Below are 57671 nucleotides of genomic sequence, written 5' to 3'. Positions count from 1 at the left end.
TACCAATTCCCCAATTTTCAAAAGTCTTTGCGGCATTGGATTGAGTGGAATTTCTCTCAGCTCTAGCGCCTTCAATACGTCCCCAATGGGTTCCACCGAGGCCGCTTATATCAACTGCATGTATTCCTGTATTTTTTAAGTTTTTCAAGGTTTTAACAGAAAAACCACAACCAGTTTCTTTAATAATGACTGGTACTTTAATTTTTAAAGTTAATTTTTTGATGGCTTTCAAACCCCCTTTGAATTCAGGAGTTCCTTCCGGCTGCATACACTCTTGAAGTGCATTCAAATGAATAAATAATGCCTGAGCATTGATAGATTCTACAAGTTTTTGAATATCTTCTGGTTTTGCTTTAATTGCCTGCGCTATCCCGATGTTTCCAATAATTAAAGCATTTGGAGCTCTTTTTCTTAAGGCATTCCATTCCGTAGTTTTTGTAGAGTCTTCGAGCTGTCTTCTTTGAGAACCTACGCCCATCATCCAACCACGAGCTTCGCAAACTTCCGCCATCATCGCGTTTAAAGCGATAGCATCCTTGTGACCAGCCGTCATGGAATTGATATAAAGCGGAGTTTTAAGTTTTTTGCCTAAAATACTTGTTTCTAATGTAATTTCTGAAAAATCGAGATCAGGAAGAGCTTCATGTTCAAGTTCCACACGATCAAATCCTGAAAACCCAATAGCTTGATTTTCCGATTTCATCGAAAGCTCGATATGATCTCTTTTGCGTTTCTCAAAACCTACAACATCCATAAAATCCCAGATTTGTGTCATTTGACGCAAAGTTTTGGAAAAGGTGCGGCTCACCTTTGCTTTGCGTCATGGCGAGGGTATAAAAAAGGGCCAATTGGATGTGGCCCTTCTTTAACATTGGTTCAAAGATTATGCTTTTTGAACCATATCAACAACTGCTTTGAATCCTGCTGGATCTAAAATAGCTAGCTCTGAAAGAGCTTTTCTATCCAGTCCCAAGTTCAGCTTCTGAACGCCGTTGATGAACTTTGAATAATTTAAACCGAAAGGTCTTACAGCTGCATTGATCCTTTGGATCCATAGAGCTCTGAACTCACGTTTTTTAGTTTTTCTATCTCTGAAAGCATAAGCTAATGCTCTGTCATTTCTTTCACGTGCGATTGTAAACGCGCGCGATCCGGCAGCATAATAACCTTTTGCTCTTTTTAACGTTTTATTTCTTCTTCTTCTGGCTTTAACGCCTCTTTTTACTCTCATGACTGAAATCTCCTGTGGGCTTACAGTGCTTCTCGTAGAAGCACTAATAAATTAATTAAAATACTAGCAATCTTTTTACTTGAAGCATGTTTGCATCACTTACGTAAACGGGTGCTGCTAATTGCCTTTTTGCTTTTGGTGATTTGCTGTTCATAAGATGGCGACGCTTAGTGCTTTTTCTTTTCACTTTGCCCGACGGTGTCTTCTTGAAGCGTTTTTTCGCTCCAGAATTGGTCTTGTTCTTCATTTGATCTCCTAACCTTACAGGCGAGAATTCGAATTGAATCCTACTTTTGAGCCGTATAAAAGTTCGTAGTACAAGTATTTTGGACTTGAGGTAAAGGTTATAACCTTAGAGTTGATGACTAAACAAGTTATTTTTAATCCCTAAAAGAGGTTTTTAGGCATTAGTGCTTCCCTTAGGAAGCACTGGATGAGGCTATGATTCTTTATCGTCCGTCTTTTTAGTCGCTGCTGCTGCCTGGGCCGCGGCTTGCTTCTTTTTCTTTTGGACTTCTTTTAAATGAACTGGATCTGGCTGCATTAGGCAGAAGAACTGCTTTCCTTCCATTTTTGGAGCCGTTTCCACAATTCCAACGCCCTTAAGCTGCTCAACTACTTTATCCATAAGGGCTTTTCCAAGCTCTTGGTGGACCATTTCTCTACCTTTATAACGAAGATTGAACTTCACTTTATCGCCGTCTTCTAGGAATCTCTTAGCGTGTCTAAGCTTTGTTTCTAGATCGTTCGTTTCAGTTCTTGGTCTCAACTGGATTTCTTTTACATCGATAGTCACTTGGTTCTTTTTAGAAACCTGAGCCTTCTTCTTTTGCTCATACTTGTACTTTCCGTAATCCATAATTTTGCAAGTTGGAGGAGTTGCGTTGGGTGCAACTTCAATGAGATCTAAACCTCTTGCTTGAGCCATTGCTACGGCTTCCTTAGGAGTCATCACTCCAAGCATTCCACCTTCATCATCAATCACTCTCACTTGAGCAGCGTTGATTTCAAAGTTCATTTTGAACCCGTCTTTTTTTGCGTCTCTCTTGGGACCGAAATTTCCTTCTTTTCTTGGTGGACGAGCAATTGGTGGTCTGTAGCTATTGTTATTGTTGTTCATGCATCTCCTGGTAGGGTTGGTTTAAGATAAGAAGTAAGACTTCTATTTTTAATTTCAGTCTTTAGGCCTTCCACAAAATTCTCTATTGTTAAATCATTAAAATTTTCGCCCGTTCTATAACGAACAGCTAATTTTTTTGTTTCTACTTCTTTATCTCCGACAACGATCATGTACGGAACCTTCATCAATTGCGCTTCTCTGATCTTGAAACCTAATTTTTCGTTTCTTGCATCGAAGTTTACGCGGATATTTTCTTTTTGAAGTCTTTCTTTCAATTCTTCACAGAATGGAATGTGCACTTCGTTTAAATTTAATATACTCACTTGGTTTGGATTCATCCAAAGTGGGAAATGGCCTGCGCAATGTTCTGTATAAACACCTATGAATCTTTCTAACGATCCTAAAATCGCTCTATGTAACATCACAGGTGTATGACTTGTGTTGTCTGAACCAACGTAAGTTAATTTAAATCTTTCTGGCATGTTTGGATCGTACTGAAGAGTTCCCAATTGCCATGGACGCTTTAGTGCATCCACAAAAGAAATATCTAGTTTCGGTCCATAGAAGGCACCGTCACCAGGATTTAAAATATAATCTAGTTTTAAATTTTTAAGAGCCTGTTCTAAAGCATTTTCAGCTTTATCCCAAAGTTCTTCACTACCCGTACGTTTTTCTGGACGAGTTGAGAAGTAAACCTTGTATTCGGACATACCTAGAGTTTGATAAATCTCATTTAACATTGTCATGAATTTTTCAATTTCAGATTGAACTTGATCTACAGTACAGAAAACGTGAGCATCATCTTGTGAGAATGATCTTACTCTAGTTACACCGTGAAGAGCTCCGCTTTTTTCATATCTATGAAGTCTTCCGAAGTCTGCGATACGTAAAGGTAGATCTCTATAGGAATGATGATCGTGCGAGAACAATACGCAATGCCCTGGACAGTTCATTGGTTTCACCGAACAGCTTCTCTCGTCGATATCTGTAAAGTACATATTCTCACGGTAGTTATCGTAGTGACCTGATGTATGATACAAATCCACGTCATAGATTTGCGGAGTGATCACTTCTTGGTAACCATATTTTTTATATTTTTCACGAACAAATTGAATCAATTCATTATAAATGATCGTGCCCTTCGGTGTGAAGAAAGGACTTCCCACCGCAACTTGATCAAATACAAATAAGCCCATTTCTTTTCCGAGCTTTCTGTGATCGCGTTTTTTTGCTTCTTCGATTCTTGCAAGATGCTCTTGAAGATCTTTTTCAGAGAAAAATGCAGTCGCATAAACTCTTTGAAGCATTTTATTTTTTTCATCACCACGCCAGTAAGCACCAGCAAGATGAGTGACTTTTACGGCTTTGATAGAACCGATGCTTTGTACGTGAGGACCTTTACAAAGATCGAACCATTTTCCACCTTGCGTGTAGATTCCCACTTTTTCGTCTTTTAAACCTTGAATGAGCTCTACTTTGAAGTTCTCACCCATCTTTGTGAAAGTTTCGATGGCTTTTTGTTTTGGCCAATAATCGCGAGTGATTGGAAGATCTTGTTTTATGATTTCTTTTGTTTTCTTTTCGATCTTTTCTAAATCTTCTGGAGAGAAAGTAAATGGAGAATCAAAGTCATAATAGAAACCATCGTCAATCACGGGGCCAATTGTTACCTTCACATCAGGCCACAATTCTTGAACTGCTTGAGCCATTACGTGAGCAGCAGTATGTCTGATCACCTCTAAACCTTGTGGATCTTTTGAAGTGATGATTTTAAGTTTATCGTTATTTTTTAAAACGTAGCGAAGATCCTCAATGTCTTTTCCATTGTTTACAATTCCGCCCAGAGTTTCTTTAGCTAAACGTGGACCAATAGCATTTGCCACTTCAAGAACCGTAGGTTCATGATCGAAGTTTTTAACGGAGTTGTCTGGTAGTATAATGGATATTTGTGACATAGGTGTGCCTGGGATTAAAATGTCATTGTGGTAATTGAATAAGATAGGCACTCTTGCATGAAAGATAAAGTCTCAAAAAATCCCTCATCTTGTCAATGGTTATCCTGAATTTAGAAGGATTTAAACAATTGGCGATAGGTTTAATTGCAATTGAGAGATTTACTGGCAAATGGAACGAACCTTTTCAAAGCCTTTTTCTATAATTGGTGTCATTAATTCTTCATAAGAGCCGGGGTCAAAGCCTTTGCAAGTTAGCCAACTCGGAAAATACTGAGGGCTTTTACTGTCGGTTTTTTCTGCTACCAAAATTTCTTGTGACTGTTTTCCGGCAATTTCATAATATCTTTCTACTTTTATAAAATTACTTACAGTTAAATCCGCTAGAAGTTCCAATGGAGAAACAAATCCTTTTTGATTTTCTGCCAGGGGCAACACTTTATACGGCTCTGAATAAACAATACGAATGTAGGTGTTGATGCTCGTCAGCCGATCTTTGAATTCTTGAGCGATTTGATCGTAAAACAAAATATCTCTTTCTCCATTGTCCCCCACCAAGATCAGTTTATCTATATCGAGATTTGATAATAAGTAATTCTTGATCGTGGAGTATTTGTGAGTATCGGCACTTCCTTTCCTAAAAAATATTTTTCCTTTAGGGAATTCATTATTCTTAATGAATTTGGAATGGGAATCGTTCATTATGGTATCTAGAGCGTTGGTCACATATATGATTTCAGCTCCTTCATTTGCGAGAACTTCTTCATAAGTCTCTTTCATTCCTCTAAAAGCCAAAGTGGTTACAAAAGCATTTGCCGCGGAATCAGATTTCTTACGCACATGAGAAGCTTTGATCGTGTCATCGATATCAGATACAATTAACGTTCTAGAATAACTAACACTGGAAAAGAACAGAATAGCTAAAAATAAATTTTTAATAAAATTCCTCTTTTAATTATTTGAAAATTATTGGAGCTGACAATTCAAATCTGAAGATGTCGTTATAACTTTGCCACTACTATAGACATCGTTTTGAGTGATTTTGCCTTTAGGTGCTTTATCCAACATATTGCAGGCAGCAACTTGAATATGAAAATGAGAAATTGCATCGGCTCCACTTCCTTTTTTTTGGGACCACTTTATATCTAAAGTACATCCGGAACCTCCCTCAGAGATATGCTTCATAGGAACGTCTAATACCAATCTCTTTTGAGTGTCCTTGCCCATTATTGTGGACCAGAGAATCAAATATCCTGTTGGATTCTTAGGAGCGCCAAGAAATCCTGATTGATCGTGGAAAACTTCAACATAGATATTAGAACTTGGATTCTGGCAGGCCATCACTCTCGGATATTGGGTATTGAGAGAGTTTTGAGCAAATGAATTGATTGAGAAAATAATAAGAAACAAAAATAAAGACTTCATTCATCCCCCCGGATGCTTAAGTTTTAGTAAAGGGGTTAGGCGAAGTCGAGATATTAACGCTTATTTGATATGAAGAAACACTGCAACACTAGGCAGAATAGATCTTTCCCATTTATTGAAACTTCATTCCGGGGTGAGTTAAGCCAAAAGATAGGCCTGTCTTACTGAGATCGATATTGAACTTCGTTCTGACCTGAGGATTAAAATCCAACTGTTGAGGTGTTAATCCCGCATACTCGATAAGCTTCAGAAGTTCTTTTCTTTCCTCAGTGATATCAGATTTTGATTTTTGACCAATAGAAGTTTGAAGCTGATTGCAGAAATCTAAAACATTTTTGTCTAAAGCAAGCTCTGGCTTTTTCTCTACGATTTGAGAAATCACATAAAGATCATAGGCTCTATCGCCGATCTCTTCGTACTCCGCCTTTTGACTGTAGGCCTCTTGCGCTTTTTTAACTGCGATAGCGTAAAAGCCAATTTTCTTTAAGTATGAAGTGCGCTCTTCACCTTGAAGATTGTCTTTATCCACTTCATCAATTTCTGCGAACAATTCCTTCATCGGTTTACTTTGGAAGATGTGCTTAATTGGAACTCGGAACGATTCGAGCTTGGAATCATTTCTATCTTTACTAGCGATAGCATCAAATATCACATTAGGAGTAATGTCTTTTGTAGAAGGTTTTCCTAAGTTTTCACAAACACGAATATCACTGTACTCTTCGTTTATTAGGCCAAAAACTTGCTCGCTGGTGTTTGATTTTGTGGCAGCAACATGTGTCGGCTGCTGAACTGATTCATTTTCAGGTTCAAGAGTCTGGGAAAGACTTTCTACTTCCGCAGAGATTTCTTTTTGTAATTCTGTCGGAGATTTTACTTCTTTTTCGGTTTTTATTTTTTCTTTAAGAGCAATTGGATCCGGAAGCTGTGACACTGAATAAAGAAAAAAGCCCACCGCTATTAACAAAAATAAAGCTACAGATATCAATGAATATTTGAAAATTTTCATAGCTCTTTAAAGATCATGGGCATTCTACCAGTTTGTCTTTAAAGGCATGGCTGAAGATTTTTTTGGTTGTCGTGTCGTAGGTTACCCACAATTCTTTTTCATAACATTCTTTAGATGATTTTTTAAAAATACTACCCGCATCCACTTCATGCAATTTGAAGAGCCACCACTCTGTAGAACGCTTATACTGTTGCAATCCTTCTTCCGCACAGATGGCATCGGTCATGACTTTTGGATGATCACTTATGCTGGTGCCATTATCATCTGTTCTTTCAATATAAAGATCGTTATTGATTTTAATTGTGTAAGAGGCTTGCTGTTCGTACCAACATCCTGCATGTATACATTCATAACCGTCAGTTACTCTTTTCCAATATGTATCCATATCATAATTGAACTTACAATTAAGCTCTCCAGGTGTCGCCTGAACTGACTTAAGCTCACCTTTTTTAAAGGTAATAACTTCTAGAGTTCCCGCATAAGAATAACCAGATGATAGCAACAAGATAAAAAATAAATATTTCATAACTTCCCCTTGATTGAATCATCAATATATAAATGCGAACCTCTGTCAAGAATCAAAATTAATAAAATTTTTATTCACACACTAAAACGTTATACGCACCCGAATTGAATTTTTTAGTTTCACAAGTTGTATGCCACATAGAAAAAACGCCAACTATTAAGTCAGCGTACATTTGAAAATATCTTGAATATAAAGCTAGGGATTTAGGTCAGCTTTTTGGGATTATATTTTAAAAGATCAGCATGGACTATGAAATATAAAAGAGGTCCTATTGATCCGGCTAAAAGAGTAACTACCACAAACGGAGCAACCTTACGGAAAGGTCTTCCATTTCTTTGATTATCCAGAATCATAATGGCCAGCAGAATGCCGCCCATGACAAAGAGATCCACTAACACTTGTGTTGAAGGCTGCTCTCTAAGGGAGACTTCAAATACGCTTGTATAACCGAATTCCCAAACTATCCATCCTGTGTAAATTGAAAATATAGCTAGAACTGTAATAAGCATAAATCTCATAAAAACTCCGATGCATTTGAATATCAATTTACGACAAAAAGATTTCCCTGTCATAAAAGAATATTTTTGATATCAAACTGCATACATTTACATTGAATATCTGACCAGCAAAACGCAGTCATCCCATCCCCCCAAATCTCCGACACAAAAAACTGAGGCGAAGAGATTGCGAGCTGCATCAAGGCGCGAGGATTTTCGAAACCGCAAGCAACGCCGAGACAGCTCGAAAGATCGAGCCGTCTTAAAGGACGTGGTGATGGTTTGATTCGTGGATATACGGATCTTTAATCGCCACCAGACTATTCTTCGACAAAAATTTCGTCACAGTGAAGATAAACAATCCTAAGAAGCCCAAGAACAACCCTACTTCTTGGTACGAGAACACTACGTGTCCTTCGTTAAAGTTTGGATATACCAACCAATAGATGTCTACCCATTGCATGATTAGGATCAAGCAACCAACGCGCACAAGGTGACCTTTGTCACGCTTAGCGCCTCTTGGTAACAACATCAAGAATGGAACTACGAACTTAAAGATCAGAAGTGAAAATGACACTGCCATCCAACCACCGTGTGCTCTGTGTGCGTAGAAAATAGTTTCTTCAGGTAAGTTTGCGTACCAGATCAACATGAACTGAGAAAACGCGATGTAAGCGTAGAACACTGTGAACGCGAACATGAATTTCCCTAGATCGTGAAGATGTTCTTCCGTCACAAAACCTTTCACAAGGCCTTTATCCATCAATTTAATCACAATGATAGTGATCAGTGATAGAGACGCTTGGAATAATCCTGCAAAAGTATAAACACCAAACATTGTAGAGAACCAATGTGGATGTAAGCTCATTACGAAATCAATACTGAACAGTGAATAAGTCAGAGCAAAAAGAATCAAAAACCCAACAGAAAGTGAAACGTTTTTGTGAGTTAAGCTTTCGTCGCCAGTCTTATCTTGCTTCAAAGAATTTCCAACGATTAATTTCTGGAAAAGCATCCAGATTGCAAAGAACACAACTGTTCTGATCGCAAAGAACGGCATATTCAAGTAGCCTTGTTTACCTTTGAGGATTGGATCTGCATTGACAACATCTGTGTGTAACCATTCAAAAAGTGAATGAGAACCGAACGCGATGATTACGATTGCTGCAACCAAAGCTACTGGTAAGAATGCTGTTAAGCTTTCAAATACTCTTCTTACACCTGCACTCCAACCTGCTTTAGTTACATACTGAATTGCTGTAAAGAAAAGTCCACCTAAAGCTAAAGATGTAAAATAGAAAAAATTTGTCAGGAATGACTGCCAAATTCTTTCTTTATCCACCACGTATCCAACTACTAAAGTTAGAAGACCGATCAGGATAAAGCTAAACATGATTCCTTTTAGCTTTTGGCTTACAACGTAAGTGCCGACTTCGAGTTTATGGCTATGGTTATGATCAACGTTTCCCATTTTATTTTCCTTCATTCGCATGTTGTGAGTGATCATGATTAGGCCCAGCTGCTGGCAAAGATTTCTGCATGTGTCTGATGTAAGTAACCAACGCCCAACGATCTTCCTGACTTGGAATTTGGCTTTCGTATCCGCCCATGAGTCCGCGACCTTTAGTGATCAAGTGATTGATCTGACCATCTGTCCATCCTCTAACTTTTTCAGCTTGAAGTGATGGTGGTTTTACTAAACTCTTTTCCGCTATTGTTCCATCTCCGTAACCTTTAGTTCCGTGGCAAACGGCGCAATAAATTTGGAAGAGTCTCTCACCTTTTCCTAAAATTTCTTTATTAGAAACAAGTGGGTTTTTAAAATTTTTCGCTTCTTCATCGTTTTGATAATTTGGATATGGTGTCCAGTTCATTGGATTTGTTCCTGGCGGGGGAAGCATGTTTGCTCTCTTACCTGGTTTGTCCTTATCAAAGTCTTGAGCTTTAAAAGATGGATCGCTCATCATGTCTTGCGTGAGCTCAACATTGGGTTCTTTAGAACGTTTTTCTGGCAAACAACCAGTCATTACAACGGAAACTAAAGCTAGAGTTAGTATACCTTTAGAAAATGTTAAAGTTTTCATTCTATAACTCCGCCATTAGAATTTCAGAAGCGCCTAAGCCCTTCATAAGTTCTTTTGCTTTTGCTTCGTCGTACCCATGATCGTTCACAGGAATGAACAAGCAGAATTTATGAGACGTGATATCAGGGTGAATAATTGGTGGATCTACTTTTGGCAGATTACACAACCAGAGCATTCCTGCTACTGATGAAAGTGCTGCAAACAATACCGTCAATTCGAAAATGACAGGGATGAATGCTGGTAATGAGAACATTGGTTTACCACCAACATTGATCGGCCAGCTCACTGCTGACATCCACCATTGAACGAAAAGACCGAACGCTAATCCGATAGCTCCGAAGATGAATGTGAACCATGGCACTGGAGATCTTTTTAATCCCATTGCATCGTCCATTCCGTGAATAGGAAATGGTGATAATGTTTCAAATTTTCTATAACCAGAATCATAAGCTTTTTGAGCAGCTCTCAGTAAAGCATGTTCATCATCAAAAATTGCAGCAACGCCTTTATCTGTCCTAGATCTTAAGAGGCCATTGATTTCATTAATGAGCTCGTTCATGTTTATCTCCTCTGCCCACATCTAACACTGGTTTTACTTCTGACATCGCTACCATTGGTAAAACACGGATGAATAATAAGAATAACGTGAAGAACATACCAAACGACCCAATGATCACGCCAAAGTCATAGAACGTGAAATTGAACATCCCCCAGTTTGCTGGCAGGTAATCTCTATGAAGAGATGTTACTGTGATTACGAATCTCTCGAACCACATACCGATGTTTACGAAAATAGAAACTACAAACATCACCGGGATGTTTCTTCTCATTTTCTTAGACCAGAAAATTTGCGGAATAATTACGTTACAAGTTACCATGATCCAGTAAGCCCACCAGTATGGACCAAACATTCTGTTGATGAATGCGTACTGTTCATATTCAACGCCTGAGTACCAAGCGATAAAGAACTCTGAAGCGTATGCGTAACCAACAAGCATACCCGTCGTCATGATGATCTTATTCATCACTTCCATATGATTGAGTGTTACGTAGTCTTTCATTACAGGGAATGCGTTTCGGATCAAGACCATCAACGTCACAACCATCGCAAATCCAGAGAAGATCGCGCCCGCAACAAAGTACGGAGGGAAGATCGTTGTATGCCAACCAGGAAGTGCAGACACCGCGAAGTCAAAAGATACGATCGAGTGAACCGAAAGTACTAGAGGTGTCGATAAACCAGCTAAGATAATATAAACTGATTCATAATGTTGCCAGTTTCTGTTTGTCCCTCTCCAACCAAGCGAGAGAACTCCGTAAGCTAATTTTCTGATTTTATTTTTTGCTCTGTCTCTTACTGTTGCGATATCCGGAACCATACCGATGTACCAGAACACTAGAGAAACCGTAAGGTAAGTTGAAACCGCGAACACGTCCCAAAGAAGTGGCGATCTAAAGTTTACCCAAAGAGGTCCTCTTTGGTTTGGATATGGAATCAACCAATATGCTAACCATGGACGACCTGTATGAATCAGAGGGAAAATACCAGCAGTCATTACGGCAAAGATTGTCATCGCTTCCGCAGTTCTGTTGATCCCTGTTCTCCATTTTTGTCTGAATAAGAAAAGTACTGCAGAAATTAAAGTTCCCGCGTGACCAATACCAACCCAGAATACGAATGTTACGATGTCAGTTCCCCAACCTACCGGATGGTTAACCCCCATGAGTCCCATTCCGTAACCGATGATCATAGCGATCACGCCCACGTAGAATAGAAGACCCATTTTTGCTGGAAGGAAGTACATGAACCAACCTTTTGTTGGAACCGTCTCTACGATCGAACAAATATCGTCTGAAATGTCTTTATAAGTTTTATTTCCTCCGACGAGGACATCACGTTTAATCATTAGTGGGCTCCTCCACCTTTAGAGTCATGTCCAGCGGAATCACTGCTGTGATGCTTTGCTGTTGCAACTGTGTCACTGTTTCTCACCTTAGTTTGGTATCTTACTGATGGAACAGCATTCACTTCTTCAAGAACAGAGTATGATCTTGGATCTTTGAAAAGTTTAGCCACTTGAGATTCAGGATCATTCACGTTACCGAAAATGATAGCTCCTGTTGCGCAAGCTTCTTGGCAAGCTGTTACTACGTCACCGTCTTTTACTTTTCTATTTTGATCTTTAGCTGTGTTCTTTGCTTCATGGATTCTTTGTGTACAGAAAGTACATTTCTCCATGACCCCTCTTGATCTCACAGTAACATCTGGGTTTAACGCCATTGTTTGTGGTTTCTTAAGTGGAGTTGCGTAGTTGAACCAGTTGAATCTTCTAACTTTATAAGGACAGTTGTTTGAACAGTACCTCGTCCCAACACATCTATTATAGGTCATTTGGTTTAAGCCCTCATCACTATGAGTAGTAGCTAGAACCGGACAAACTGTTTCACAAGGAGCATTGTCACAATGTTGGCAGAGCATAGGTTGGAAAACTGTTTCTGGATTTGCTTCGTCGCCCGCATAGTAACGATCGATTCTCAACCAGTGCATTTCTCTACCTTGAAGAATATATTTTTTCCCAACTGTTGGAATGTTGTTCTCACTTTGACAAGCGATCACGCAAGCACTGCAACCGTTACAAACGTTTTGGTCGATAACCATCGCCCACTTGTAACCTTTGTATTCGTGCGTTCCCCAAAGAGATAACATTTTATGTCTATGGATGTTTGCCCCTGGATTGTTCAAGTAATCCTTTAATGTTGCTTGAACTACGATTTGACGACCTTCCATTGAATGATGGCCTTGAGTACAAGCAAGTTCGATCTTCTCACCTGTCACAGAAACTTTAGCTTCTTGACCTGAAAATACTGGAACATCGCCTTTTAGATTTACGTATTCAAATGCATTTTTACCGATGTTAGATCCAACAGATCCTGCATCTGTTCTTCCAAAACCAACCGCAACTGCAATTGTTTTTGCGTTCAAGCCTGGTTGAATGTGAGCTGGGAGTTTCATTTTCACTCCGTTTGCTTCCACTTCAATTACAGTGCCTTCTTTGATTTTTAAATCATGAGCCATTTTTGGAGAAACGTTAAAGTAGTTATCCCATACGATCTTTGTAACTGGATCTGGGAATTCTTGAAGCCATGCGATGTTTGCAAAGCTTCCATCGGCGTGGCCAATTTTAGAGTAAAGAACTAATTCTACATCCTTAGTCACTGGCTTCTGGATTTTAGTTAATGAACCAACCAAGAATTGTCTCGCAGTACTTGGAGCAGTTCTTCTTCCGCCACGTGATGAAGTATCGATCACACCTTCTTTTAAGAAAGTTAACCAGAAGTCTTCAAACCCGCCGCCAACGCCTGCAGTTTTTTGAAGATTATTTTGCCAGTTCTTTTTCAAATAATCTAACCAGCTGTCTGGATCTCTTAATCTTGAAGGACCAGCATCCAATTGATATGCCCAAGAGATCAAAGTTAATTCTAATGACCTTGTATCATATAGAGGACGAATTGTTGGTTGTTGGATTGAGTAAACACCTTTTTGAACTTCTGAGTCTCCCCAGTTTTCGAGATGGTGATGATCTGGAGCTACGTAGTTAGCAAGCTTTCCAGTTTCATCTAAGTGCGAACCTGCATAAATCACTGTCTTCACTTTTTTCAAAGCTTCAACAAAGCCTGAGCTTTTTGGAAGTGCATATGCTGGGTTCGCTCTATGAATGATTAAAGTAGAAACTTTTCCTTCATTCATTTCTTGGATTAAGTTTTTCATATCTTGGTAAGAACCACCGGCAGCAGTTGTTACTGCAGTTCCGTCAACAGCTCTTCCATCGTTTTCTAAAATTGTATTTAAGAAGTTCACCGCTGCATGAAGATCAGCACTTTGCGCTGTTCTTGTTGTGATACCACCAGTAAGTACTACTGAAGCGCCACGGTTTGCCCAAAGATCTTTTGCAATTTGCGAAAGAAGTTCTTTTTCCATTCCGATTTCTTCAGCAGCGTTTGCGAATTGGCTAGCCGCTTTTGAAACCGCGCCATCACCAGCGTATCTTGAAACTTTTTGGTTGTTCACAAGTTCATTGATAAGACCCATTGCTACAGTCAACTGTTGTGAAGGAGCAATTGGGATTCTTGTATCTGAGTTTGCACCAGTCAAAGACATCATGGATTCAAATGACACAAGTTTATTCATGTCTTTTCCAGGCTTTCTTCCTTGAGCGAATTGCCTAGACAGTTCCGTTGAACTTGACCATGTTCCCAAGAAGTCAGCATCAATTGATACAATCATCTTTGCTTGATCAAGTCTGTATCTCGGAGCGACTGTGTTTCCGTAAGATGCTTTTTGACCAGCAACCACGTCATCATTTCCTAATGAATCCCAAACAACATGCTTCCCTTTGAAGCCTTGGAAGAAATCAGAAATTAAAGTTTCTGTTGATGGAGAGTTTAGAGATGAAGAAAGAAGAACAACTGGTCCACCCTTCAACACTGCAGTTACTTCTTCATCTAATTTGTCCCATGTGATTTTTGAATAAGATCCGTCTTCGTTTCTTTTTACTGGAGCTTGTAATCTGTCTGGATCATAAAGTGATAAAATTTGTGCTTGAGCGATTGCTGAAATACCATTTTGGTTGATTGGATGTTTTTTATTTCCAGAAAGATAAATTGGACGACCTTCTCTTGTCTTAACCACAAGTCCGTGAGTTTCACCTTGGAATGTCCATGATGAAGCGTAATAGTTTGCAACACCTGGAGTGATCTCTGGTGGATGCTCAGCGTATGGAACGATGTAATCAACAGGTCTTTTGATACATGCAGTACTTGCTAGAGCAATACTTGCACCCATCAATTTTAAGAAATCACGTCTTGCTACACCGTCTGTTCCATCTTCAGTCGCGAAGGGAGAAGTTACGAATTCTTTTTGAGCAATAGCTTTGAACTCTTCTGTTTGATATTTTTCATCTAAGCTTTTCCAGAAAATTTTTTCTGTCGTTGTTTCAATATTGTTTTCGTTTTTCATGTTATGTCGTCTCCAAGCCTAGTAGTGACAAGTGTCGCAACTGATGTTTGCGTTGTGTTCAGGTTTTCTATGGCACTCAATACACCAGCCCATTGAGAGAGGCTTTTCTTGATAGTAAGTTTGCATTGTCTCAACTGGTCCGTGACATGTTTGACATTGAACGCCTTTAGCTATGTGTCTCTTGTGATTGAATTTTACAAAGTCAGGAAGCATGTTTACTTTTACCCAAGGAATGCTTTCGCCAGCTTCGTAAGCAGCTTTTAATCTTTGAATTAAAGGCTTATCAGCCGCCACGTTTTTATGACAGTTCATACATACGTTTAGTGAAGGCACTGTCGCGTGACGAGATTTCTCTACGTTCGAGTGACAGTACTGACAGCTAATCTGGTACTTTCCTGCGTGGATGGTATGATCAAATGGAATCGGTTGATCAGGTTGATATCCGTTGTTGTATCCTGTTGGTGGAACCAAAAAATATGCATGCGCACCAACTACAACTAACACTAGCGCTGTGAGCCCGAGTTTAAACAGAGGGCTCTTCAAGATGGACTTGTTCACAGTTGCTCCCTTTCAATCGCATAAAAACAAACCTAAGGCTTAGAACACACTGAGTCCTTTTCCGAAATTTATCTTTGTGCTTTACAACATATATAAATGACAACGAATTGATAATCTTGTCACTGAGTTTTTTCAAAGCTTTTGAATTTTTTTTTGAGATAACCAGATCTTACGAATGCTCAAAAAATACGCATGAGACATTTTTTTGATCAACTTCTCAATATTATTAACACGGCGCCGGTACAGAAAAGTACGGACTACCTTTTGGTGTCGGTTATGCGTTAGGTTCTTGCGATGGCGATTTTGATTAATGCTCACAAGCTAAAAAAAGTTTTTGCATCTAGAACTCTTTTCGACGGACTTACATTTTCTATCGGAAGTGGCGAGCGCATTGGTTTAATTGGACCTAATGGAGCTGGCAAATCAACATTGCTTAAAATATTAGCAGAAACTTCTGATTTGGATGGCGGCACTCTTTCTCCTCAACGGGGTTTGAAAATTGGATATCTGGAACAGGTTCCTCAATTTACGGACAACGCTACTGTACAAGATTCCGTAATGGAAGGGTCTCACGATCCCTATGATTGGCAGGAAATTTCGCGCGCCCACCAAATCATGTCGAAGTTATCTTTGACGGAGGGCGAAGTGCAGGCAGAGACCTTGATCTCCAATCTTTCCGGAGGTTGGAAAAAACGCGTAGCCCTCGCACGTGAACTTTTAAAAGAACCTAACTTATTACTTTTGGATGAACCCACCAACCATCTCGACATCGAAAGCATCATGTGGCTTGAGAATCTTCTAGCAAAATCCAACTTTGCTACGGTCACCATCACCCATGACAGATTGTTCCTGCAAAAAGTTTCCAATAAAATTTTTGAGCTCGATCGCAGGCACCCCGATGGACTTTTAAAGATTGATGGCGATTATGCAAAATATTTAGAAGTGAGGGAGCAACTCCTCACCGCTCAAGAAAGTCTAGAGACTAAACTTAAAAATACTCTCAGACGCGAAACCGAGTGGTTAAGACGTGGCCCACAGGCACGACTAAAAAAACAGCAAGCAAGAATAGACCAAGCAGGAGTTTTAAAAGATCAGGTTGGGGATCTAACTTCTCGAAACCAAGTGCAGCGTGTAGAAATGCAACTGCAAGGCATGGATAAAAATCCTAAGAAGTTGATTGAAGCTAAAAATATTTCTAAAAAATATGGTAAAAGTACCGTTATCCCTCCTCTAGATTTATTGCTCACGCCAAAGAGCCGTATTGGTTTGATTGGAAAAAATGGTTGCGGAAAATCCACCCTTATTAGACTTCTCACAGGAAAAGAAAAGCCCGATACGGGATCAGTCTTCCATGCTGATCAATTGCAGGTGGTTTACTTTGAACAAAACCGTGAAAGTCTCGATCAAGAATTGAGCGTGATCAAAACCGTTTGTCCTGCCGGAGATTTTGTACCTTATGGCGACAATGGTACCATGCATGTAAAGAGCTACTTACAAAGATTTTTATTTTCTTACGAACAAATGGATATGCCGGTCAGAAAACTTTCTGGCGGAGAACAAAGCAGACTTCTACTTGCAAAACTTTTACTGAAAAAAGCCAATGTTTTAATTCTCGATGAACCAACCAATGATCTTGATATTTCTACCCTGGATGTGCTCCAAGATATTCTGAGTGAATTCAATGGCGCCATTATTCTGGTCACCCATGATAGATATTTCTTGGATCAAGCCAGCAATTTGCTCTTGGCATTTGGCGTGGATGAAAAAGGCGAAAAGACCATCACTCCGATGGTAGGCCTTGATCAATGGGAAGAATGGTACGAAGACCAAGTACGCTTAGAGCAAAAAATTAAGGCCACGAACAAAGCCGGTGGTTCAAGCTCACAAGATTCCGGTAAAAAGAAAAAATTAAGCTTTAAAGATCAATTCGCTTTAGACAACATGGATGGAAATATCAAAAAAGCTGAAGAACTCCTTGCAAAACTTACGGCGGAGTATGGAAAACCAGAGAATTTAGCGGATTCTAAAAAACTAATGGAACTGTCTAAGGAAATTGCAAAGGCGCAAACCGAAGTCGATCGACTTTACGCTTTATGGGAAAGTCTTTCGTAAGTTAAGTAAAGTTCTCTTAATTACTAAAATAAAGCTCTTTAAGAGCCTTAATATGCTGGCTTTTCACGTTAATACTTGGTGGTCCGGACATCAAATTCGATTTGTTATATTCATCTTTGTAGCTACAAGAGTCTTCATTCCATATCGTATAGTATTCGTCTCTTAAGCCCAATACATGCCCAAATTCATGAATAAGATTCTGAATAGAAGTATTTGGATTAAGGTACATAAGATGTCGCTCATGATAGACAACTCCCCGACGTTCTTGAGAGTTTAAAACAATTTTATAAAAAGAATAGCTGGGATCTCTTGAAGTCAAAATTCTTATGTTGATTCCTTCCACCGACCAAACTGCCTGAAGATAATCCGCAAGCTTTCGTTGATCAGGGGCAAAAGCATTTAGATCCATATGAACCGTTAGAGTTGAAGATTCTTTATCTACTTTGTGATTATTATGACGTAGCTTAAACTTATCATAATCAAAATTAAGATCTGCATTGAACGTTCTAAGGCGTTTTTTAAATTCATCTTGGCTTGATGCGCTTCTAATTTTTTTTAAATTAAGAGGGTAATAGCTCTTACTTTGTACCCACGCCTCTAGAGAGGCTGACAACTCTAACTTTGAACACTGATTGTTTTCGATGCAAGATTCGGTGATTTCCATGATGAGTTTTAGATTTTCTTTATCACGTCTCCCTAAAGACATATTTTGCAATTCTAGAATTCTACTTTGATCATCAGGAAGAATGTTTCGCACATCTATATCTAGATCGTACCAATCTTCAAGACTGGCTTTGGGATTAGCTAATATTTTTTCATAATATTTTATAATATTATACCAAGATAGACCGTCACTCTCTTGCCACACATCCTTATGTTGCACAGGAAACCTCTCTCTAGAAAATTTCGCCGGGCCAAAATTTAAAATTTCGAATTTTCCATTTTTATCGCCAGATTCTTTAGCATAATATGAATTTTTAAGTTGCACTAAATCAGCATGTTTAGATTGCAGATCTGTAAGTAATTTTGTTTTTTTATCTTTTAAATCAATATCGCAACGCTGACTTAGGTAATCCCCGCCTTCAGTAAAAAATCGATTGTGTAGCTCGACGACATTGCCTTCGTAGCTTTCGGCTCCGCCCTTACCTGAGGATCCTGAACATGCCGATACTGAACTGGCTATAATAATTAAGATTACCCACAACTTCATCTTTTTGTTCTCACATTTTTCCTAATTTTATTTCTACTTCTTTACTTTTTCCGCGAATGACCAGAGTTGAATCTTTGTATTTTTCAGACATCAGAGATTCGTTTTTGATTTGAGCTTGGGTAATTGTAAATACCTTCTCCACGCTCTTACTAATACAAGATTGATTGACCACACTAGAAATTGCTAAATCCGATACACAAGAATAAGTTTTTTCACCTATTGAAACGCATTTCTTAACATTCAACGTCGCTTTTTCTGGCCCACAACCACCTTGATATTTTGTGTTTACCGCAATCGTTTTCAATCCATTCATATCAACATAAGCAGCGCCGATAATCTCGGCAGGAATCTTTTTAATTAATACTGCTTGAGACTGAATTGAACCTACCAAAATAAATGCGAATAACACTTTAAACATACGTTACCTCTTTGTTAAATTTACACATCACCTGACAATTTAAAGAACTTTAAAGCCCCTAAAATCCAGGAAACCGAAATCACAATGATACTTATGCTTAATCTATGCCAGCCACAACGGATCTAATTTTTTAGAAGTGTCAGTTCTATTTTTGTCTTTGCAGCCTTACGAACCATACGGTGGCCGCAAATAAAATGTGGATGCCGATCACTGCGGAAACAAATGGTAAACCACCGCCCCCAAACCCATAAGAGTGAAGACCTGCACCCAAGACATAATTCACCCCGTACCAAGCCATCACAACGAGAGCAAAAGCTATTACCGACCATAGAACAAATCCGAACGGTTTAATCCAACCTGAAATTCTACCATGAAGAATGGCGATGTAGCCCAAAAATGCAATCAATGCCCAAGTTTCCTTTGGATCCCATCCCCAGAATCTCCCCCAAGAATAATCGGCCCAAACACCACCTAAGATCGTGCCCGCACCCAACAACACTACACCCACTTGAATAGAGCGATAAATTGCATCTCTAAGTGATGTGATATGTGTACCGTATTTTTTTTCGTCTAGAAGATAAAAGCTCAAAGCAATATCTCCCAAAATAAATGCTAAGAAGAATGCCGCATAACTGATCGTGATAGTTAATACGTGCACCGTCAGCCACAAATTGCTTCTCAATACAGGCTGAAGAGGCTGCATGCTTGGATCTAAAATGATCGGCGCTAGATCTGCCAACACAAGGCATACAAATGCAATGATACTTGATGCAAAGATAAAGAATTTATTCTTACTTACCTTCAGCAAAATCATAGAGAAAAGAACCGCACCCCACGGAACCCAAATCACCGTCTCGTACATGTTTGTTACCGGTGGTCTTTCCATGATGAAAATTCTAAGGGCAAAGCCATACGTATGAATAATAAATCCAACGAATGTAGCAAAAAGTGAAAGTTTATAGAAAGCTTGCTTCTTTGAAATGAAATAGAACATAAAAAACAATGCCGAAAATACATATGCTATCCACGCCCACTGGAATGGATGGAATTGATTGTACTGAACTTCCAAGTTGATTTTTTGCTGCGCAGGATATTTATCTAAATTTTCGCCCTTGGCCTTTTCGTTGAAAATTTGTACAGCAGCTCTTAGATCTTCAACTTTGCTCTTATCCCCAAGAGAAGCAGCAAAAGCCTTTGTAATTCTCAAAAAAAGCTCACTGTAATCTGAAGAAAAATCTTTTAGGGCGATCCATGTGTCAGAAGATTCTTGCGGAATCCATCCCGGCACAAACCCCTGCCCAATGGCCTTGTAGATTGTGAGCTGACTCTGCAAACGCTCTACAGATTGAAAAAATGGTTTTAACTTTTCTTGAGCTTCTTTTTTAGTCTGTAATTCTGTAAAGAGAATTTGAAGTTGTTCTTTAGAAAGAAGTTCTTTGGGTGAGAATCTTTTTTTGTTTACGTCTAATTTTAGTTGTTCTTTGATTTCTTTTTGATCAATTTTAACAAACTCAATGTCATCCCAATGATGAGGCATAATCATCCAAGTGAACACCACTTCCGTCGCGGGCTTTCCGTTGTAATCTCTCTTCCCGTAAACGAGCTGTAGAGATTCTCTCGCAAAAGTATCAAAAGGTTTGATTCTGCCTGAATCTTGGACCGGTATGGGTGCAAATATCGATTCAATGGAGGCTTGGGTCATTGCGGGTGCAAATAACATTAAACTCAAAGCTAGAATCAGTTTTTTCATTTTTCTACCTCACCTTCGATGAACGACTGTTGGTCCATTTTCATAAATTTTTCTTGCGACGATTGTTTTGTTCCAAATTTCTTAAAGTAAAAAAGCATGATAGACCCTAAAACGATGCAGAGCGAGCCAAAATATTTAATCCAGCGACCTGGATCGTAATTCACAGAAAGAATCGAAGCCGTCGGCTCTCCCATTTTATTTTCCTGAAAACTCGATTGATAAAAAGTGTAACCGTTATGTTTCAACGGTTCATTCATCGAAATTTCTTTTTGGCCAACATTGGGAATATTCACCACGCTCTTATAGGTCTTTGCCATCTGCGTGCCTTCGTACTTTTCCATTTCAAAGCGATCGAGAGTCATGTTGAATCCAATGTCCAATCTTTTATTTCCGTAGGTCACAAAATAAACCGTGTCTTTTGAAAACAACTGAAGTGCCGTGTTCATTCCTAGCCAATACGCTTGACCGTTGAATTTGATTTGCGCCGCTGCGGTACTCGTGGCATTCGGATAATCTAATTTTGTATATTTGTATTCTACTTTGCCTTTTGGATAAAACTGAATGGCTCTCACCGTGAGCCCCATCCACCCCGGTTCGATCACTCCACCCACGGGAACCATTCCGCTCTTGATGGGTTTTCCGTCTTTACTGTCCTTATCAAAAATCTGATATCTCAATGTATTTTTGTTTTGAGTTGGATAAAGAACGATTTCGTTTTTTCCACCTAGACTTTCATAATTTTCTCGAGCCAACACAACTTGCGCGGGACCCAAATCCAATTTCGCAGGTTGCGATCCACTCTGCACAATCCATTCAATCATATTGACGAAAGGATTTTGAAGCTGAAATCTGAGTGCCGGACCATCTGTCATCAAGTTAGATTCTTGGATGGTAAAGTCTCTTTTGGCGTAAGGCATATAATCGATCACTTCAATTTGATCAGATTCCCCTGCACCAAAAAGAATTTTTACTGGTTTTTTCTTTGGGTTATTAACAAGAAAATCTACATCTTGAGAAAAAATCTTTTCGGAACTTTCTAAGTCTTTCAGTTTGTAAACGATCAGATCTGTTTCATTGGTCTGCACGTTTCTAGAAGTTTCTCCTATATCAAAAGAAAGAGTTCCATCGACACCAACTTTTCGTGTCACATAAGATCCTACAATTAAAATCACAATCCCTGCGTGAACAATGACAAAACCTGTGTGTCTTTTTTTCCATGGCAAACGATCAACAGCCACCGCAATAAGATTTACACACAAAAGAATCATGACAAAATACATATAGGGCGAATGATAGACGAGCTTTTGTGCCGTTATCATATCGTACTTGGATTCCATAACAGTGCCTATCGCTGCGATGGTGCCTAAAGAAACGATCACAATCACCGCTAGCTTGAGAGAGCACAAGAATCTAAAAATTTTTTCAGCTACTTTTTCCAACATTTTCATTAGGTGATCAATAAGTAGTTTAAATATGCTCAAGCCTCAACCTTCAAGCGAGTTAATGCATCGTTGCAAATTGATTGTCCTACTCAAAAACAACATTATTGATTAATATTTAGCGCTTAGGAATGAGTTTCAGCCCAAAGGTTGAACTAATAATTTGAATGGCAAAGATTTATACCAAAAAAGGCGATCAAGGCGAAACCTGCCTTGTGAGCGGCGAAAAGGTTTTGAAGAGTCACGTTAGACTTGAGTCTTACGGTACACTCGATGAACTGAATTCGACAATCGGTGTTGCCCTTAGCCATATGAGCTTGAGTCCGAAAAAAATAGAACTCGCAAAAGCTTTGAGTAATATTTTATTTCAAATTCAAAATGATCTTTTTAACATCGGAAGCCAACTGGCCTGCGCAGACAGCGAAATGCAAAAAAAACTTCCCACAATTTTACAGCAAGACATTAAAAAACAAGAATTAAAAATTGATGAACTTACAGAATTACTACCACCACTGAAGAATTTTATTCTGCCGGGCGGCTCGATTTCTTCGTCGAGTTTTCACATTTCACGCACGGTTTGCAGGCGCGCAGAAAGACTCTGCTTAAAACTTCGCGATGAAAATAATTCTGTTGATCCATTGCTTATTCAGTATCTCAATCGCCTCAGCGATCTTCTTTTTGTGATCGCCAGATATTGCAATAAAGTTGAAGGGTTTCCTGAGATCGAATGGTCAAAAAAAATGAGTGAAGCCAAATGAGCAATCCAGCGCACCCGACAGACCAAAAGGGCGAATTGAGAGTTGAAGTAGCTCAAGAATCTGACAGTGATAAACTTAAAAACTTTGTCATCAAACAGCCTTTCCTAACCAATTCCCCCATGGAACTTGTCGTGGATCGCAAAGGTTCGTTCTTTGATAAGTATCGTTTGCAAACCGATGACTTTGTCACTTTCAAAATGGTCGATGAAAAAGATGAGATCGAAGGCATCGCTAGCATTTTGTACCGAAAAACTCTTTTGAACGGCGAAGAAACTCAAGTTGGCTTTGCGACAGATTTAAGAATAGCAAATTCAAGACAAGCTATTGTTCAGTGGCCAGAAAAATTACTTCCAGCAATGACTGAATCTGCGGTCACTCGAAATTGTGATTACGTATTTTCAATTATGAATTCAAATCAAACTCAAGCCTACAATGCTTTGATTCGTCCGAGAAGTTCGAGAAGACATATCCCTAGATATTATTTCTATAGAAAATATGATCTGATTACAATTCATGGAAAAGTTCCTTTTACGGATCTTCCCTTTCTAAAATCGATCAAAATTGCGCCAATGAGCCCCAATGATCTTGAACCACTTGCTTCCTATTTGAAAAGTAGAGCTCTTCACAAACCTTTAAGCTTTCCTTATTCTGTGGATCTTCTTTTAGAGAGATTCAAAAAATGGAAAGGTTTCGATATGCATAATTTCTTGATCGCCAAAGACTCAAGAAACAACATCATCGGCTGTGTGGCCCCGTGGAAAGCCTCTCATATTTTAGGCATCTCAGTTTTAAATTATACAGGCTTTGGTGAAACAATTTATGAATTTTCTAAATGGATGTCTTATTTTGGTTTCGTAAAACGTCTTCCAGCCATCGGTGGAGAAGTGAAAATGAAGTTCCTCACTCACCTCTATGCTGACAATCCTGATATCTTTGGCGCATTACTCGCCGAAGTTTTTAGAACCACCCAAAAAGATGAGCTACTAAGCTATCCGCACTTCAATAAGACTCCATTGACGATGCCACCAAAGAATTTTTTAAGTTCAAAACTTCCTTTTTCTATTTACACGATTCTTCCGCCAGAAAAACCTCTGCCTGATTTCTTGCAACTTCACAAAGTCACTCCGCCTCCTGAAATCGAACCTATTTTAGTATGATTTTTCGCAGAAGACTTTTGATGGTCATTTTGATTTCTATAATCATAAGCGCAGGCTTTACGATCTTTATTAAACTAATTATGGATCCTGAATCTATGAAACACACAGAACCAGAAAAAATCGAAGACTCTATGGCAAGGGTTTACGAGAACTTTCTTCATAAAACAAAATATTCTTATGAAACCATTTTGGAATCCGGAACGAACTACACCCATCAAGAGCGCGTCTTCATAGAGCTGACTAAAAAAATGAAACAATTGGAAAGCCCTAAAGGTGCCGATTACCAAATAATACAAAAGAAATTAGAAGAAGAAATTAGAAAAAACCAAACCGCTTTTGAAAGTTTTTATATAAAAGCTACAAAAAGTGCACCGGATGAACTGAATAAACTCATCGAAGAACGAAACAAGCAATTCGATATCGTTTTAGAGAGTGATTAGGTGAGCATGATTAACATGCTAGTCTGGAATAAAACCAAGACAACATTGGATCGATCTCAATCGTGTTAAACACATTGATATCTTCCAGGTGAAACGGATTGTAAACTGGATCCAACAATAAATCTGATGGACCAAGGTTTACAATTTGTTTCACATCATATTTTTTAATAAGTCTTACGATCAATTTGTCAGCACTATCGGCTTCATCAATTTTCTTTGACTCAGACATCTCTGTCGACAATTGGCTAAACTCATAAATATAGAATTGTGTCGGTTTACGATTCATCATTTGAATCACTTGGATATCTTGATATTTACTTTCAGACATTACAGGTATCCCTGCTTCCGAACCCTCTAGATCTTGGAACCATACTGATCTTACAAATTCATCAATATAACTGAATCCCAGACAATGTTCGATAGCCGAAAGGTTTGAAATTGAACCTACAAAGTATTTTGGTTTTTCATTATTTTTTACGTGCCTATCATAAAGACCAAGCTGCACAAGATTTACGAGAACTCTTCTTACTTTGCAGTTCGCTGTGAAAGTTTGATCGTCATCGAGCATGCAATTAACCAATTCAACGGAACTATTTGTTAACTGGTCGACTGTTTTTTGTGCTGTCTTGATACGATTTAGAACTTCAGGAATACGAATTAGTGACTCTCTTACAGAACTCTGGTCCATCATGGATAAACCGCTAAACAAGATCGCTTTCATTAAAACCCCTCACACACCCACGCATCATCTGGCTAACTTTTCAGTCCTAAAACTTTCTAGTACGCTTTGACCGATGCTTAATTCTTGCTTTTATTCCCCACGAACTTTTGCAAGAGACTTTAGATCTTCCCCGAACTTTTTTATGTTTCGTAGTTACTCATCATCGAAACACTGATCACAAAGCTTGTTAGGGTTATGCCTAATTTTGACGAAAATTAAAAATCTATTCCCTCATCTTGAAAAGATTTCGTATGAAATTGTAATTGCGCCTCAGGTCAAAACTCATTAACTGCTTAAAATATCTCAAGTAATAAGAAATTCTTGGGTCAGCCATAACGAGACCTAAGACTAGACTCTTCATATATATAGGATTTGAAAGCCAAAATTTAAGAATTTCGTATCCGAAAAAGCACTCCATTGCTAACATTTCTTTAGGGTACCTTTAGAGAGATACGGCGACATCGGGGAAATCACATCAATGGCTATCAAAAATATTTTAAAAAAAATATTCCCATCTTTTTTTAAAGAAAGCTCTTTGGAAAATGACTCTTTAGGAAATGACCAATTCGAAAACACTTCCACTGGAATTTTTAATCCAAATGCAGATGTTTCGTCACAAACTTACTACGGCGCTCGTCCCATCCGACCACAGACAATTCGTGAAGGCTCTTTTGATAAACATCTTCCCTTAGTGTTGATTCTTTTGATCGCACTTTTTTCTGCGGATCTTACGATTTTATTTATGAGAGATTCGCTCCTGCCAACTTCTGCACCACCTATCTTTCCTCAGAAAGGTTCTTTTGGACCGCAGATGAAATCTAGAACTGAGTACGGGCCAATCACTGACAGAAATATTTTTAACTCTGATGGGATCATTCCAAATCCTCTTTCAACCAATGAGGGCGAAAAATTTGCAGATGATGGACCAGCGGTGAAATCAACGTTGCCCCTCAATCTTATCGGTACCATTGTGCATGTGAATCCCGCAAAGAGTGTGGCCACAATTCAGTTGAGAACTACGAACGAAGTGATTCCATATCTTCCCAACGATCAAATTGAAAATATTGCTACGCTTGTGAAAGTGCAAAGAAGAAAAGCTATCATTCGAAACTCTCAGAGCTCACGCTTAGAGTATATCGAAATCCCTGAAGACGCGAAGGTGAGCTTTGCAAAGACATCTCCTGCTGCTTCTACTGCTGTTTTTTCTCAGCAAGGTGACACAATTTCGATCAAGCGCTCGGATTTAAATAATTACTTAAAAAATCTTCCAGATCTTCTTCAGCAAGCCACGGCTGTTCCGAACATTGTTCCTGGTAGCGGCGGAGAAGTTGATGGATTTAAAATGTTAGGAATTGAACCGAACAGTGTCTTTAGCCAGATTGGTCTTAAAGTTGGTGACGTGCTCAAAGGCGTTAACGGCGAAAAGGTCAATAGCCCCGCTAAAGCTATGGAGCTTTATAATAATCTCCGTAATGAAGGACGAATTGAATTGGAAATTGAACGCGACGGCAGACCGGCGTCGCTGAATTTTAATATTAACGAATAAGATTTTAATGGGCGCAAATGATGCCCACCGAACCAAGGATGGTTTATGATAAGTAAGAGCCGCTCAAATGCAAAATTAAAATTATTGTGGATCACAGTTGCAATTACGCTGATCACACCCGTGACATTCACTGGAAATGTGCATGCTCAAGAAGATATATTGCAAGAAAATGATTTTTTGGAATCTCCTGATATGGATATGGGTGACTCTCCGGGTGGCGATGATGTCTTTGGTGGACAACAAAATACTCCTCCACCGCCACCAACACCGAACAATAGTTTTGCGCCAACATCTTCAGGTCCAGCAAATCCTGCCTTTAGTGGAACAAAGAAAAGAAAAACTCCTCCTCTTTCGCAGGCCACGGATGCGGACATCACAAATGAAAACTATCCCGATCTTATCGATAGTTTTGATTTCCCAAATGCGGATATCGCCGATGTGATCAAAGCCATTTCGGAATTGACAGGCAAAAATTTTATCGTGGATCCCAACGTGAGTGGAAAAATCACCATCATGGCGCCAACCCAAATCACTGTGGCAGAAGCTTACAAAGTGTTCTTGAGTGCTCTTGCGATCAGAGGATTCTCGATTGTGCCTTCTGGAAAATTCTTAAAAATTCTTCCGGTGAGAGATGCACAAAGAGACAACTTAGAAATTTTTTCTGGCGCTTACACTCCAGACACAGATCAGATGATCACCAGAATCATTCACTTAAAATATGTTCCCGCTGCAGAAATGAATAAGTTTGCGACAAAACTCGTTTCTAAAAATGGTAACATCGATATTTATGAACCTACCAACTCTCTTATCGTTTCGGATCAAGCTTCTAGTGTTCAAAGATTAATCAAAATCGTGGGACAATTGGATATCGCTGGATTTGACGAACAATTGGCCGTGATCAATATCAAAAATGCAAAAGCAAAAGACATTGCAGACCTCATCGACCAAATCATTAACAAAGGCCAAAAGAAATCTTCTGCCGGAGCATTCTCCTCTGGAATTCCAAGATTCAGACCTGGTGGCCAATCGCAATCCACTGGCGGAAGTGCTTTCTCCACAGTGATTCCAGATGACAGAACAAACTCTGTAATCGTAGTGGGCAATAAATCTGGTATCGATAAAATTAGAAAATTAGTGGCGACTTTGGACTTTAGACTTTCTGAAAGTTCTGGTGGCGCTTATGTGTATTATGTAAAACATGGTGAAGCTGAAAAAATATCGGACATCATCAATGGCATTGCAAAACAATTGAAGGACGAACAAAAGGGACAAGCAGGAGCGCAAAACTTCCCGCCTCCTCCGGTATTCAATGATGGTTTTGGAAATCCTATGGGCGGCGTTCAAAGCGGATCTTCTTCTTCATCGGGATTATTCGGGGCAGACGTTAAGATCTCTGCGGATAAAGACACGAACTCTTTGATTATCGTAGGTAGCAAGCAGGATTACCAAGCGGTTCTAGCGTTGCTGAATAAAATCGATATTCCAAGAGATCAAGTATATGTGGAAGCGATCATCATGGAGATGGTAAGTAACGATAGTACTAAGTTTGGTATTTCTTATTACAAATTTGAAAAAGGAACTGAGGGCTTAGGAAGAGCAGGATTCGGTGGTCACTCGAGTATTGCCAGCCTTGCCGCCATTGGTGGTGAAGGCGCGATCTTAGGATTTGGTAGCGGAGAAACTGTTCCAATTAAAATTGGTGGTCAAACTGTAAACGTAAAAAGCTTGATGGGCTTCTTAAGTTTACTAAAGCAAAATACAAAGTCTGATGTCCTTGCAACTCCGCAAATTATTGCTATGGATAACGAAGAAGCAACGGTGGAAGTGGGTCAAGAGGTTCCAATTGCAGTGACTGCTGTTCCTACAGGAACGGGTGGAGCAACATCACCTAACGTAGAAAGAGTTAAAGCGACGATAAAACTTGTGATTAAACCTCATATTTCTCCGAGCAGTGAAACTGTCAGACTAAATATCAAGCAAACCATCAAGCAAGTTGATGCCAACCCTACTGATGGATCTGAATTGGGAAAAATTTCAAGAACCACTTCCGACAGAGCTATTGAAACTAATATCGTAATGAGAGATGGTGACACGGCAGTCCTCGGGGGATTGATGAGAGATGCGCAAACTGAAACTGTAATTAAGGTTCCCCTATTGGGAGATATTCCAGTTCTAGGATGGCTATTCAAGTCGACTGAAAATAAAGTTGAAAAACAAAATCTCATCGTATTCATCACGCCAAAAGTAATCAGAAACCCAGAAGACTCTGGTCGCCTACTCTCTCGAAAATTGGATGATAGAGTACGCAACATTAAAGAAAACTTCGGTGGAAAAGATCGTCACGGAGCATTTACAGAAAATATGCGTCCAAAGTTGAAACCTTCGACAAAAACGAATAGACTCAAAGAACAGGAAGACGAATTCATCGAAGAATAAAAAGGTGAGCCGCACCTTTTGCTCAGATCCGCGTCAAATGACGCAAACCTTTGGAAAAGGTGCGGCTCACCTTTGGAGATAGAATGGCTGTTGATACGGTTGGAAATATTTTACTTAAGAGTACAAGCATGTCTGAAAAGGAGCTTTCGGCTCTTTTTGATACGGAGACGGCTGATGGAACAACGCTTGGGGAACTATTAAGAAAGAAAAATATTTCTACTCCAGATGAAGCTCTTTTTGAACTTTGTAAACAGCTGGAGTTAGATTTTTTAAAAGATATTCCCGTCAACGACATCCCTGCTGATATTATTCGCAATATCCCTATCAACTATGCAAAAACTCATTCGATCCTCCCCTTCAAAGACAACCAAGGTGTGATCACGGTTCTGACTTCTAATCCTTTGAACTACAAAGTGATGGATGATCTTCGAGCGCTATTTGATAAAAATATTCATATGTTGGTTTCAACCTCAAGTAAAATTCAAGATGCGATCAATAAGGTTTATGAAAAATCCGGGGCTCACCTTCATGGTCTTGATGATCTCGAAGGCGAAGAATATGATCTGGATGAACCGATCATTGATTTGCTTGAGGCTGGGGATGATGAAGCTCCGGTGATTAAACTTGTGAACACACTTCTCTTTCGTGCTGTTAAAGAAAAAGCATCGGATATCCATATCGAACCTTACGAAAAAGACATGGTAGTAAGATTCCGTATCGATGGTGTGCTCTATGATATTTTTAAGCCACCAAAGAAACTTCAGAACTCGATCACTTCTCGTATCAAAGTTATGGGTAACTTGAACATCGCGGAAAAACGTTTGCCTCAGGATGGTAGAATTCCATTGAAGCTTGCAGGTAAAGACATTGATATTCGTTTGAACTCTGTACCGACTGCTCACGGTGAACGTCTCGTGATGCGTCTTCAAGATAGATCCAACGTAATTCTAGAATTAGAACAACTTGGGTTCTCTCCAGAAGCTCTTTCAAAGATTCATGATGTGCTTGGAAAAACTCACGGAATCTTACTTGTAACAGGTCCTACAGGTTCCGGTAAATCCACAACGCTTTATGGCTGTTTAACTAAAATCAATAACACCGACACCAATATCATTACCGTTGAAGATCCTGTGGAGCAAAGAATTCACGGAGTGGGTCAGATCCAAGTGAATTCAAAAATTGGATTAACTTTTGCGAGTGGATTAAGATCGATTCTTCGTCAAGATCCCGACGTGATTATGATTGGGGAGATTCGTGACTACGAAACCGCGGAGATCGCGATCAACTCGTCATTAACTGGTCACTTAGTGTTATCTACTCTTCATACCAACGATTCTGCCGGCGCGATTCCAAGATTATTGGACATGGGTTGCGAACCTTTCTTGATTGCTTCTTCTCTGTTGGGAGTCATTGCGCAAAGACTCGTGAGAGTTCTCTGCCCTCATTGCAAAGTGCCTTATGAACCGACAGATTCTGAGCTGGTGACTTTGGGTATTACTAGAGAAGAAGCGCAAAGAGGAACAATTCATAAAGCCGTAGGTTGCGGTCAGTGCAATCAAAAAGGTTATATTTCTAGAACTACAGTTTGCGAACTTTTACAGATGACCGAGGAAATAAGACAACTCATCCTACAAAAAATGGATGGGGGCGCTATCAAAAAAATGGCCACTCAACAAGGCATGAGAACTCTAAGAGAAGACGGCGTAAGAAAAGTTTTAATGGGAATCACTACTCTCGAAGAACTTTTAGCAAATACGCAGCTTGATGACTAAATTTCTGTAGTTTTGCATTTTACATCACAAATTGACTATAATTGTTAGCGTTTAAGCTCAATTCTTAAGCTAATGCTTTAAATTATTTGATTCAGATAATTTTTCATGTTTCGATCACTAACTGATTATTATAAAATAAGCATGTTTGATAAACAATCATGCTACAACAGGAGAAAACATGAGAAATATTCTATTAGCAGCAGTTGCGTTCTGCGTTTTAACAGCGGGAACTATCAATGCTCAAGCACAAAACAAATCAGTTAGAGCTTTACTTGGATTCACACAAGGTGCAATTCACTTGGGTGCTGATTTCGAAATGAAGAAAACAAACCTTTATGGTCTTGGTGGATATTTCTTCATGCAAACAGATGATAAAGATGCTGCAGTATCTGAGGTTATGGCTTTGGGTGCAAACATGCCAATCCATATGCTAACTGATTCAAACATTGATGTTTACGTTGCTCCAGGCTTCGGTATTGCAATGGTTGATACCGGGCTTGAAGACGAAACAACATTTGGTCCAAGCTTAAAGATTGGTGCTGATTATAAAGTTTCTGCAACTGCAAAAGTGGGCGTTCAATATAGCAAATATTTCAACTGGATGACAGACGATATTACACAAAGTAGTTTTGAATACGCAAGTGCTGCAGCAACTTTCGCGTTCTAATTTAGTTTAAGACTAGATTGCACATAGAAAAAGGAGGCTTAGCCTCCTTTTTCTTTTCTTGCTACGCTTGTGTCCCCTTGATAAGCTTTCTTCATGCCTGTATTTGAGTATAGAGGAATAGATAAAACTGGGAAAACCGTTCGAGGAATTGTTGATTCTGAAAATCAGCGTACTGCTCGTCTTAAATTAAAGCGTGATGGCGTCTTTATCACCGAACTCGCAAATAAACAAAGAGCCCTAGCTAAAAAACAAAGTCAGAAACCTGGCAGCGGAACAAAAGTTAACGTTCAAGATCTATCCATGATGACAAGACAGCTTGCGACCTTGATTAAGGCCAATGTTCCTCTTGTGGAATCTCTTTCTGCCGTCTCTGAGCAAGTGGAAAATCCTACTTTAAAAGAAGCTTGCTCTGAACTTAGAAACCAAGTGAATGAAGGTTCGCAACTTCACAAGTCCATGAGAAAATATCCAAAAATTTTTAATAATATTTATGTTTCCATGGTTGAGGCCGGAGAAATGTCTGGAACCTTGGATATTATTCTTTTGAGACTAGCGGAATTTACAGAAGCTCAGAACGAACTCAATTCAAAAGTAAAATCAGCCATGATGTATCCCGTGATCATGATGCTTTTTACTCTTGGAATGCTCTTTGTACTCTTTATCTTTGTAATTCCCAAAATCACGCAGATCTTTGAAGATTCCGATAAAAAGCTTCCGTGGTTTTCTGAAATCGTTATCAACTTGAGCGGCGTCATTGTTAATTATTGGCACATTATCATTGTGGTTGGCATTGCGGTGATTGTGATGTTCAGAAGCTGGAAGGCCACTCCGGCAGGCTCAGACAAATGGGACGAAATCGTTCTCCAAATGCCTGTGGTTGGAAAAATGGCAAGATTGATTGCCGTGAGTAGATTCACTCGAACTCTTTCTACTCTGTTGGCTGGTGGCGTACCGATGCTTCAATCTATGGACATCGTGAGACACGTGGTGAACAACGCGGTCTTAGCCAAAGCTGTCGACCAAGCTAGAGAAAATATTTCTGAAGGGGAATCTATCGCAGGTCCTCTTAAAAAATCTGAAGAATTCCCTCCGCTTGTTATTACTATGATCAGCATCGGGGAAAAAACGGGAGATCTAGAAAATATGCTCACTCAAGTCAGTGATGCCTACGATTTCCAAGTGAAAAACAGCATTCAAGGACTCACGAGTTTACTTGAGCCTATCATGATCGTGAGCATGGGTCTCGTGATCGGTATTATCGTTTTTGCCATCATGATGCCAATTATCGAAATGTCTCAGGGCGTATAGACCAAAAGGCGCTTATCGTTTTTTGTGTCGCTTTTGGCGCCGCACCTGGTCGCCAAAAGCGACTAAGCGCCTTTTGGCGTTGGTGATGAAGTAAAAATTTGTTAATATTCTGCTTTAATAAGTCGGTTGAAAAATTTGAAATGTTTGTGGAGGCACTGAATGAATTTAACTATTAGAAATTTAAAATCAAAAATTAGATCAAGAACACCAAGAACAAAGTTAGGCCAAGCTGGTATGACTTTGATTGAGATTTTGATTGTATTGGGTATTGTTGGAGGATTGTTGACACTCCTTGCTCAAGGCGTATTCAAAAACTTCTTCAAATCACAAGTTCAAGAAACAAAAATCATCATGGGTAAAGTTTCTCAATCCTTGCAATTGTACTATGTAGATTGTGGTAGCTATCCAGCAGCTCTTGATGGATTGCTCGAGAACACGGGTGGAGAATGTAAGAGCTGGGGACCTGATGCCTATCTAGATAAATATCCACAAGATGCTTGGAACACCGATTTAATATATGAAGCGAGTGGATCAAGCTATACGATCAAATCTTTAGGTAAAGACAAAAAAGAAGGCGGGTCAGGTAATGATGCCGACATTTCTTCTGAGGACCTCTAGAGGTTTCACCTTACTCGAAGTCTTACTCGTGTTAGGTCTCGTTGCAGGCCTAGCTCTCTATGCCGTTCCAAAGTTATCGAGTGGCGATCAAGTGAGATCCGCCGTTCGTAGACTCACCGTCATTACAAAACAAGCCCAAACTGCCGCACGTCTCACCGGAATGGTTCATCGTATGGTTTTTACCATGCCGGAAGATCCTAACGAACCTCACACTTACTGGGTTGAACGCGCCACTCAAAAAGACTTAACTCTCACTCTCAGCAATGAAAATGACGAGGATAAAAAAGAAGAGGAAGCAACTTCTGAAACTGGCTTTGAGATGGACGAAAAAACCACGAAAAAAGCCGAAGAATTGCCTGGCAAATTTTATTTTGAAGACATTGAATATTCAGAAAAAAATAAAGTCACAACTGGCAAAGCATATGTTTATTTTTTCCCTCAAGGACTGGTTACCAAAGCTGCCATTCACTTAACAAATAAAAAAGCCATCAAGTGGACCATCATTCTAAATCCCCTTACTGGCGTCGGAACAGTTTTGACCGAATATAAAAGTTTAAAGGACATTCAATGAACTTTTATCTCGCAAAGAGCAGCAAGGGCTTCTCGTTAATAGAAGTGCTTCTCGCCACCATCATTTTGGCTGGCGCTCTCGTAGCCCTGTCCTCCTCTTGGAGCGGAACTGTTTTTTCATTTAGAAAATCAGAAAAAGTTCAGATCATCACTTCGCTTTTAAAAAGTAAAACAACTGAACTTGAAATTAAATACAATCAAGTTGGTTTTACCGCAATTCCTGAAGAAGAAGATGGAGACTTTGGTGATGAGTTTCCAGATCTATCCTGGAAGGCGGAAGTTCGAGTTTTAGAATTTCCAGACCTCACACCACTGATGATGGCAGAAGATGGACGCATCGATGAGATGACAAGAACCATCGTAAAACAAATGACTGGTCACTTTTCTAAAAACATCAAAGAGATGAGAATCACGATTGTCTGGAAAGCAAAATCCAAATCCGTGCAATACTCTACGACCTCTTACATTGTGAATTATGCTGGCGGCGTTCCTGCTCCGGGAGCGGGTATATGATAATTAGCTCTAAAAAATGTTTACCACCAAAGAAATTAGCGCCCCAAACAAAACAAACTGGATTCACACTCATTGAAGTTGTTATCGCGATGTCGATCATGGCCTTCCTCACTGTGATGGTGTCCCAATCCATGAGAAGAAGTGCCGAGTTCAAAACCAAAGTTCAAAAAAACATTGATCAAAGATCTGCAATCAATTCCGCGATGAGAATCATCGAACGTGATATCAATCTCGCTTTCCATTATCAGGACGTGAATAGCGAAGTTTTAAAGGAAATTGAAAAGAAAAAGAAAGCCAATACCGGTGGTGGTACGGCACAACCCGGACCTGACGGTCAGCTAGGAACCGCCGACGATATACCTCCGAAAGGTACCGGAAATCCAAATTCGCCCATTTATCAAAATTTTAAAATTCGTCAAATTTTAAATCACACAGCTTTCCAAGGGACCAAAGATTCCATTCACTTTACCAATCTCAACAACATCACCATTCAACCGGGAGAAAAAGTTTCCGACCAACAGGAAGTTGGATACTACGTGAAGTCCTGCAAAAGTTTATCCAACCCAGATGTTCCAACCAAGTGTTTATGGAGAAGAACTTCTCCCTACATCGATGACAAAGTCGATGAAGGCGGAACAGACACGGTCCTTATCGAAGGTGTTAAGAAATTTGAATTGCGATACTTCGGTAAAGAAAAAGAAGACTGGGTCGACAATTGGGAATCTACGACCGAAAATGATGACGCTTTAAAAAACAAATTCCCTTCCGCCGTGGAAGTGACCCTCACCGTGGAACAGAATAAAAAAGAAGTTTCTGCTATCCGCGTAGTGGCATTGAGATTTCCCAATAATATGGATGCCGCCACTTCGCAAACAAAACAAATCGATAATGATGCTCCGGGGGAAGTCGATTACTCCAAAGGAGGAGGAAATTGATGAATTTTAAATTTCCCTCTAGAAAGCCTCAAAAGTTAAATCAAAAAGGCGTGGCCCTTCTAATGGCCATGTTCTGCGTGATGATTATGGCTTTCCTCGCGGTAGAATTGAATTTCGATACAAGCGTGGAATACATCCTTTCAAACAAAGAATATCATCGCATTAAAGCCTACGATGCGGCCAAGGCTGGAATGGAACTATCGCTTTTAAGGATTCAGCTCTTTAAAAGTATCAATAAGCAATACGGAAGCCAACTCAAAGGACAAGAGAGCTTACTACAAATGATTTGGTCCATGCCTTTCACTTGGCCCCCTTCTATTCCTGAAGAAACTTCCATTGCCGACAAAGACCAAATAAAGACTGCGACGAGTGATTCTTTTATGGATGCAAGATATGTGGCACAAATTTCGGCGGAAGGCTCAAAGATTGATATCAATGATTTGGATTCCTTGAGTGAAAGTTTAAAGAAAGCGACAAAAGAACAACTCACTAAGATCTTCGTGCAAAAGCTTGAAGCCGAAGACGATGTGTGGGCCGAGAAAAATAAAAACTTTGATTACGAAGAATTGATCAATAATCTTCAAGACTGGGTGGATGAAGACAGCGTGAGTGCAAATGGCGGCGATGAAAAATCTCGATATCCAGACGCCGACGATGATGCGGTCATTCCTCCCAACCGACCTTTCCAAACTATGGATGAACTCAAAATGGTCGATGGGATGAGAGAAGATGTTTTTCAAATTCTATTGCCTCACGTGACGGTGTATGGCTCTAAAGGGATTAACGTCAATCAAGCCAATGCAGAAATTTTAAAATCCATTGATCCTATTATTACCGACGAAATGGCGAGCGAAATCATCAGCCGAAGAAATGATTTGGAAAAAGGCGGACCATTCAAAGATGAAAATGAATTTATTGCTTTTATAAGTGCCAATCAACAAACGTTCAACGCTTCAAAGATTCCTCTTCTTTTCGGCAATGAATACAATTTTAGAATCAAAGTCACGGGTGAATTCCAAAACGTCACTCGAGAGATTATTGCGATTGTTTATGATGTGGAGGCGGTTCGTGATCAGATGATTGCGATTCTGGACAAAGATAATCAAAGTCAAAGTGGTCCTGGCGGCTCCGGTGGCCCTCTCGATACCGACAAGGATAAAATACCTGACGATCAAGATCCCGATGATGACAATGATGGAATACCCGATGCCGACGATCCTAATCCTAAATCTGGCGCCGGCAACAACCCGCAAACACCTGCAGCGGGCGCAACATCCACAGATCAAAAACCACGCGTCGTCTACTGGTGGGAAAACTAATTCGACCAACACCTTTGTCTGGGTTTTGGCTTGAGAAATTGATATCTTCGGCGCTCTGTTAGACAATAAAAATAGAAGTCATCTTAAGTACTTAAATAATTTTAAGACCACCAAGAGCACACACATGAGAAGCATCGGGATCGACATTGGAACTCTCAGCATAAAAGTCGCAGACGTTGAGTTGACTGGCAGATCACTTATCTTGCGCGATTTTTTAGAAATTCCTTATAGCTTAGATATTTCTCAAGACAAACGCATCGAAATTTTATCTGCCCTCGCAAGAATTGCTCAAAGCTATGATCCTCACCTATGCAAATTTGTAGTCGGTGTTTCTCAAGATAGAGTGAGCATTCGTAATAAATCATTTCCCTTCCGCGAAAAAGTTAAAATTTTAAAAAGCTTACCCTTTGAATTAGAAGATGAAATTCCTTTTGATCAAGACAAAGCCATCTTTGATGCAAAGATCGTAAAGTTCACTGGCGGATCTTCGGAAGTTCTCGCTTGCGCGACTCCTAATAAATATATCGATGACATCATAAAGCTTTCAAATGAAGCGGGACTTGATCCTGACGTGATCAGTACCGATGGTTTTGCATTATCTAATCTCTTTACAAACTGGTGGTTGGCTCCGCCGGAAGCAGAAACTTTAGGCGAAACTACGGGCGCCGACATTTACCTTCATATGGGACATTCAAAAACCATCTTGATGGTGATGCAAAATCAAACGCTTATTGAGACCAGATCCATTCAAATCGGTGGGTTGGAGATTGTTAAAGCCATTCAAAAAACTTATGAAATTTCTTATGCTGAAGGTTTAAAAGGCTTACAAGAAAAAGGATTCGTTCTAACCAAGAACGATGGCGCAACAAAAGATCAAATCACTTTTTCCAATGCCATTGTCAAAGCCTTAAATCCTCTCGTCAATGAACTTAAAAAAACTATCGTAGAAATTGAAAGTGAAAAATCAATTTCAATTCAGAATATTCAATTGCTTGGCGGCGTGAGCCACCTGGTGAACATTGCTCCTTACCTCTCAAACAAATTAGGAATCATTTGCACTCCGATCAGTCATTTATCTAGCGGAATTAAAGTTTACGCTGCACAAACAAATGAACTCCAAAAGGATTCTGCAATTGCTATCGGTCTTGCCATTGAAGGCCTCAGAAAGCCAAAGAATCCTCCCGTAAACTTTAGAAAAGGCGTTTTCACAAAAGCTGGAGCCAATGCCACTGTCTTCTGGAAGAAATGGAAAAAAAGTGTTCAGTACGTATCCGCGGCTCTTGTTCTCTTTGCTATTTATTCTTATTCCAGAGAAATGCTTGCGGTAAATCTCGCAAGTAAAGCCACAGAAGCTTTGTCCAATGTGGCAAGATCGCCGGCTGTAGGATTAAAAGGTGCTCAAGCCAGACCTGGAGCGATCAGCACATTCATTCGTGAAAAGAAAAAAGAAATCAGCGACCATCAAAAACTTGCAGATCTTAAGGTGATCAACTCACCTCTTGAAATCATCAATAAAATTTCAAGTTCATTGCCACAAAGAAAAACTCTTCCCGTAGACATTCGTCAATTTGCCGTTCGCAGTGAATTCGTTGTTCTTCAAGGAGAAGTCAGCTCCCAAGACCAACTCAATACAATAAAAAGTCTTTTAAGAAATTTAGCTTCAGATAAAAAGTTGCAAGAACTTCCGCCATCGATCGCTTCAAAAGATGGGCGCATGGTATTTCATATGAGTTTTAAAATGGATAGAAAGATTAAATAGTAGTGCTTCGAAGAAGCACTGGGTAAGGACAGATGGATAAGTTAAAGGAAATATTTGATCAGCTAAAAGACCCCGTTCTTGCTCGTTGGGATCAATTTCAAGAATCCGATACCTATATTTCACTTCGCGAAAAATATGATAATCTTCCAGTTCGAGGCCAAAAACTTGTGGTGTTTTTGGCTTTCTTTATGGCCTTCTTAGTGGTGTTCAGCATTCCCTATGTTTGGCATTCTTCTTCTCAAGACTCTGTCGCTGAGTTTGAAGATACCAAATTCACCATCGCAGAACTTTTAGAAGTTTCTCAAGAAATTAAAAACATTCCTCCTCAAAGTCTCGGGCTGACCTCGGCGGATTTAAAAATGAGAGTGGACCGAGTTTTAACTGAAAAAGGTTTAACCAAAGAACAAATCACTTCATTGAGTGAAACTCAATTTACAAACCCTCAAGGTTCTACTTTGATTCCTCCACAAATCAACGCCACAGGGATCGAGACCCATTTAAAACAACTCACTCTCAAGCAAATTGTAGATATCGGTTATGAATTAGATAGAATTTCTCCATTGGTGAAAGTTTTAAATTTAGAAATGAAAGCCACCGAAGCGGACGTGCATTTTTATGATGTGCAGTTCAGAGTTTCTAGCTTCAACGTAAAAGAAGCTGCCCCCGCAGCCGCAGCTCCTAAAAATCAAAGGAATAAAAGAGAATAATGAAATACTTGCGCATGTTTCTTACTTTTTTAAAGAACAATAAAAAGAAAGTTTTCTTAGGATTTCTTGCGTATGTGGTTTTTTTATTTCTACTCTTTCCGTTCAGTGACCTTGGCTCATATGTGACCACTCAAATTGCAAAGCTCACCCAGAATCAAGTCTTTTTAAAGTTCAAGGAACTGCACTTTTCACTGTTACCAAGTCCAGGATTGGAATTGACCGATGTGAAGGCGCAAGGAATTCAATTCCCTCCTCTCTCCGCGGATAGCGTGATGGTTTCTCCTTCGATTGCAGGGCTATTGTCATTTAAGCCTGGAGTTTCTTTGAGTGCTAAAGGAATTTTTGATGGAGATTTAGATCTCACTACTCGCGGCGGCTCTAAAGCCACTTCGGGAGCGTTAAAGCAAAATATTACTATTGATGCCGAAGGAATTGAGTTGTCCAAACTCTCTCAACTTCTTGCTCTTCCGATGACTCTGGAAGGAAAAATGAATTTAGATTCCGATGCCGTGATCGACCCTTCTTTTTCTGAGCAGCCAGATGCACAGGTGGATTTAAAAGCCACAAGAATAAATATTACGGCAGCAAGTGTGCCCACTCCGATTGGTCCCTTGGCCCTCCCCGATACAAAGCTTCAAGAATTGATTTTAAAAGGTCAGATGAATAAAGGTGAATTGAATATCGAAAAGGCCCAAATCGGAAGTCCTTCCGATGAACTCTATGCCCAGGTTCGCGGAACCATGAGTTTGAACTTTCAAAGTTCAGGTGGCCAAGTCAACGTAAATCCCGGGGCCTTTGATTTGACAATACAGATCAAAACAAAACCCAGCTACCAAGCAAAAGCCGGACTTTTCCTAGGGTTTTTAGACTCTTATAAAAAATCTGAAACCCCACAAGGCCGTGAATACATCTTTAAAGTCTCCGGAGCCAATTTTTACGGCCCTCCCCGCATGACCCCAGCCAACTCTTTCTAAAAGGTGAGCCGCACCTTTTCTAAAGATTTGCGTCACATGACGCAAGACTTTGGAAAAGGTGCGGCTCACCTTTTATTTTTTTGACTCGAGTCTTTCTCCTGATTTAGTTTTACTGAAACTAAGCGCTCTATCTTAACGAGAAACAATTAAGTTTAAGTCAAAATGATAGGGGAAGGAATATTATGGCAGGAGTTAATAAAGTCATCATCGTTGGTCGTCTTGGGTCAGATCCAGAATTAAAGTACACGGCGACAAGCCAAGCTATCGCGAGATTTTCTGTTGCGACTAGCGAATCATGGAAAAACAAACAGACTGGTGACATGCAGGAAAAAACTGAATGGCATAGAATTGTAGTTTGGGGAAAGATGGCTGAAATCTGTGGTCAACATTTAGCTAAAGGACGCCAAGTGTACGTTGAAGGAAAACTTCAAACTCGTTCTTGGGAAGATCAAGCTTCTGGTCAAAAAAAATATTCTACAGAAGTTGTAGCAAACACAGTTCAATTCTTAGGCGCTGCGGGTGAAAGATCTGCAAATGCTGGAGCTGGCGCATCTTCTCAATCTGCAGGTGGTGGCGATAACTTTGCTCAAGATTTTGGTGCAGAGCCATCATTTAATTCGGACGAAGAAATTCCATTTTAGTATTTAAGATAAAATCTAAAGTACAAAATAAAAAACCCAAGCCTTCGCTTGGGTTTTTTATTTTTAGAATACTGTGATTCTAGTTTCCGCCAATGCCGTTAGGTTTACATGGTTCACAAGACAACCAACCGCCATCACAGATAACTCCTGATGGACGTGATCTTTGGAAGCCGGCTCTATCACCTATTTGCGCACAAGATGTCTTTCTTAAATCGGGTCCACCATGTGCACTCAAGTATCCTCCGTATCCGCAACCTGCTGCAGGCCCTGGATAGCATTCAGAATCAGTTCCTACGCATGTCCAACACCCTGCTTGATTACAAGGAGCCGTAGAACATGCTTGCACATTCGCAGGCTTAGTTCCGCAAGCTGAATCATCAGCTACAACACCATCACTTCTCATACAAATTACAGATCGAGTTTGCGTTCCTGTTTGTCCACATGCTGTCACACTGCAGGCACTCCATTCACCGATTTGCCAATTGTGATTACAGATTGCTTCTACGCAAGTTGCGCGATTGTAAGCAGGATCACCTGTGAACGATCCATTATTACAAGTTCTAGAAATCGAAGAACACGATCCACTACAAGTTACCGCGGACTCAATAAAGAAATCTCTCGACTGACCGTGAGCCACCGTTATTCCATCTAGAGTACAAGATGTACATGCTGCTACTGAACAAGTTGTAGCTGTATTTGCCGTATTTCCACTGACTACACCGTTGTTGCAAGTTCTAGATTCTGGAGTACAAGATCCTCCGCAAGAAACTGCTGAAGATGGATAGAAGCTTCTTGTTTCTCCATGAACCATCGGAGTTCCATTGACGTTACAACCTGATGGAATAACACACTGACCGTCAACAATAACTCTTCCTGCCGGACACGTTGTACATGCTGGAAAATTGATTGCGCCATTTTGACAAGTTGTTGGACAGCTTATCGACTGACATGCAATCGCAGCGAAGTTTTGTGATCCGCTCATCACACCATTATCACAAGTTCTAGCTTGGCTTGCGCAACTTGGAGACTGACCCGCTCCACAACCTACATTCGAATTGTCGTAGAATGTTCTAGTTGCTCCATGCAGAACTTGAGTTGTACCCACCATACAATTTACTGGAGTCGTACATCGACCTCCAATAATAAATTGTCCAGGTAAACATGTTATACACGCAGGAGGATCGATTGCTCCATTTGGACAATCGTTTATGCATTGATTATTTACTAAAATTTGACCCGCATCACATCTTGTACATGAAGGCGGATTTGTTGCGCCGTTTGGACAATTGGGTACGCACTGACCACCAATAGGAGTTTGACCCACTGGGCATGTTGTACATGTCGGAGGATTATTTGCTCCATTCGGACAATTGGGTACGCACTGACCGCCCACTGGAGTTTGACCTGCTGGACAGTTTGTACAGAGCGGAGGATTGATGGCACCATTCGTACAACTCGGTACGCACTGACCTCCTACAGGAGTTTGTCCTACTGGACATTGATTACAATCAGGTGGATTTGTTGCTCCATTTGGACAATTCGGATAATTAACTACAATTGTAGAAGTTAAAACTGTTTGCGAGTTATCTTCGCCATCAATCACCGTGACAGTCACGGTGTAAGTTCCTGGTGCTGTGTAAGTATGAGTTACTGAATCCGTCACAGAAACTGTATGCTCTGGGATTCCATCATTATCCATATCCCAAACTGCAGTTCCAACAAAACAATCTTCGTAGTCGACAGAGAATGGTGATGTCAATTCACCTACAAAACCAACCGTTGGACCACTGATACCCGAAGGATCAACGCAAAGATCACCCGTGATAATTTGGAACGATTGTGCAAGTTCACAACCATTACCATCGCTCTTCATAAAAATTGCCGTAGCTAAATAATCTCCAACACCCTCACTGGCATGATTGAATGTGTGAACTGCTGGATTTGTTGTTGTCGAATAAACTACTGTAGAGCTTGAACCTTTAGTAAAGCTCCAAGAAAGATCTGATATTGTAATCCCATTCGGAGGTGTCACTGTAAAGGCCACACTTGTATTTTCTGACAATCCGTTAGGTGGAGCCATTGAAATAGATCCGCAAGACTGTGGTGTGAGCGTTTGATCTCTTGAAGCGCTAAATTTTACTTTTCCGCAGTTTTGATAGGACACTAAAACTACTGTGGAAAAAATAGTCACAGAATAGAAAGCCCATTTTCTTACGATATGTGCAGTGAAACTCTTCATAATTAATAACCCCTCAATAGATACATTATCGCAGAACTTAACGTAAAATATGTAATGAAACTTACGCCTCTCTGGACCTATATCCAGCTGATGGCTATCAGAATTCATCAATTCCAAGAATGGTGTCTCTTAAAGACACACAAACTTCTATATCCAACCTATCGGCTATAAAATGTCTTAACTTGAGAATAAAAATTTTTATTTAATAGCACTTATATTGAGGAGCATATTGACTAAATTAGCGCCCTATTCAAAGCTAAAGCATATGAAGCTAGAGTATATTGTTTTTATAATTATCATTGGTAGCTACCTATTTTCTTCAATCATTGACCTCCTGAATATCAAGAACATCCAAACGGAAGTTCCGACTGAATTTCAAGGTTTTTATGATCAAGAAAAATACAAAAAATCTCAAGCATACTTAAAGACCAACACTAAGTTCGCGTTACTCGAAGGAGCAATCTCCACTTTGCTTTTAGTTACCTTTATCGCATTGGGTGGATTTAATTTTATTGATTTACAAATTCGAGATGTCACTTCAAATCCTATTTTCCAAGGACTACTTTACATCGCAACACTTTCGCTTCTGGGTGGACTTATTGGTTTACCGTTTCATATTTATGATACCTTTGTTATAGAGGAAAAATTTGGTTTTAATAAAACCACACCGAAAACCTTTATTGGAGACTTATTCAAAAGCGTTCTTATGGGAGTTCTGATAGGAGGAATTGTTCTCGCTGTTATTTTCTGGTTTTTTGAAACTGTAAATAACGCTTGGCTTTGGGTTTTTGCTTTTATTATTTTGTTCCAACTTTTTGTGATGTTTATAGCACCGGTGACCATTATGCCACTCTTTAATAAATTTGAACCCCTTGAAGAGGGACCTCTAAAAACAGAAATCGAAAATTTTGCCAAAAAGGAAAATTTTAAACTTTCAGGGCTATTTAAAATGGACGGCAGTAAACGCTCCACTAAGGCCAACGCCTACTTTACCGGTTTTGGAAAATTCCGCAGAATCGTTCTCTTTGATACTTTGATCCAAAAGCACACGCAGCAAGAGTTAGTATCCATTCTCGCTCACGAAATTGGTCACTACAAAGAAAAACATATTTTTAGACAGCTCTTTGTTTCTATATTTACAACTGGGCTAACTTTTTATGTTTTTTCTTTGTTCATGAAAAACCCTGAAATATTCAAAGCTTTCCAGATGGAAAATATTTCGATTTATGCAAGTTTTGTATTCTTTGGAATATTTTATTCTCCGATTTCAACAATGATTTCCCTCTATAGTCTCTATCTTTCTAGAAAATATGAGTTCGAGGCCGACAGTTATGCCGCGAGAACCTACGGCCACTCCCAAGAATTAGTGAATGCTTTAAAAAAAATGTCAGTGGATTCATTATCGAATTTAAATCCTCACCCTCTCAAAGTTTTTTTTGAATACACCCACCCACCTGTAATCCAAAGAGTAAAAGCGATGAAAAGGTGAGCCGCACCTTTTCCACAGATCTGCGTCAAATAACGCGAAACTTTGGAAAAGGTGCGGCTCACCTTTTCATCGCCATTTCTAAAGTTATTTTTGAGAGCGTGTTTTGGGTGGCGATGGCGTTTGTGTTGTAATCAGGAATTGTGAGTCTCACTGCACAACCGACACCTTTTAATTCATTATCATCTAGAGCGAGATATTTAATGGTGTACAATCCATCTGCATCTAAAGTGATGTAACCACCATGATTGTTACCTACAAATCCCGGCCTAGTTCCCGCTGCAGGCGCTGTCCAAATGGCCTGCGTATCTTCAAAAGCAAGGGCACCATTTTGTTTCAATAAGAGTGCGTGTTCACCATTTCCTTGAGAAATCTTGCAATTGATATGGTTAAGTAAATGCCCTGCTGCTCTAAAATCACAGGAGTGCGCATCTTCGCCCTCGACTTTATTTTTATAAACATTCAAAGAGTCATCGAGGATATCCATAAATTCCATAGCTAAATTTGTATCAATGTAAGGATAACAACCTTTGTCTGCAGCTTGATCTAAACTGCTGGAAAAATCTTTTCTGCCTTCGGATTTATAAACAGAACAATTCTGAAAAGGAATCAGTAGTGACGTGCAAAAAAGCAAAACTATTATTCTCGCCATAGAATGTAGAATGTTAGTTTTCACGATTATTTCCTCTTGTATCTCAATCGGAGACATAGGTGAAAAACTTTAGATAAAAAAAGTTTTGCTATTTAATATTGATACGTAATTTCAACATCTTGAGTCTTGCCACTATCAGTTAAAATATTAGAGGCACCCCGATACTTTAAAAGTTGTTTTTTAATTGTATCGTATTCGATATCTACTGTTTGCACAAACATTTTTAAAACCCAGCTATTTACCGTCATTTTTAAATTTACAATAGGTCCTTCTGTCTGTTTTTTGTCTTGAGCTCTTATATTGAATGTAAAATAATCCAATAACCCTGGTAAAATAAGCTGAATGTCCTTGTCTTCATTTCTTTTAAATTTATCAAGATTCTCTCGAATAAAATAATGAAATCCTTGGCAAGATACCATCTTCTCAGATGCTTTTATAATTTTTGTTTTTATATTAGATTTTTCATTTTCTTTAGACTTTAACAACAGCTTGTCGCCATCTTTAACAACAATATGTTCGATTCCACTTCTTAGATCTTTAAAGATATATTCTGGTAAAAACATACTGGTTTTATAATCTGATTTAAGCTCCGCAATAAGTTTATCTTCATGGCTATAGTAAAGCGTTTCACTTGAAATAACTTTATTATTATCAAGGATAACTTTATGTTTTTCTGTATAGACCACTTCCCCTTTTGTATTTTTAGCTGTACCTGTGAATTTAAAAATTTCCGCATTTGCTATACTTGTAAAAAAAATTAATATCACCATGCTAGCCGCTTGCTTCTTAGAGATTCTTTGAACAAGTATTTTAAGTGGATAGTAAGTTGCCAATCCAATAATAGGAGCGCTTATCAACCAAGCAACACAAGCCCGTAAGGCAAGGCCTGTGTAAGTCTGAAAAAAACCTACAGTATCGATTTGAAAGTGAGTAAGCATATCTTGAATGTTAAAAATCATTTTTTCGTAACCAAAAATATAATTACCCATTAGAAAGAAAGGAATTAATAGAGCGAATTGGAGAGGATAACAAACATAGTTGGCGATCTGAATTGCAATATGATTCACCTTAAAAAAATGAGCAAATAGCGCACACAAAATTGTTGTGGATCCCAAAACCGGAAAACATGAGATTGCAATCCCTGCACAAAGGGAAAGTGCTAATTTCTCAGGAGTTAGCCCTTGCTTTAATAAATCTACGATGGGGTTTAAAATATTTTTTTGAAAAATGTTTTTCAAACAATAAATTCTTTCATTTTAGGACGGGTTCTATTCCAAGCATCTCGAGATTGTTCGATCACTGATTCTTCTTTTACAGATGTCAGTTTAGATTTATCCACTAGCATTTTTCCCTCTACAAAAACGTAAGCCACATCGTTAGGATGAGCACCGTAAACTATTTGTGAGGCGGGATCGCCATCAGGATTCATCGAGAGAGATTTACGAGACAAAATAACGATATCGGCCTTCTTTCCCACTTCCAACGTGCCTATTTCTTTATCCAGCCTTAGAGCTTTGGCTGCATCTACGGTAGCCATCTTTAGAACTTGCCACGCTGGCATACTCAATGGACCGTATTTGACCTTGTGAATCGTGGCTGCCAATCCCATTTCATTAAAAATACTTAAGCGATTGTTGCACGGGGCACCGTCTGCACCTAACAGCACGGGAATTTTTCTTTTTAACATTTCAGGAATATCCGCAATACCAGATGCCAATTTTAAATTGGAACCAGGACAATGACATACTCTTGTTTTTGTCTCTGCCAAAATCGCCATCTCTTTCTCAGTGAGATGCACACAGTGAGCGAGAATTGTATCTTCCCCAGAAAATTCTAAGTCATTTAAATAGGAAATATTTTTTCTGCCTGTTAATTTTTCGACAAGCTCAATCTCCCCTTTGTTTTCTGAAGAGTGCGTTTGTAAATACCAACCATTTTGGCGAGCCATTTTTACCGATTCTCTCAAAAGATTTTCTGTACAGCTCACGGCAAACCTTGGGGTAACCGCGTACTGAATTCTGTTCCCATGAGCCTTATGCCACTTTTTACCAAGGTCATAGACTTCTCTCAAAGAAGTATCTGTTTTTTCTAAAAGAGGGGCTGGAACGCCTTCACCTTGATCCATCTGAGTTTTTCCACCGATGTATCGTAATCCCATTTTTTCTACGACTTTAAAGACTCTTTCATGAGAGTGTGTGGTTCCGTAATCACAAATTGTTGTTGTTCCACCCAACAAAAGCTCTGAAGTTCCGAGCAGACTTGATGCTTCGATGGCATCACCATCCATTGCGGCTTCAAAGGGCCAGGTGCGCTCCTTTAGCCAATCCAAAAGCTCTAAATCATCGGCTTGATGCCTTAAGAGAGTTTGTACAAGATGAATATGTCCTTGGATAAAACCGGGTAAAGTAAAGCAATCCTTGGCATCAATCACATGAGTGTTTGAATCCGGTTGAATCTTTCCGATTTGCTTGATGATTCCATTTTCAATCAAGAGATCGTTAGATAATACTTCACGATCTTTGATCATTGGGATGAGAGTTGAATTCTGAATTAAATATTTCATGAGTTTAATAACGTAGCATAACCCCAGCACGAACGCCATAGTAGGTTGACTTTGCAAAGTCAGAACTTGGAGTCATACCGTACTCAATTTGAAGCGGGATGTACATGTTATCTGTTAATTCAACATCTGCTCCACCCCCAAACATGTATACGGCTTCACTTTTGATTGATGCTTCATCAAGAGCATTTGTCTTTTTGCTGAGAGGATGCTGTAACCCAAGACCTAATCCCGCCCAAACTGAGCTGAATAAACTCACTTTACCCCAAGCCGCTCCTTTGAAGTAGGTGATTTCTGTTTCACAAGTTACACAATAACCACCTGAACCACCATCCACAGAGTCACCTTTTACATTGAACTGCTCCATCCCCGCTAGAGCTCTCACTGAGAACCAGTCATTGAGCTTCATATCAGCAACTGCCATTAAACTGAATCCCATACCTGTGGTTTCTACTGTTTCAGTGGGAGTTGGGTACGGAAGTTTTAGCTCCATGGTATCAAAACCAACTCCTAACATACCGCCGATAGCAAATGTGGAGTTGTGATTGGCAACAGTACTTTTCTTTACAGATTTTTTAGTCGTTGGCATTTCTTTCGGTGATTCAACAGATTTTCCAGCTGCTCTTGTGTACACTGTTTGATTGATTTTCGCCTTACCACGCACAAGTTCTGCAATCGCTTTATCGTCTTTTACTGTCGTGACTCTCAGAATAGCGGTTTTCTTTTTCGACGTGGGATCAATGGTTTCTACCATATCTCCTTTACTCACAGACATTCCATCTAAGAAGACCAGTATCTTTTTGCCCTTCACTTTTTCTACGTACGCCGCTTGAGAAAATTGTGAAAATAATATCGTACTTAATATTGTATTTAAAATTAACAAATGATGCAGTCTCATGTTGATCCCCTATATACCTTATTTTATTAGTATCTTGGCTAGTTTATCAAAAAATTCGATCATATCAGGACTTAAGTCATATTTATTGTTATTAAGATCATCTTAATTTATATTAAGAAACCGAGTGCGTTAAACTAATATTGTTTGATGGTTTATCACGGAGGGAATTGTGAACAATAGCATACTACTAGTTGAAGATGAGTCAGAGCTCAGAGATTTTCTGACAAGTATATTTGAAGAAAACGGCTACAAAACCATTTCTGTGAACGACGGCAAAAGAGCGTTTGAAGTATTAGAAAGCTTTAGGCCTAATCTTATGATCCTTGACCACAATCTACCCGATATACAGGGCTCTCAAGTTCTATCTCGCCTCCGAGGTGATGCAAAATATGCCGATCTACCGGTGGTATTCTTAACTGCGATTTCGAGCGAAGACAATATCGTTAATGCTTTTGACATGGGTGCCGACGACTATATCGAAAAACCTTTTTCTGTGAATGTTCTTTTGAGAAGAGTAAAAGCAGTTTTAAATCGTTACCAAGAAAAGACCTCAGCTTCCTCAATTTCTAGTCGCAACATTCTTGTGAAAGGAGATCTTGAAGTCGATTTTGATTCTTACAAAGTAAAAATCCTTGGCAATAATCTAGAAATCACTTTAATGGAATTCAACATTCTAAAAGAGCTTTTAAAGGCTGACGGAAAACCTCTTTCTAGAGAATCACTTATCCAACGCATCAATGGCACTAATTCAGTAACAGAAAGAACGATTGATGTTCACATCTGTGCAATTCGTAAAAAACTCAATACCTACGGAAAAACAATCGAAACAATCCGTGGTGTTGGCTACAGATTGCACGTTTAAAGTTTCAACTTAACAATTAACCCCATATGATCTGAGAATCCCGCAGCATTTGGATTTGTGGCATTATGAAAATATCTTTTTGGAGCCGAGAACGTGCAAGCTTTCGCGCGACTCTCTTCTGTTTCGTCTTTTTTCGATTTTGGAGTCACACTTTTTAATACAAAGTCTGGAGCAAGGATTCTGAACGTTTCAGTCATCACTTCCATACCTTTATTGTCTACTAAGTTTGAACTCACAAAAATGCGGTCCAAGTGATTCCAAGTTCCATCACCACTGTAGTAATAAGAGCTTGGAGCCATTTTCTTTAACATGTTGTTAGGATCTTTCTTGTAAGAAGATTTTCTATATTTTTGTTCTACATCAAGGAGACTATATTCCCATTCCTTATCTTGAATAATATCAAAGGGTTTTGGACTGTCCTTTTCGATCGTATTGAAGTCCCCTACCGCTACCACATGGTAGTTGTCTTTGTATTTCTTTGAGAATTGATCAATTGTTTTTCTAATGTGCTTAGCGGCTGTTACACGCGTCACTGATGGGGAAGCTTGAGATGGCCAATGATTCACATAAAGACCGATCATTTGATCTTTGTTTTTTAGACTTATAAAGTTTGCCACCAAAATATTGCGCGTATTCTTTTGTCCCACTTCTGACGGAAATACGATCTTCACTTCTTTCATTTCTTTTAATTTAACTTTGTCTTCTTTGTAGAGAACAGCAAGTTCAATTCTCTTATCTTCACCTGATGTAACGAGAAATTTTGGGTAACCTAAGTAATCTGCCAACTGGGAAACCACATTCACATTTTCAACTTCAAGAACTGCGAGCATGTCTGGAAGTTCGCCTTGAGCTTCAACGACTTTTTTAATTTGCGATAACTTCAATTCAAGTCTGTCATCTGTCCAGTCTGTTTTCTGGCAAGCTTCTTTATAATAACCTTTTTTGAAATCACATTTTTCTTTTTCCGCACTATCTATAGGTAGGAATTCATAATCATCTCGTCCTTCATCATGGATAGTGTCGAACAAATTTTCTACATTATAAGACATAATTTTGATTTCATCACTTTCAGTTGTGACAATATAATCAGAATTTTCACCGTATTTCTTTTGGCCAATACAAGCTTTCTTGACTTTTTTTTCCGATTGCTTTTCTTCGATGCGATTTGAAACTGCTACCGAACTAGAACTGAAAGACGAAACCCCTACGAACGTAAAAACCGATAGAATAAGTGCCCAAAACTTCATTAAATCCCCCCATGAAAGTTTCTTACCGTTAGTTATTCTTTTATTTGAATGTAAACCGAGAATATTCGTATCTTAGAGATTTGGTAGTTTCCACATAAATGCAGCGCGACTCTTAACAAAGTCCTTCTTCACAGTAAGGATGTAGAAAAAACAAGCATGACATTGTCAGGAACGTGTTAGACGAGGGAGAATATACAATTTGGTCAAACATTTTCTGGATATTTTGCTCGTACTTTTCCTGCAGAATCGGATCCTTGAGATAAAGAGTCAATTTTGTAAGGGCCGTCATATATATGGAATTACCGCATGGAATGGCTCCATCATAGAGATCCTTCATACGCATCAATACCACTTCTTGAGACTGCGGAGTTTGAAAGTAGCCGCCACTAGGATCACTGAACTCGGTCTCAACTTTATGAATATGATCTTTTGCCATCAAAATATACTTTTTATCGACCGTGAGTTCATAAGCATGAGTCAAAGCCCAAATGAACGAAGCTTGATCCTCCAAAAACTCGTACTTTTGAAGTTCATCATCGCAGGTTCTATGGAAAAGATGATCATCGAGTTTCATTTCACTAATAATGAATTCGATATTTTTTAAACCGGCTTTTTTATAAACTTCAGCTTTTAGAGAAGATTTTAAATCAAATACTTTGGCCGCTTTTAAAAATGATGCAGCCATGATCGAATTCCAATCCGTTAAGATTTTTTCGTCTCTCAAAGGTTTTGGTCTCTGTGCTCTAATTTCTAAAAGTTTTTGTTTGATTGGGGCAAACTTTGTAAAGAATGTCTCAATATCTTTTTCTGTTTTTACTTCGAGAGAATTTTCTAGATAGAAAATATTATGATTGTTTTTTTGCTGAGTGGCCTCGTCGTAATAATTTCCTTCAAAAGAAAATTCAAAATCTTCTCTCAAAAAAGCCAATTCTTCGGCACTGAGATGCTTCTCCAGTTCGTTGACCGTCCAGATATAGAACTTACCTTCTTCCCCGTCTGTATCGGCATCAAAAGCGCTATAGAAACCACCGTTTGAGCTTGTCATTTCTCGTAAAACAAAGTCATAGATGTTTTCCGCAATTTGCCTGTAGAAAGACTTCCCGGTGAGCTCAAAGCAAAAGGTGTAAGCATAGGAAAGCCACGCTTGATCGTAGAGCATTTTTTCAAAGTGCGGGAGGATCCACTTCTCATCTGTGGAATATCTATGAAACCCATCTCCAATATGATCGTAAAACCCACCCTGATGCATTTTGAAAAGAGTTTTTTCCACCATCGCTAAGGATTCTTGATCCTTGGTGAGCTTGTAATTTTCAAGTAAAAAAATCAATTTATGAGGCGATGGAAATTTGGGTTTGATTCCAAATCCACCATTTTCATTATCAAACATTCCACTCAATTCTTCTTTGGTTTTGTGGACTAAAAATTCTAAATCAAAATCGCTACTCACCGTTTTGTTGTTTTGAGATTCTTTGAGAGCAGCTTGAATGCCATCCACAGTGAGATTCAATTCGTCTTTTTTATTAGTAAATATATCTGAAACTCGTGGCAAAAGATCAATCAAACCGACTCTACCGTATTTTGAATTTTTAGGAAAATATGTTCCTGCGAAGAATGGTTTTTTGTCCGGTGTTAAGAAAATATTTAAAGGCCATCCACCATGGCCGGTCAGCATCTGACATACGGTCATGTAAACCGAATCGATGTCTGGACGTTCTTCTCTATCCACTTTTATGGAAACAAAATTTTCATTTAAAATTTTTGCCACAGCTTTGTCTTCAAACGATTCATGCTCCATCACATGGCACCAATGACAGGTCGAATAACCTATAGATAAAAAGATAGGCTTACTCTCGCTCTTCGCTTTGGCAAAAGCCTCTTCTCCCCACGGATACCAATCGACCGGATTATTGACGTGCTGCTTAAGATATGGACTTTTCTCATTTTTTAAGTGGTTCATGTACAATCTAATCTATAGATTACCTGCGAACTGTAAAGTAAATACTGTCCCCAGAGCGGCTAGCTTCCTATAAATTTCATTCCTATGATAAGTATAATGTTATAGTAAGTATAAGGAATATCATATTTGACTTATACCTGTGCTCTCACTAAACCTTATCACAAGGATTTAGAGATTATTTTTGAAAACAATAAAAGGGGAAATCATGAAAGCATTGAAAACATTAGGAGCAATAGGATTAATTTTAGCGGCAGGTACCGCAAAAGCTGAACGCATCGTTTGTGATACAAGAGAACAATTTGGACCAAGAGTTAAAGTTGTCGTTGAAGACAATAAAGTTACTGTAACAACAGGATCAAAGCCAACTGTTCATAACAATGTAGACCATGTTTGGGATGGACACGGATCTGGATTGATCACAGCTCCAGGATTTTCAATGAAATACGACAATCATTTCGGTTGCATTAAAAACGTATTGATCGTTACACCAGTGAATAGTTCAAACTTAAAAGTTTTAGAAATCGCAAAATGCCCTACTGAAGAGTGTCAGTAGAAAAGCGTTAGCCTTGACGCGATTCGACTTTAGGTCGGACTCATTGCCAATTTCCTACTAAAAGCGTACATATAAGTTCTTATCAGGAGAACTTATATGTCACGCAAATTGAGAGTTGGAATTAATGGTTTTGGTCGTATTGGTCGTATGGTTTTTAGAGCCGGTTATGACAAAGTGGATTTTGTTGGAATCAACGACACTTCAGATATCGCGACGAGCGCGCATCTTTTAAAATACGACAGTACTCACCGCATGGCTCCTTTCGAAGTTGGACATAACGCTGCCGGGTTACTCGTTAATGGGAAGAGCATTCCTGTTTCAAGCTCCAAAAATCCGGCGGATATCCCTTGGGACAAATGGGAAGTGGATATCGTGTTCGAATGTACAGGCGCTTTCAAATCAGCTGCTGATTTCCAAAAACACATTAAAGGTTCCGTAAAAAGAGTTCTTGTCTCAGCTCCTGCTGAAGGCGTCGATTTCACCGCGGTATTTGGCGTGAACCACACGCAATACGATGCAGGTAAACATAAGATCGTTTCCAATGCTTCTTGCACCACAAACTGCCTTGCTCCTCTTGTTAAGGTTCTTCACGAGAACTTTACGATCGAAAAAGGTATGATGACCACCGTTCACTCGTACACTAGCGACCAAAGATTACTTGATGCAGGTCACAAAGATCTCAGACGCGCTAGAGCCGCCGCTCTCTCCATGATTCCGACAACAACAGGGGCAGCTATTGCCGTCGGCGAAGTTCTTCCGGATCTAAAAGGAAAAATCGACGGCGTGAGTATCCGAGTGCCGACGCCAGATGTATCACTGGTTGATTTCGTTGGTATTACAAAAAAACAAGTTACAATCGAATCAGTTAACGATGCACTAACAAAAGCTTCGCAAAAAGAAATGTTGGGCATTATGAAAATCGAAAAAGATCCTCTCGTGAGTACAGATTTTATCGGCTCCCCTTTTAGCTCCATCATTGATTTGGATCAAACGATGGTGATCGAAGGAAACATGATCAAAGTTCTTTCTTGGTACGACAACGAGATGGGCTTCTCGCACAGAATGGTTGATCTAGCGTTATTTATGAAAGCAAAAGGTTTGTAGTCATGACTCTTATTCCGTCAGCAACCCCGGCCCCGGTTACTCCTGGCTTAAAGGGAATTAAATTTATCGAAGAACTCGATATCAAAGAAAAAAGAGTTTTCTTAAGACTCGATCTCAACGTACCTTTGAAAAATGGAAAGATCACAGACGACACAAGAATCCGAGAAGCCATTCCAACAATCCAGTATTGCTTAGACAATAAATGCAAACTCATGATTGCATCGCATCTTGGACGGCCTGAGGGTTTTGACAAAAAATATTCCCTAGAACCAGTTGCTGAAAGACTCCATGAGCTCCTCAATGCAGAAATTCACTTGATCGAAGACCCTGCGAGCGATGCACCAAAAGCCTTAATGAAAACTCTTAGACCAAATCAGATCGTTCTCCTTGAAAACGTAAGATACATTCCTGGAGAACAAAAAAATGATGAGAAGTTTGCCGTAAAGCTTGCGCAATACGCAGATGTTTACATCAACGATGCCTTCGGTGCTTCTCACCGGGCTCATTCTACTATTGATGCTCTTCCGAAACTTATCAAAACAAAGGGCGTAGGTTTCTTGATGAAAAAAGAAATCGAAATGCTTGATAAAGTTCTTTATCATTACGAATCCCCATTCATCGCAATCCTTGGCGGATCTAAAGTGAGCGACAAGATTGGCGTACTTGATGCTCTGATTGATCGCGTAGACACCTTCATCATCGGTGGTGCCATGGCCTATACATTTATGGCCGCCCTGAAACAAGGAGTGGGAAATTCTCGTATAGAGCAAGACAAAGTGAGCTATGCAAAAAGATTTATGGAAAAAGTTGAAGCTCGTGACAAAAAAGTGCTACTTCCCATAGATCATGTCTGCTCAAAAAATTTTGAAAATCCAATTCCGCAAGTTGTTGGAACTCCAGATATTCCAGATGGCCTAATGGCCCTAGATATCGGCGAAAAATCGCGAAGATTATTTGCAGCAGAAATTGCTAAAGGAAAAACTGTATTTTGGAATGGCCCCATGGGCGTATTCGAGAAAAAAGGTTTTGAACGCGGAACGATGGGCATCGCAAAGGCTGTGAGCGAATGTGAAGGCTTCACCGTTGTGGGCGGCGGCGATAGCGTGTCGGCACTCAATGAATCAGGTTATGCAGATAAAGTCGGCCACATCTCTACCGGCGGCGGCGCAAGTTTAGAATATCTTCAAGGCGATAAATTAGCTGGATTGGAAGTTCTAAGAACCAGAATTAGGGAACCATCACCATGATAGAAAAAGTTGTAGCGGCAAATTGGAAGATGTATAAGAACCCCGAAGAGTCTACGGCCTTTCTTAAAAAATTCTTAGAATTACTCCCACCAGCAAATCAAAAACAGGTTTTTATTTTTCCCCAAACAGTTTGCTTACAAGCTGTGGAAGATTGTTTGGCCGAACAAAATGTGGACATTCTTACGGGAGCACAGAACTGCTACACGGAGGATGAAGGTGCCTTTACGGGCGAAATTTCGCCTAAGGTTCTTAAAGACATGAAAACAGATGCCATCTTGATTGGCCACTCAGAGAGACGCAGTCACTTTAAAGAAGACAATGAACTTTTATCTAAAAAAATTAAATCCGCTCAGGCTCATAATTTAATTCCAATGTATTGCATTGGCGAAACTTTGGATCAAAGAAAGGGCGGAAAAACTTTTGATGTTCTAAAAGAACAATTAGAAGTGGGGCTAAAACATTTTGATCGCAAAGGAAGCCTTATTGTTGCTTACGAACCTGTTTGGGCCATCGGCACCGGCGAAGTCGCCACCCCAGAACAAGCTCAAGAAGCCCATGCCTTTGTAAGAAAAACTCTTCAAAAAATCACAGGCTTAGATACTTATAAAATTCTATACGGCGGATCTGTTAAACCTGAGAACGCACAAGAGCTTATTTCTAAGCCCGATATCGATGGCTTTCTAGTTGGCGGAGCTTCTCTTAAACCAGACAGTCTCGCTCAAATCTGCCAGATTGCATTAACCAAAAGGCGCTAAGTCGCCTTTAGCGATGTTATGCGACTCTTTGCGTTATTGTAAAAATATGTGGCCTAGTTGGACGCTTAAGCTTATAAATTTCTTTCTATTTTTAGGAGATCACATAAATGACTTTTGTAGCAGTCCTTCATATTATCGCAGCATTACTTTTAATAACTTTAGTTCTTATTCAAGATTCTAAAGGTGCAATGGGCGGTTCATTTGGTGGCGGCGGTGGATCTTCTAATTCTATCTTGGGTCCGACTGGCGCTCCTAATTTTCTTTTCAAGATGACTAGATATATAGTTCTAGGTTTTGCAATAACTAGCTTACTACTTACAAAACTCTCTTCTGAAAAAAGCGGAAGTGCTCTTGATGACCTTCCTCCCGCTACAACCCAAAGTGCTCCAATGACAGCACCTGCTGAAACTCAAAAAACAGCGACTCCAGAAACTAAGTAGTCAGCTAACTAATTATCAACTAGCCAAAAACGTCATCTAACGTAATAATTAATTCATCGTCTCTAAAGGACGAGCAAGGATTAGATGAAGAAGAATATTCTTTTGGTTTTATTTTTGTTATTGGGACTTGGCGTGATCATTTATCACGAAGCGATCGTAGAAAGGATCGACCAGTCTTTAACACCGAAGGACACTAGAGAGACCATCGCTACCATTCAGAATATCGAAGGCAAAGTGCGCTTTAAAGCTGCTAAGACTCTCAGATACAAGAATGCACGCGACGAACAGGAACTCAAGAACCAAGACACTATCACCACCGATGAAGGCTCTCGCGCCAAAATCACTTTTGCTTCAGGCTTTGAGATCCAAGTGGAGCCAAATTCTTTGATAGTTATCGAAAATCCTAAGAAAGATGAACAAGGTAGAATTCAAATCACGTTCTTAAAAGGGGATTTCAAGGTCATCAAGGCCGGAGCTCCCAATCA

54 protein-coding genes (1 of these 54 running past the window's edge) are annotated in these 57671 nt (G+C 39.5%); 26 read left to right on the top strand and 28 right to left on the bottom strand.

The features are described 5' to 3' along the window. The 16 genes from fni to V4596_11530 all read right to left on the bottom strand — a co-directional run. Positions 1–775 carry the 5' portion of a type 2 isopentenyl-diphosphate Delta-isomerase gene (fni, locus tag V4596_11605; protein ID MES2769780.1) on the bottom strand. Its footprint begins 308 nt before the window's first position, so only the first 775 of its 1083 coding nucleotides appear in the window; the start codon lies at positions 773–775; its stop codon lies off the left edge, out of view. 108 nt (positions 776–883) lie between these two features. Next, a complete protein-coding gene (gene rplT / locus V4596_11600) occupies positions 884–1231 on the bottom strand; it encodes a 50S ribosomal protein L20 (GenBank protein ID MES2769779.1) in 348 nt (115 codons plus the stop codon). A gap of 55 nt (positions 1232–1286) precedes the next feature. Continuing rightward, on the bottom strand, positions 1287–1478 hold the full coding sequence (gene rpmI / locus V4596_11595; GenBank protein MES2769778.1) for a 50S ribosomal protein L35: 192 nt from the start codon (positions 1476–1478) through the stop codon (positions 1287–1289). A 192-nt stretch (positions 1479–1670) separates the two neighbouring features. Beyond that, positions 1671–2351 (bottom strand): translation initiation factor IF-3, encoded by a 681-nt coding sequence (infC, locus tag V4596_11590; protein ID MES2769777.1) that lies wholly within the window; start codon positions 2349–2351, stop codon positions 1671–1673. After that, positions 2348–4306 carry a threonine--tRNA ligase gene (thrS, locus tag V4596_11585; protein MES2769776.1) on the bottom strand — a complete coding sequence of 653 codons (1959 nt, stop codon included), beginning with the start codon at positions 4304–4306 and terminating at the stop codon, positions 2348–2350. The genes infC and thrS overlap by 4 nt, the downstream gene beginning before the upstream one ends. A gap of 159 nt (positions 4307–4465) precedes the next feature. Beyond that, the gene (locus tag V4596_11580; GenBank protein MES2769775.1) at positions 4466–5170 is read right to left on the bottom strand and encodes a phosphatase domain-containing protein; all 705 of its coding nucleotides are present in this window, start codon (positions 5168–5170) and stop codon (positions 4466–4468) included. Between the two features lie 99 nt (positions 5171–5269). After that, entirely contained in the window at positions 5270–5728 is a 459-nt protein-coding gene (locus V4596_11575) for a hypothetical protein (GenBank protein ID MES2769774.1), read from the bottom strand. A gap of 112 nt (positions 5729–5840) precedes the next feature. Beyond that, entirely contained in the window at positions 5841–6734 is an 894-nt protein-coding gene (locus V4596_11570; GenBank protein MES2769773.1) for a hypothetical protein, read from the bottom strand. 13 nt (positions 6735–6747) lie between these two features. Beyond that, positions 6748–7260, bottom strand: coding sequence for a hypothetical protein (locus V4596_11565; protein ID MES2769772.1), 513 nt, complete (start codon positions 7258–7260; stop codon positions 6748–6750). A gap of 203 nt (positions 7261–7463) precedes the next feature. Further along, positions 7464–7769 carry a hypothetical protein gene (locus V4596_11560; protein MES2769771.1) on the bottom strand — a complete coding sequence of 102 codons (306 nt, stop codon included), beginning with the start codon at positions 7767–7769 and terminating at the stop codon, positions 7464–7466. Positions 7770–8019: 250 nt separating this feature from the next. Further along, the gene (locus V4596_11555; GenBank protein MES2769770.1) at positions 8020–9228 is read right to left on the bottom strand and encodes a molybdopterin oxidoreductase; all 1209 of its coding nucleotides are present in this window, start codon (positions 9226–9228) and stop codon (positions 8020–8022) included. A 1-nt stretch (position 9229) separates the two neighbouring features. Further along, on the bottom strand, positions 9230–9841 hold the full coding sequence (locus V4596_11550; protein ID MES2769769.1) for a cytochrome c: 612 nt from the start codon (positions 9839–9841) through the stop codon (positions 9230–9232). 1 nt (position 9842) lies between these two features. Then, a complete protein-coding gene (locus V4596_11545; protein ID MES2769768.1) occupies positions 9843–10400 on the bottom strand; it encodes a DUF3341 domain-containing protein in 558 nt (185 codons plus the stop codon). Beyond that, complete coding sequence (gene nrfD / locus V4596_11540; GenBank protein ID MES2769767.1) at positions 10384–11748, bottom strand: NrfD/PsrC family molybdoenzyme membrane anchor subunit; 1365 nt, start codon at positions 11746–11748, stop codon at positions 10384–10386. The genes V4596_11545 and nrfD overlap by 17 nt, the downstream gene beginning before the upstream one ends. After that, on the bottom strand, positions 11748–14858 hold the full coding sequence (locus V4596_11535) for a TAT-variant-translocated molybdopterin oxidoreductase (GenBank protein ID MES2769766.1): 3111 nt from the start codon (positions 14856–14858) through the stop codon (positions 11748–11750). The genes nrfD and V4596_11535 overlap by 1 nt, the downstream gene beginning before the upstream one ends. A gap of 18 nt (positions 14859–14876) precedes the next feature. Further along, complete coding sequence (locus V4596_11530; GenBank protein MES2769765.1) at positions 14877–15389, bottom strand: cytochrome c3 family protein; 513 nt, start codon at positions 15387–15389, stop codon at positions 14877–14879. Positions 15390–15710: 321 nt separating this feature from the next. Here V4596_11530 and V4596_11525 point away from each other — a divergent pair, with 321 nt between their 5' ends. After that, positions 15711–17528, top strand: a complete 1818-nt coding sequence (locus tag V4596_11525; protein MES2769764.1) for an ABC-F family ATP-binding cassette domain-containing protein — start codon at positions 15711–15713, stop codon at positions 17526–17528. A 16-nt stretch (positions 17529–17544) separates the two neighbouring features. Here V4596_11525 and V4596_11520 read toward each other — a convergent pair whose 3' ends face one another. The 4 genes from V4596_11520 to V4596_11505 form a co-directional block, all read right to left on the bottom strand. Next, entirely contained in the window at positions 17545–18738 is a 1194-nt protein-coding gene (locus tag V4596_11520; protein MES2769763.1) for a hypothetical protein, read from the bottom strand. A gap of 10 nt (positions 18739–18748) precedes the next feature. Then, positions 18749–19156: a hypothetical protein gene (locus tag V4596_11515; GenBank protein MES2769762.1), complete on the bottom strand. Its 408-nt coding sequence runs from the start codon at positions 19154–19156 to the stop codon at positions 18749–18751. Between the two features lie 145 nt (positions 19157–19301). Continuing rightward, entirely contained in the window at positions 19302–20906 is a 1605-nt protein-coding gene (ccsA, locus tag V4596_11510) for a cytochrome c biogenesis protein CcsA (GenBank protein ID MES2769761.1), read from the bottom strand. After that, positions 20903–22354, bottom strand: a complete 1452-nt coding sequence (locus V4596_11505) for a cytochrome c biogenesis protein ResB (protein MES2769760.1) — start codon at positions 22352–22354, stop codon at positions 20903–20905. The genes ccsA and V4596_11505 overlap by 4 nt, the downstream gene beginning before the upstream one ends. A 158-nt stretch (positions 22355–22512) precedes the next feature. On the opposite strand from V4596_11505, the gene V4596_11500 reads away from it, so the two are divergent. The 3 genes from V4596_11500 (at position 22513) to V4596_11490 (ending at position 24700) form a co-directional block, all read left to right on the top strand. Further along, positions 22513–23103, top strand: coding sequence for a cob(I)yrinic acid a,c-diamide adenosyltransferase (locus tag V4596_11500; GenBank protein ID MES2769759.1), 591 nt, complete (start codon positions 22513–22515; stop codon positions 23101–23103). Then, on the top strand, positions 23100–24260 hold the full coding sequence (locus V4596_11495; GenBank protein ID MES2769758.1) for a hypothetical protein: 1161 nt from the start codon (positions 23100–23102) through the stop codon (positions 24258–24260). Before V4596_11500 ends, V4596_11495 begins: the two co-directional genes overlap by 4 nt. Before the next feature lie 95 nt (positions 24261–24355). Further along, entirely contained in the window at positions 24356–24700 is a 345-nt protein-coding gene (locus tag V4596_11490) for a hypothetical protein (GenBank protein MES2769757.1), read from the top strand. A gap of 10 nt (positions 24701–24710) precedes the next feature. Here the strand turns inward: V4596_11490 and V4596_11485 are convergent, their stop codons facing one another. Beyond that, entirely contained in the window at positions 24711–25421 is a 711-nt protein-coding gene (locus V4596_11485; protein MES2769756.1) for a hypothetical protein, read from the bottom strand. 478 nt (positions 25422–25899) lie between these two features. Between V4596_11485 and gspC the strand changes: the two genes are divergently transcribed. The 14 genes from gspC (at position 25900) to V4596_11415 (ending at position 41186) form a co-directional block, all read left to right on the top strand. Next, the gene (gene gspC, locus V4596_11480; protein MES2769755.1) at positions 25900–26967 is read left to right on the top strand and encodes a type II secretion system protein GspC; all 1068 of its coding nucleotides are present in this window, start codon (positions 25900–25902) and stop codon (positions 26965–26967) included. A gap of 45 nt (positions 26968–27012) precedes the next feature. Then, positions 27013–29403, top strand: a complete 2391-nt coding sequence (gene gspD, locus V4596_11475) for a type II secretion system secretin GspD (GenBank protein MES2769754.1) — start codon at positions 27013–27015, stop codon at positions 29401–29403. Positions 29404–29486: 83 nt separating this feature from the next. Beyond that, on the top strand, positions 29487–31175 hold the full coding sequence (gspE, locus tag V4596_11470; GenBank protein ID MES2769753.1) for a type II secretion system ATPase GspE: 1689 nt from the start codon (positions 29487–29489) through the stop codon (positions 31173–31175). A 178-nt stretch (positions 31176–31353) separates the two neighbouring features. Further along, the gene (locus tag V4596_11465) at positions 31354–31842 is read left to right on the top strand and encodes a hypothetical protein (GenBank protein ID MES2769752.1); all 489 of its coding nucleotides are present in this window, start codon (positions 31354–31356) and stop codon (positions 31840–31842) included. A 93-nt stretch (positions 31843–31935) separates the two neighbouring features. Beyond that, the gene (gene gspF / locus V4596_11460; GenBank protein MES2769751.1) at positions 31936–33150 is read left to right on the top strand and encodes a type II secretion system inner membrane protein GspF; all 1215 of its coding nucleotides are present in this window, start codon (positions 31936–31938) and stop codon (positions 33148–33150) included. A gap of 159 nt (positions 33151–33309) precedes the next feature. Further along, a complete protein-coding gene (locus V4596_11455) occupies positions 33310–33768 on the top strand; it encodes a type II secretion system protein GspG (protein ID MES2769750.1) in 459 nt (152 codons plus the stop codon). Next, positions 33737–34339 (top strand): prepilin-type N-terminal cleavage/methylation domain-containing protein, encoded by a 603-nt coding sequence (locus tag V4596_11450; GenBank protein MES2769749.1) that lies wholly within the window; start codon positions 33737–33739, stop codon positions 34337–34339. Before V4596_11455 ends, V4596_11450 begins: the two co-directional genes overlap by 32 nt. Further along, a complete protein-coding gene (locus tag V4596_11445; protein MES2769748.1) occupies positions 34336–34851 on the top strand; it encodes a prepilin-type N-terminal cleavage/methylation domain-containing protein in 516 nt (171 codons plus the stop codon). The genes V4596_11450 and V4596_11445 overlap by 4 nt, the downstream gene beginning before the upstream one ends. Continuing rightward, complete coding sequence (locus tag V4596_11440) at positions 34848–35786, top strand: GspJ family type II secretion system protein (protein MES2769747.1); 939 nt, start codon at positions 34848–34850, stop codon at positions 35784–35786. The genes V4596_11445 and V4596_11440 overlap by 4 nt, the downstream gene beginning before the upstream one ends. Continuing rightward, complete coding sequence (locus tag V4596_11435) at positions 35786–37105, top strand: type II secretion system protein GspK (protein ID MES2769746.1); 1320 nt, start codon at positions 35786–35788, stop codon at positions 37103–37105. Before V4596_11440 ends, V4596_11435 begins: the two co-directional genes overlap by 1 nt. A 124-nt stretch (positions 37106–37229) precedes the next feature. After that, positions 37230–38864 carry a pilus assembly protein PilM gene (gene pilM, locus V4596_11430; GenBank protein ID MES2769745.1) on the top strand — a complete coding sequence of 545 codons (1635 nt, stop codon included), beginning with the start codon at positions 37230–37232 and terminating at the stop codon, positions 38862–38864. A gap of 32 nt (positions 38865–38896) precedes the next feature. Next, positions 38897–39571 (top strand): hypothetical protein, encoded by a 675-nt coding sequence (locus V4596_11425; GenBank protein ID MES2769744.1) that lies wholly within the window; start codon positions 38897–38899, stop codon positions 39569–39571. Continuing rightward, positions 39571–40545: a type II secretion system protein GspN gene (gspN, locus tag V4596_11420; protein MES2769743.1), complete on the top strand. Its 975-nt coding sequence runs from the start codon at positions 39571–39573 to the stop codon at positions 40543–40545. Before V4596_11425 ends, gspN begins: the two co-directional genes overlap by 1 nt. Before the next feature lie 182 nt (positions 40546–40727). Next, positions 40728–41186 (top strand): single-stranded DNA-binding protein, encoded by a 459-nt coding sequence (locus V4596_11415; GenBank protein MES2769742.1) that lies wholly within the window; start codon positions 40728–40730, stop codon positions 41184–41186. Between the two features lie 79 nt (positions 41187–41265). Here the strand turns inward: V4596_11415 and V4596_11410 are convergent, their stop codons facing one another. Further along, entirely contained in the window at positions 41266–43425 is a 2160-nt protein-coding gene (locus V4596_11410) for a thrombospondin type-1 domain-containing protein (GenBank protein MES2769741.1), read from the bottom strand. 265 nt (positions 43426–43690) lie between these two features. Here V4596_11410 and V4596_11405 point away from each other — a divergent pair, with 265 nt between their 5' ends. Then, positions 43691–44914 carry a M48 family metallopeptidase gene (locus V4596_11405; GenBank protein MES2769740.1) on the top strand — a complete coding sequence of 408 codons (1224 nt, stop codon included), beginning with the start codon at positions 43691–43693 and terminating at the stop codon, positions 44912–44914. Positions 44915–44972: 58 nt separating this feature from the next. On the opposite strand, the gene V4596_11400 is transcribed toward V4596_11405, so the two are convergent. The 4 genes from V4596_11400 to V4596_11385 form a co-directional block, all read right to left on the bottom strand. Next, positions 44973–45587: a hypothetical protein gene (locus tag V4596_11400; protein ID MES2769739.1), complete on the bottom strand. Its 615-nt coding sequence runs from the start codon at positions 45585–45587 to the stop codon at positions 44973–44975. A 68-nt stretch (positions 45588–45655) separates the two neighbouring features. Beyond that, entirely contained in the window at positions 45656–46801 is a 1146-nt protein-coding gene (locus tag V4596_11395; protein ID MES2769738.1) for a DUF2062 domain-containing protein, read from the bottom strand. Beyond that, positions 46798–48126 (bottom strand): 5'-deoxyadenosine deaminase, encoded by a 1329-nt coding sequence (locus V4596_11390; protein ID MES2769737.1) that lies wholly within the window; start codon positions 48124–48126, stop codon positions 46798–46800. The genes V4596_11395 and V4596_11390 overlap by 4 nt, the downstream gene beginning before the upstream one ends. A 4-nt stretch (positions 48127–48130) precedes the next feature. Further along, complete coding sequence (locus V4596_11385) at positions 48131–49021, bottom strand: hypothetical protein (GenBank protein ID MES2769736.1); 891 nt, start codon at positions 49019–49021, stop codon at positions 48131–48133. 169 nt (positions 49022–49190) lie between these two features. Here V4596_11385 and V4596_11380 point away from each other — a divergent pair, with 169 nt between their 5' ends. Next, positions 49191–49883 carry a response regulator transcription factor gene (locus V4596_11380; protein MES2769735.1) on the top strand — a complete coding sequence of 231 codons (693 nt, stop codon included), beginning with the start codon at positions 49191–49193 and terminating at the stop codon, positions 49881–49883. Here the strand turns inward: V4596_11380 and V4596_11375 are convergent. Together V4596_11375 and V4596_11370 are read right to left on the bottom strand one after the other, a co-directional pair. After that, on the bottom strand, positions 49880–51130 hold the full coding sequence (locus tag V4596_11375) for a hypothetical protein (GenBank protein MES2769734.1): 1251 nt from the start codon (positions 51128–51130) through the stop codon (positions 49880–49882). The genes V4596_11380 and V4596_11375 overlap by 4 nt on opposite strands. Before the next feature lie 112 nt (positions 51131–51242). Continuing rightward, complete coding sequence (locus V4596_11370; GenBank protein ID MES2769733.1) at positions 51243–53087, bottom strand: thioredoxin domain-containing protein; 1845 nt, start codon at positions 53085–53087, stop codon at positions 51243–51245. A 205-nt stretch (positions 53088–53292) separates the two neighbouring features. Here V4596_11370 and V4596_11365 point away from each other — a divergent pair, with 205 nt between their 5' ends. From V4596_11365 to V4596_11340, 6 genes are all read left to right on the top strand, one after another. Then, positions 53293–53640, top strand: coding sequence for a hypothetical protein (locus V4596_11365; GenBank protein MES2769732.1), 348 nt, complete (start codon positions 53293–53295; stop codon positions 53638–53640). Positions 53641–53736: 96 nt separating this feature from the next. Next, the gene (gene gap / locus V4596_11360) at positions 53737–54744 is read left to right on the top strand and encodes a type I glyceraldehyde-3-phosphate dehydrogenase (GenBank protein MES2769731.1); all 1008 of its coding nucleotides are present in this window, start codon (positions 53737–53739) and stop codon (positions 54742–54744) included. Between the two features lie 2 nt (positions 54745–54746). Beyond that, positions 54747–55991: a phosphoglycerate kinase gene (locus tag V4596_11355; GenBank protein ID MES2769730.1), complete on the top strand. Its 1245-nt coding sequence runs from the start codon at positions 54747–54749 to the stop codon at positions 55989–55991. Then, entirely contained in the window at positions 55988–56746 is a 759-nt protein-coding gene (gene tpiA / locus V4596_11350) for a triose-phosphate isomerase (GenBank protein MES2769729.1), read from the top strand. The genes V4596_11355 and tpiA overlap by 4 nt, the downstream gene beginning before the upstream one ends. Before the next feature lie 107 nt (positions 56747–56853). Beyond that, positions 56854–57186, top strand: coding sequence for a preprotein translocase subunit SecG (secG, locus tag V4596_11345; GenBank protein ID MES2769728.1), 333 nt, complete (start codon positions 56854–56856; stop codon positions 57184–57186). Positions 57187–57270: 84 nt separating this feature from the next. After that, positions 57271–57671 (top strand): hypothetical protein (locus tag V4596_11340; GenBank protein ID MES2769727.1); only part of this gene is annotated, 401 nt, incomplete at its 3' end.

The sequence above is a fragment of the Bdellovibrionota bacterium genome (assembly GCA_040386775.1).
Classification (GTDB): domain Bacteria; phylum Bdellovibrionota; class Bdellovibrionia; order Bdellovibrionales; family JAEYZS01; genus JAEYZS01.
This window is presented reverse-complemented; position numbering and strand designations above follow the sequence as displayed.

Bases quoted from the DNA above. Each gene is read 5' to 3' on its own strand.
- V4596_11505 (MES2769760.1), bottom strand. From the start codon at position 22,354: ATGAAAATGTTGGAAAAAGTAGCTGAAAAAATTTTTAGATTCTTGTGC.
- V4596_11570 (MES2769773.1), bottom strand. From the start codon at position 6,734: ATGAAAATTTTCAAATATTCATTGATATCTGTAGCTTTATTTTTGTTA.
- V4596_11365 (MES2769732.1), top strand. From the start codon at position 53,293: ATGAAAGCATTGAAAACATTAGGAGCAATAGGATTAATTTTAGCGGCA.
- pilM (MES2769745.1), top strand. From the start codon at position 37,230: ATGAGAAGCATCGGGATCGACATTGGAACTCTCAGCATAAAAGTCGCA.
- gspD (MES2769754.1), top strand. From the start codon at position 27,013: ATGATAAGTAAGAGCCGCTCAAATGCAAAATTAAAATTATTGTGGATC.
- V4596_11495 (MES2769758.1), top strand. From the start codon at position 23,100: ATGAGCAATCCAGCGCACCCGACAGACCAAAAGGGCGAATTGAGAGTT.
- tpiA (MES2769729.1), top strand. From the start codon at position 55,988: ATGATAGAAAAAGTTGTAGCGGCAAATTGGAAGATGTATAAGAACCCC.
- V4596_11435 (MES2769746.1), top strand. From the start codon at position 35,786: ATGAATTTTAAATTTCCCTCTAGAAAGCCTCAAAAGTTAAATCAAAAA.
- gspC (MES2769755.1), top strand. From the start codon at position 25,900: ATGGCTATCAAAAATATTTTAAAAAAAATATTCCCATCTTTTTTTAAA.
- ccsA (MES2769761.1), bottom strand. From the start codon at position 20,906: ATGAAAAAACTGATTCTAGCTTTGAGTTTAATGTTATTTGCACCCGCA.
- V4596_11385 (MES2769736.1), bottom strand. From the start codon at position 49,021: ATGAGACTGCATCATTTGTTAATTTTAAATACAATATTAAGTACGATA.
- V4596_11390 (MES2769737.1), bottom strand. From the start codon at position 48,126: ATGAAATATTTAATTCAGAATTCAACTCTCATCCCAATGATCAAAGAT.
- V4596_11550 (MES2769769.1), bottom strand. From the start codon at position 9,841: ATGAAAACTTTAACATTTTCTAAAGGTATACTAACTCTAGCTTTAGTT.
- V4596_11520 (MES2769763.1), bottom strand. From the start codon at position 18,738: ATGAAGTTGTGGGTAATCTTAATTATTATAGCCAGTTCAGTATCGGCA.
- V4596_11575 (MES2769774.1), bottom strand. From the start codon at position 5,728: ATGAAGTCTTTATTTTTGTTTCTTATTATTTTCTCAATCAATTCATTT.
- V4596_11525 (MES2769764.1), top strand. From the start codon at position 15,711: ATGGCGATTTTGATTAATGCTCACAAGCTAAAAAAAGTTTTTGCATCT.
- V4596_11500 (MES2769759.1), top strand. From the start codon at position 22,513: ATGGCAAAGATTTATACCAAAAAAGGCGATCAAGGCGAAACCTGCCTT.
- V4596_11440 (MES2769747.1), top strand. From the start codon at position 34,848: ATGATAATTAGCTCTAAAAAATGTTTACCACCAAAGAAATTAGCGCCC.
- V4596_11565 (MES2769772.1), bottom strand. From the start codon at position 7,260: ATGAAATATTTATTTTTTATCTTGTTGCTATCATCTGGTTATTCTTAT.
- thrS (MES2769776.1), bottom strand. From the start codon at position 4,306: ATGTCACAAATATCCATTATACTACCAGACAACTCCGTTAAAAACTTC.
- V4596_11425 (MES2769744.1), top strand. From the start codon at position 38,897: ATGGATAAGTTAAAGGAAATATTTGATCAGCTAAAAGACCCCGTTCTT.
- V4596_11555 (MES2769770.1), bottom strand. From the start codon at position 9,228: ATGGGAAACGTTGATCATAACCATAGCCATAAACTCGAAGTCGGCACT.
- V4596_11490 (MES2769757.1), top strand. From the start codon at position 24,356: ATGAAACACACAGAACCAGAAAAAATCGAAGACTCTATGGCAAGGGTT.
- infC (MES2769777.1), bottom strand. From the start codon at position 2,351: ATGAACAACAATAACAATAGCTACAGACCACCAATTGCTCGTCCACCA.
- nrfD (MES2769767.1), bottom strand. From the start codon at position 11,748: ATGATTAAACGTGATGTCCTCGTCGGAGGAAATAAAACTTATAAAGAC.
- V4596_11455 (MES2769750.1), top strand. From the start codon at position 33,310: ATGAATTTAACTATTAGAAATTTAAAATCAAAAATTAGATCAAGAACA.
- V4596_11415 (MES2769742.1), top strand. From the start codon at position 40,728: ATGGCAGGAGTTAATAAAGTCATCATCGTTGGTCGTCTTGGGTCAGAT.
- V4596_11560 (MES2769771.1), bottom strand. From the start codon at position 7,769: ATGCTTATTACAGTTCTAGCTATATTTTCAATTTACACAGGATGGATA.
- V4596_11485 (MES2769756.1), bottom strand. From the start codon at position 25,421: ATGAAAGCGATCTTGTTTAGCGGTTTATCCATGATGGACCAGAGTTCT.
- gspN (MES2769743.1), top strand. From the start codon at position 39,571: ATGAAATACTTGCGCATGTTTCTTACTTTTTTAAAGAACAATAAAAAG.
- V4596_11445 (MES2769748.1), top strand. From the start codon at position 34,336: ATGAACTTTTATCTCGCAAAGAGCAGCAAGGGCTTCTCGTTAATAGAA.
- V4596_11535 (MES2769766.1), bottom strand. From the start codon at position 14,858: ATGAAAAACGAAAACAATATTGAAACAACGACAGAAAAAATTTTCTGG.
- V4596_11355 (MES2769730.1), top strand. From the start codon at position 54,747: ATGACTCTTATTCCGTCAGCAACCCCGGCCCCGGTTACTCCTGGCTTA.
- V4596_11465 (MES2769752.1), top strand. From the start codon at position 31,354: ATGAGAAATATTCTATTAGCAGCAGTTGCGTTCTGCGTTTTAACAGCG.
- V4596_11375 (MES2769734.1), bottom strand. From the start codon at position 51,130: ATGAAGTTTTGGGCACTTATTCTATCGGTTTTTACGTTCGTAGGGGTT.
- V4596_11405 (MES2769740.1), top strand. From the start codon at position 43,691: ATGAAGCTAGAGTATATTGTTTTTATAATTATCATTGGTAGCTACCTA.
- rpmI (MES2769778.1), bottom strand. From the start codon at position 1,478: ATGAAGAACAAGACCAATTCTGGAGCGAAAAAACGCTTCAAGAAGACA.
- V4596_11410 (MES2769741.1), bottom strand. From the start codon at position 43,425: ATGAAGAGTTTCACTGCACATATCGTAAGAAAATGGGCTTTCTATTCT.
- rplT (MES2769779.1), bottom strand. From the start codon at position 1,231: ATGAGAGTAAAAAGAGGCGTTAAAGCCAGAAGAAGAAGAAATAAAACG.
- gap (MES2769731.1), top strand. From the start codon at position 53,737: ATGTCACGCAAATTGAGAGTTGGAATTAATGGTTTTGGTCGTATTGGT.
- gspF (MES2769751.1), top strand. From the start codon at position 31,936: ATGCCTGTATTTGAGTATAGAGGAATAGATAAAACTGGGAAAACCGTT.
- gspE (MES2769753.1), top strand. From the start codon at position 29,487: ATGGCTGTTGATACGGTTGGAAATATTTTACTTAAGAGTACAAGCATG.
- secG (MES2769728.1), top strand. From the start codon at position 56,854: ATGACTTTTGTAGCAGTCCTTCATATTATCGCAGCATTACTTTTAATA.
- V4596_11515 (MES2769762.1), bottom strand. From the start codon at position 19,156: ATGTTTAAAGTGTTATTCGCATTTATTTTGGTAGGTTCAATTCAGTCT.
- V4596_11450 (MES2769749.1), top strand. From the start codon at position 33,737: ATGATGCCGACATTTCTTCTGAGGACCTCTAGAGGTTTCACCTTACTC.
- V4596_11545 (MES2769768.1), bottom strand. From the start codon at position 10,400: ATGAACGAGCTCATTAATGAAATCAATGGCCTCTTAAGATCTAGGACA.
- V4596_11370 (MES2769733.1), bottom strand. From the start codon at position 53,087: ATGAACCACTTAAAAAATGAGAAAAGTCCATATCTTAAGCAGCACGTC.